The 55,805-nt window shown below is 45.2% G+C and carries 47 protein-coding genes and 1 pseudogene; 34 read left to right on the forward strand and 14 right to left on the reverse strand.

The genetic code is table 11. The annotated features are described in order from the left end of the window. Window positions 1–160 precede the first annotated feature (160 nt). The 5 genes and pseudogenes from bamE to nadK form a co-directional block, all read right to left on the reverse strand. Window positions 161–520: an outer membrane protein assembly factor BamE gene (gene bamE, locus OQJ86_RS19230; protein ID WP_038868775.1), complete on the reverse strand. Its 360-nt coding sequence runs from the start codon at window positions 518–520 to the stop codon at window positions 161–163. A 251-nt stretch (window positions 521–771) separates the two neighbouring features. Further along, on the reverse strand, window positions 772–1,254 hold the full coding sequence (locus tag OQJ86_RS19235) for a GNAT family N-acetyltransferase (protein WP_265989289.1): 483 nt from the start codon (window positions 1,252–1,254) through the stop codon (window positions 772–774). A gap of 21 nt (window positions 1,255–1,275) precedes the next feature. Then, complete coding sequence (gene recN, locus OQJ86_RS19240; RefSeq protein WP_039975384.1) at window positions 1,276–2,940, reverse strand: DNA repair protein RecN; 1,665 nt, start codon at window positions 2,938–2,940, stop codon at window positions 1,276–1,278. 168 nt (window positions 2,941–3,108) lie between these two features. Then, window positions 3,109–4,286 (reverse strand): annotated as a pseudogene (locus OQJ86_RS19245) (DUF3103 domain-containing protein). Window positions 4,287–4,527: 241 nt separating this feature from the next. After that, window positions 4,528–5,412 (reverse strand): NAD(+) kinase, encoded by an 885-nt coding sequence (gene nadK / locus OQJ86_RS19250; protein WP_038868771.1) that lies wholly within the window; start codon window positions 5,410–5,412, stop codon window positions 4,528–4,530. 145 nt (window positions 5,413–5,557) lie between these two features. On the opposite strand from nadK, the gene grpE reads away from it, so the two are divergent. From grpE to dnaJ, 4 genes are all read left to right on the forward strand, one after another. Continuing rightward, a complete protein-coding gene (gene grpE, locus OQJ86_RS19255; protein ID WP_038868770.1) occupies window positions 5,558–6,154 on the forward strand; it encodes a nucleotide exchange factor GrpE in 597 nt (198 codons plus the stop codon). 421 nt (window positions 6,155–6,575) lie between these two features. Continuing rightward, window positions 6,576–7,850, forward strand: coding sequence for a dicarboxylate/amino acid:cation symporter (locus OQJ86_RS19260; RefSeq protein ID WP_265989293.1), 1,275 nt, complete (start codon window positions 6,576–6,578; stop codon window positions 7,848–7,850). Window positions 7,851–8,175: 325 nt separating this feature from the next. After that, window positions 8,176–10,092 (forward strand): molecular chaperone DnaK, encoded by a 1,917-nt coding sequence (gene dnaK / locus OQJ86_RS19265; RefSeq protein WP_038868767.1) that lies wholly within the window; start codon window positions 8,176–8,178, stop codon window positions 10,090–10,092. 201 nt (window positions 10,093–10,293) lie between these two features. Beyond that, window positions 10,294–11,442 carry a molecular chaperone DnaJ gene (gene dnaJ, locus OQJ86_RS19270; RefSeq protein WP_038868766.1) on the forward strand — a complete coding sequence of 383 codons (1,149 nt, stop codon included), beginning with the start codon at window positions 10,294–10,296 and terminating at the stop codon, window positions 11,440–11,442. 89 nt (window positions 11,443–11,531) lie between these two features. Here the strand turns inward: dnaJ and OQJ86_RS19275 are convergent, their stop codons facing one another. After that, window positions 11,532–11,969: a type IV pilin protein gene (locus tag OQJ86_RS19275; RefSeq protein ID WP_038868765.1), complete on the reverse strand. Its 438-nt coding sequence runs from the start codon at window positions 11,967–11,969 to the stop codon at window positions 11,532–11,534. A gap of 103 nt (window positions 11,970–12,072) precedes the next feature. Here OQJ86_RS19275 and OQJ86_RS19280 point away from each other — a divergent pair, with 103 nt between their 5' ends. The 6 genes from OQJ86_RS19280 (at window position 12,073) to tadA (ending at window position 17,765) form a co-directional block, all read left to right on the forward strand. Then, window positions 12,073–12,588 (forward strand): GspH/FimT family pseudopilin, encoded by a 516-nt coding sequence (locus tag OQJ86_RS19280; protein WP_038868764.1) that lies wholly within the window; start codon window positions 12,073–12,075, stop codon window positions 12,586–12,588. Window positions 12,589–12,599: 11 nt separating this feature from the next. Then, window positions 12,600–13,226, forward strand: a complete 627-nt coding sequence (locus tag OQJ86_RS19285) for a PilW family protein (protein ID WP_039975391.1) — start codon at window positions 12,600–12,602, stop codon at window positions 13,224–13,226. Beyond that, complete coding sequence (locus tag OQJ86_RS19290; protein WP_265989297.1) at window positions 13,226–14,521, forward strand: hypothetical protein; 1,296 nt, start codon at window positions 13,226–13,228, stop codon at window positions 14,519–14,521. The genes OQJ86_RS19285 and OQJ86_RS19290 overlap by 1 nt, the downstream gene beginning before the upstream one ends. After that, a complete protein-coding gene (locus OQJ86_RS19295) occupies window positions 14,511–14,930 on the forward strand; it encodes a type IV pilus modification PilV family protein (protein ID WP_265989299.1) in 420 nt (139 codons plus the stop codon). Before OQJ86_RS19290 ends, OQJ86_RS19295 begins: the two co-directional genes overlap by 11 nt. A gap of 288 nt (window positions 14,931–15,218) precedes the next feature. After that, the gene (locus OQJ86_RS19300; protein ID WP_005440222.1) at window positions 15,219–16,778 is read left to right on the forward strand and encodes an AbgT family transporter; all 1,560 of its coding nucleotides are present in this window, start codon (window positions 15,219–15,221) and stop codon (window positions 16,776–16,778) included. A gap of 453 nt (window positions 16,779–17,231) precedes the next feature. After that, window positions 17,232–17,765, forward strand: coding sequence for a tRNA adenosine(34) deaminase TadA (gene tadA / locus OQJ86_RS19305; RefSeq protein WP_265989302.1), 534 nt, complete (start codon window positions 17,232–17,234; stop codon window positions 17,763–17,765). Between the two features lie 483 nt (window positions 17,766–18,248). Here the strand turns inward: tadA and mltF are convergent, their stop codons facing one another. Continuing rightward, a complete protein-coding gene (mltF, locus tag OQJ86_RS19310; protein ID WP_039975395.1) occupies window positions 18,249–19,850 on the reverse strand; it encodes a membrane-bound lytic murein transglycosylase MltF in 1,602 nt (533 codons plus the stop codon). Between the two features lie 585 nt (window positions 19,851–20,435). Here mltF and purL point away from each other — a divergent pair. Beyond that, window positions 20,436–24,347, forward strand: coding sequence for a phosphoribosylformylglycinamidine synthase (gene purL / locus OQJ86_RS19315; protein WP_265989305.1), 3,912 nt, complete (start codon window positions 20,436–20,438; stop codon window positions 24,345–24,347). 368 nt (window positions 24,348–24,715) lie between these two features. After that, complete coding sequence (locus tag OQJ86_RS19320) at window positions 24,716–25,024, forward strand: DUF3622 domain-containing protein (protein WP_038865460.1); 309 nt, start codon at window positions 24,716–24,718, stop codon at window positions 25,022–25,024. A gap of 88 nt (window positions 25,025–25,112) precedes the next feature. Here OQJ86_RS19320 and OQJ86_RS19325 read toward each other — a convergent pair whose 3' ends face one another. The 3 genes from OQJ86_RS19325 to OQJ86_RS19335 all read right to left on the reverse strand — a co-directional run bounded on the left by OQJ86_RS19325 (window position 25,113) and on the right by OQJ86_RS19335 (window position 29,143). Then, on the reverse strand, window positions 25,113–25,535 hold the full coding sequence (locus OQJ86_RS19325) for a hypothetical protein (protein WP_265989309.1): 423 nt from the start codon (window positions 25,533–25,535) through the stop codon (window positions 25,113–25,115). A gap of 98 nt (window positions 25,536–25,633) precedes the next feature. Next, the gene (locus OQJ86_RS19330) at window positions 25,634–27,820 is read right to left on the reverse strand and encodes a TonB-dependent receptor domain-containing protein (RefSeq protein ID WP_323054546.1); all 2,187 of its coding nucleotides are present in this window, start codon (window positions 27,818–27,820) and stop codon (window positions 25,634–25,636) included. Between the two features lie 252 nt (window positions 27,821–28,072). Beyond that, on the reverse strand, window positions 28,073–29,143 hold the full coding sequence (locus OQJ86_RS19335) for a succinylglutamate desuccinylase/aspartoacylase family protein (protein WP_038865448.1): 1,071 nt from the start codon (window positions 29,141–29,143) through the stop codon (window positions 28,073–28,075). Window positions 29,144–29,473: 330 nt separating this feature from the next. On the opposite strand from OQJ86_RS19335, the gene OQJ86_RS19340 reads away from it, so the two are divergent. After that, a complete protein-coding gene (locus OQJ86_RS19340) occupies window positions 29,474–30,013 on the forward strand; it encodes a DUF3332 domain-containing protein (protein ID WP_038865446.1) in 540 nt (179 codons plus the stop codon). Between the two features lie 85 nt (window positions 30,014–30,098). On the opposite strand, the gene OQJ86_RS19345 is transcribed toward OQJ86_RS19340, so the two are convergent. Then, the gene (locus tag OQJ86_RS19345) at window positions 30,099–31,571 is read right to left on the reverse strand and encodes an aminoacyl-histidine dipeptidase (protein ID WP_265989315.1); all 1,473 of its coding nucleotides are present in this window, start codon (window positions 31,569–31,571) and stop codon (window positions 30,099–30,101) included. A 1,035-nt stretch (window positions 31,572–32,606) separates the two neighbouring features. On the opposite strand from OQJ86_RS19345, the gene OQJ86_RS19350 reads away from it, so the two are divergent. The 14 genes from OQJ86_RS19350 (at window position 32,607) to pgpA (ending at window position 45,396) form a co-directional block, all read left to right on the forward strand. Next, window positions 32,607–33,896: an NCS2 family permease gene (locus OQJ86_RS19350; RefSeq protein ID WP_038865443.1), complete on the forward strand. Its 1,290-nt coding sequence runs from the start codon at window positions 32,607–32,609 to the stop codon at window positions 33,894–33,896. Window positions 33,897–34,200: 304 nt separating this feature from the next. Next, on the forward strand, window positions 34,201–34,665 hold the full coding sequence (gene tet(34), locus OQJ86_RS19355) for an oxytetracycline resistance phosphoribosyltransferase domain-containing protein Tet(34) (protein WP_005440202.1): 465 nt from the start codon (window positions 34,201–34,203) through the stop codon (window positions 34,663–34,665). Between the two features lie 91 nt (window positions 34,666–34,756). Further along, on the forward strand, window positions 34,757–36,004 hold the full coding sequence (gene frsA, locus OQJ86_RS19360) for an esterase FrsA (protein WP_042602617.1): 1,248 nt from the start codon (window positions 34,757–34,759) through the stop codon (window positions 36,002–36,004). Window positions 36,005–36,122: 118 nt separating this feature from the next. Further along, complete coding sequence (gene crl / locus OQJ86_RS19365; RefSeq protein ID WP_038865441.1) at window positions 36,123–36,512, forward strand: sigma factor-binding protein Crl; 390 nt, start codon at window positions 36,123–36,125, stop codon at window positions 36,510–36,512. A 122-nt stretch (window positions 36,513–36,634) separates the two neighbouring features. Then, entirely contained in the window at window positions 36,635–37,774 is a 1,140-nt protein-coding gene (gene proB, locus OQJ86_RS19370; protein ID WP_039975400.1) for a glutamate 5-kinase, read from the forward strand. 17 nt (window positions 37,775–37,791) lie between these two features. Then, window positions 37,792–39,042 carry a glutamate-5-semialdehyde dehydrogenase gene (locus tag OQJ86_RS19375; RefSeq protein ID WP_265989322.1) on the forward strand — a complete coding sequence of 417 codons (1,251 nt, stop codon included), beginning with the start codon at window positions 37,792–37,794 and terminating at the stop codon, window positions 39,040–39,042. 127 nt (window positions 39,043–39,169) lie between these two features. Beyond that, complete coding sequence (gene nrdR / locus OQJ86_RS19380; protein ID WP_038865435.1) at window positions 39,170–39,619, forward strand: transcriptional regulator NrdR; 450 nt, start codon at window positions 39,170–39,172, stop codon at window positions 39,617–39,619. A gap of 7 nt (window positions 39,620–39,626) precedes the next feature. Then, complete coding sequence (gene ribD / locus OQJ86_RS19385) at window positions 39,627–40,751, forward strand: bifunctional diaminohydroxyphosphoribosylaminopyrimidine deaminase/5-amino-6-(5-phosphoribosylamino)uracil reductase RibD (RefSeq protein ID WP_054756711.1); 1,125 nt, start codon at window positions 39,627–39,629, stop codon at window positions 40,749–40,751. 11 nt (window positions 40,752–40,762) lie between these two features. Then, complete coding sequence (locus OQJ86_RS19390; RefSeq protein WP_265989326.1) at window positions 40,763–41,416, forward strand: riboflavin synthase; 654 nt, start codon at window positions 40,763–40,765, stop codon at window positions 41,414–41,416. A 159-nt stretch (window positions 41,417–41,575) separates the two neighbouring features. After that, window positions 41,576–42,685, forward strand: a complete 1,110-nt coding sequence (gene ribBA / locus OQJ86_RS19395) for a bifunctional 3,4-dihydroxy-2-butanone-4-phosphate synthase/GTP cyclohydrolase II (RefSeq protein ID WP_038865430.1) — start codon at window positions 41,576–41,578, stop codon at window positions 42,683–42,685. Window positions 42,686–42,854: 169 nt separating this feature from the next. Continuing rightward, on the forward strand, window positions 42,855–43,325 hold the full coding sequence (gene ribE, locus OQJ86_RS19400) for a 6,7-dimethyl-8-ribityllumazine synthase (RefSeq protein ID WP_005440184.1): 471 nt from the start codon (window positions 42,855–42,857) through the stop codon (window positions 43,323–43,325). Beyond that, window positions 43,325–43,792, forward strand: a complete 468-nt coding sequence (nusB, locus tag OQJ86_RS19405; RefSeq protein WP_038865428.1) for a transcription antitermination factor NusB — start codon at window positions 43,325–43,327, stop codon at window positions 43,790–43,792. Before ribE ends, nusB begins: the two co-directional genes overlap by 1 nt. A 78-nt stretch (window positions 43,793–43,870) precedes the next feature. Continuing rightward, the gene (gene thiL / locus OQJ86_RS19410) at window positions 43,871–44,836 is read left to right on the forward strand and encodes a thiamine-phosphate kinase (RefSeq protein ID WP_265989512.1); all 966 of its coding nucleotides are present in this window, start codon (window positions 43,871–43,873) and stop codon (window positions 44,834–44,836) included. Window positions 44,837–44,892: 56 nt separating this feature from the next. Continuing rightward, window positions 44,893–45,396, forward strand: a complete 504-nt coding sequence (pgpA, locus tag OQJ86_RS19415; RefSeq protein ID WP_038865424.1) for a phosphatidylglycerophosphatase A — start codon at window positions 44,893–44,895, stop codon at window positions 45,394–45,396. Between the two features lie 92 nt (window positions 45,397–45,488). Here the strand turns inward: pgpA and dxs are convergent, their stop codons facing one another. From dxs to xseB, 3 genes are read right to left on the reverse strand one after another with little or no spacing between them, the layout of a single operon-like run. Beyond that, window positions 45,489–47,354 (reverse strand): 1-deoxy-D-xylulose-5-phosphate synthase, encoded by a 1,866-nt coding sequence (gene dxs / locus OQJ86_RS19420; protein ID WP_038865423.1) that lies wholly within the window; start codon window positions 47,352–47,354, stop codon window positions 45,489–45,491. A gap of 20 nt (window positions 47,355–47,374) precedes the next feature. Continuing rightward, the gene (ispA, locus tag OQJ86_RS19425) at window positions 47,375–48,259 is read right to left on the reverse strand and encodes a (2E,6E)-farnesyl diphosphate synthase (RefSeq protein ID WP_045400175.1); all 885 of its coding nucleotides are present in this window, start codon (window positions 48,257–48,259) and stop codon (window positions 47,375–47,377) included. Between the two features lie 22 nt (window positions 48,260–48,281). After that, window positions 48,282–48,524 (reverse strand): exodeoxyribonuclease VII small subunit, encoded by a 243-nt coding sequence (gene xseB / locus OQJ86_RS19430; RefSeq protein WP_038865420.1) that lies wholly within the window; start codon window positions 48,522–48,524, stop codon window positions 48,282–48,284. A 265-nt stretch (window positions 48,525–48,789) separates the two neighbouring features. Between xseB and pomA the strand changes: the two genes are divergently transcribed. From pomA to rlmM, 7 genes are all read left to right on the forward strand, one after another. Continuing rightward, on the forward strand, window positions 48,790–49,551 hold the full coding sequence (gene pomA / locus OQJ86_RS19435; RefSeq protein ID WP_265989520.1) for a flagellar motor protein PomA: 762 nt from the start codon (window positions 48,790–48,792) through the stop codon (window positions 49,549–49,551). Between the two features lie 15 nt (window positions 49,552–49,566). After that, window positions 49,567–50,511 carry a flagellar motor protein MotB gene (locus tag OQJ86_RS19440; protein ID WP_005440148.1) on the forward strand — a complete coding sequence of 315 codons (945 nt, stop codon included), beginning with the start codon at window positions 49,567–49,569 and terminating at the stop codon, window positions 50,509–50,511. Between the two features lie 197 nt (window positions 50,512–50,708). Next, on the forward strand, window positions 50,709–52,157 hold the full coding sequence (gene thiI, locus OQJ86_RS19445) for a tRNA uracil 4-sulfurtransferase ThiI (protein ID WP_038865418.1): 1,449 nt from the start codon (window positions 50,709–50,711) through the stop codon (window positions 52,155–52,157). 521 nt (window positions 52,158–52,678) lie between these two features. After that, complete coding sequence (locus OQJ86_RS19450) at window positions 52,679–53,599, forward strand: transcriptional regulator GcvA (protein WP_005447583.1); 921 nt, start codon at window positions 52,679–52,681, stop codon at window positions 53,597–53,599. Next, the gene (locus tag OQJ86_RS19455) at window positions 53,580–54,203 is read left to right on the forward strand and encodes an alpha/beta family hydrolase (protein ID WP_038865416.1); all 624 of its coding nucleotides are present in this window, start codon (window positions 53,580–53,582) and stop codon (window positions 54,201–54,203) included. The genes OQJ86_RS19450 and OQJ86_RS19455 overlap by 20 nt, the downstream gene beginning before the upstream one ends. Next, window positions 54,193–54,591 (forward strand): DUF423 domain-containing protein, encoded by a 399-nt coding sequence (locus tag OQJ86_RS19460; protein WP_038865415.1) that lies wholly within the window; start codon window positions 54,193–54,195, stop codon window positions 54,589–54,591. Before OQJ86_RS19455 ends, OQJ86_RS19460 begins: the two co-directional genes overlap by 11 nt. Continuing rightward, the gene (gene rlmM / locus OQJ86_RS19465; RefSeq protein WP_038865414.1) at window positions 54,588–55,679 is read left to right on the forward strand and encodes a 23S rRNA (cytidine(2498)-2'-O)-methyltransferase RlmM; all 1,092 of its coding nucleotides are present in this window, start codon (window positions 54,588–54,590) and stop codon (window positions 55,677–55,679) included. Before OQJ86_RS19460 ends, rlmM begins: the two co-directional genes overlap by 4 nt. Window positions 55,680–55,805: the final 126 nt, after the last annotated feature.

A 55,805-nucleotide genomic window follows, 5' to 3' on the forward strand; every position in this document is an offset into this window, starting at 1 on the left:
CTGAATGTGTCATCTTAGTGTTTCAATGAGGAATACTAAGTGCTCAGATCGCACACACGTGAAAGAGTTCAAAAAAATCCCCAAACTACAAGCTTGGGGATTTGTGTATAAGAGACAGCCGACGAGGAGGCTTTGAGAATTCTGTGAAAATAAAGACGGGCTACTGAATCTTCTCGTAAAAGGCATCACTTTTCGGGTAGTCGCCAGTCAGATCGGCTAACGTACCTTGGTCATTGAATTGAACAACCAGATCTTTTTGCACAGGTTCACCGTGCCCAGGAGTGTGATGGTAAATGTAGTACCAAGTATTTGGGTAGCCATTTTCAACCAACATAGGCGAACCAAGAACGTAGCGAACTTGTGCTTTAGTCATCCCAAACTTTAATTTATCAACCGCACTTTGTTCTACATAGTTGCCTTGGTTGATATCAATACGATAAACCAGTTTTTCCAATACCGAACATCCTGTCAGCAAAGTCATTGCTAATGGTACGGCAACTAACCACTTCTTTAATTGCATAATAATTTCTTAGTAACCTTTAAAATACTGCGCTGATAATAAACAAGCTCGACGCAGATGTAAAAAGCTATGCGTCGTATGGTAGAAAATCTGACAACGAATTTTGAGTTGAGTTGCATTTATTCGCTGATATTAGACGATAACTGGCGGAACATGACTCATCAAGCATGTTGTGTGCTTTTTATGATATGGGATTTAAGAGATCGCCTGCAATATTTCGTGAGGGCGACTACTGTTGGTCGTGCGTTGCATTATTGCGGGAGGGAAAATGCTTTGAGCGTTTCACCTTCAAACCGATAATATTCTTTTTCAACAAGGTGTGCTGCACCTATGGAGCGGTAAAATTGACCAGCGATAGGATTGGTGTTTTCTGCTGTCCAATCAAGTCTTTGGCAACCCGAGGTAACTGCTAGGGTCGCTAAATGTTTCATTAGTTGAATACCAACGCCTTTTCCTCTCGCGATTGAAGAAACGAAGAGATCCTTCATGTACATTTGGCCGGAAAGTTTAGGGGCAGGGTACATCACTGTGTAAGACGCAAAACCAATAATAGAGTCGTGCTCATAAGCTGCGATGATTTTGATACTAGAATGCTCAGAGAAGACTTGGTGCTTTAGATAGTGCGTCAATTCATTCTCTGATGCGGCGTCCTCTTTGAAGTAATAGCATTCTAACTCAATAAAAAGAGGGACGAGCTCTAAACAGTTTTCTTTGTTGACGGCTTTGATATCCATTTCTCATCCCTTGTTGAATGGTTAAGCCGCGATGAGTAATTCTTTTGCGTTGGCTAATGTTGAGTCGGTAATTTGGCTTCCGCCCAATAAACGAGCGAGTTCTGCCACACGTTGTTGTTCATCTAGGGCATGCATTTTTGTTTCGGTTTGCCCACTCTTGGTGTGTTTAGCAACAAACATTTGTTGATGACCACAGCCAGCAACTTGCGGTAAGTGGGTTACACACATCACTTGAGTCGACTCGCCTAACTTGCGCAGCATCTTACCGACAACCGCAGCCGTTGGGCCGCTGATACCGACATCCACTTCATCGAAGATCAAGCTTGGCGTATCCACTTTTTGTGCGGTGATAACTTGTATTGCTAGCGAGATACGTGATAGCTCACCACCTGATGCGACTTTAGCGATAGGTTGTAATGGCTGACCTGGGTTGGTTGAGACCAAGAAACACACACTGTCCATACCCAATGGAGATGGGTGGAGGTTTTCGTTGTTTACCTCGATGCTGAATACCGCTTTCTCCATGCTCAATTCGTGCATGCTTTGCGTGATAAGTTTGTTCAGCTCTTTTGCGTAACGGCTACGTGACTTGTGCAGCTTCTCTGCTTGAGTTAAGAAGCTTTGGTATTTCTGTTCTACTTCTTGAGCGAGTTCATCCAGACGCTCGTCAGAGCAATCTAATGCTTCGATTTGTGCAAGAAGATCTTGGTGATGTTGGTATAGCTCATCGGGCATAACATGGTGTTTGCGAGCCATCGACATCACTTTTGAAAAACGTTCTTCGACATAAGCCATGCGACCGGGATCGACATCAATGCCATCTAGGTAGCTGCGAAGTTCGTTTTTGGTTTCTTCTAGCTGGATCATTGCCTCTGCCAGCATGTTTGGCAATTCAGCTAACTTCTCATCCAATTCGGCTAACTGGATTAGGGAGTGATTGGCCGATTGCAAAATACCAAGCGCATTGACTTCTTCACCTTCGTAAATAAGTTCGAGGGCTTGCTGACAGGTAGTGGCGAGTTCACCACTATTGGACAGTCGTTTGTGCTCTTGCTCGAGCTCTGCGAATTCTTCTTCACCTAGCGATAACTCATTCAGTTCTTTAATTTGGTATTCAAGCAACTGTTTTTGGGCCTGATTTTGCTGGCTGTTCTCTTTTAGTTGCTTAAGGTTGTTGTCTGCTTGACGCCAATGCTGGTAAGCACTGCGTGTGCTTTTTAGTAGGTTTAAATGTCCAGCATATTGGTCCAGCATGGCCATTTGATGCTCGCTCTTCATCAACTGATGATGCGCGTGCTGTCCATGGATGTTGATCAATAACTGCCCAAGAGATTTGAGTTGTGAAAGAGGGACTGGGCTGCCATTGATAAAGGCTCTAGAACGGCCTTCTTTCGTGATGATGCGACGCAAGATACATTCGCTGCCATCCAGCAGGTCGTTATCTTCTAGCCAACGCGTTGCGTGTAGATTGTTGTCCAGTAAAAAGGCGGCGCTGACTTCTGTTTTCTCTTCGCCTTGTCGTACCATGCCTGCATCGGCACGCCCGCCTAAACAAAGACCTAATGCGTCAATTGCAATAGATTTACCTGCACCTGTTTCACCAGTGATGGTGGTCATGCCCTTTGAAAGCTCGAGCTGTAAAGACTTAACAATCGCAAAATTATTAACACTTAGATGAGCCAGCATTTTTATTTACCTGTATAACTGAACAATACTGTATAAGAAAACAGTATATACTGTTTCTTTATACAGTAAAGGTGGCTGCTGGATTTTTTGTAGGAAGAAGGTATTTTTTGTGATGGTGAAGAGAAAAATAGGCCGAGCAAATGCAACGACCTATTAAAATTGAACAAGTTACGGTCGAGTTGGGTTAATTGTGAGCGGCTCAAACGTTGCCACAGCATTAACCCCTGATCCAGGATGGTCGACATAGGAAGTGTCTTGCATCAGGGTGTAATACACATCGACAAAATCGTCATCGTTAGTGAGTGCGCCATCCGGAATCGCATCGATAATTTTGTTGGTGATCTGAGGAATAATGGCATAGGCCTGAACTTCGGGATCTGGAATTGTCTTCAGGACTTCTTCTGCAACCTGAACAAGCAGTTTGGCTAACTGTTTGTAATCGGTGCCGTCATCTTGCTCCATTAAGACGATATCCGCCGCCCCCCAACGGTAACGAGACCAGTGAATGATGATTTGGTTGGGTAAGTAGGTGGTGTTGTCGTAATCCAAATAAGGTAGCTCGACGAGATCCAAAGTGGGTTCATCACGCGTAGGGTTTACACCTGTGACAATGGCGTACATTTCAGCTTTTCCTGAAATCCAAGGCTCTTGGTCATTGGCAAGACGAATCTTCTTCAAAACCGTAGCTTGAATTGGTTGAGGTGTACTTTCTGTGTGGGAGAAAAGAGATTTTTGAGCCTTTGCGATGTCAGTCATATAGGGTTGGACCATGGTTGCTTGCCCATTTCTGCCTGCATAGCCTGTAGCCCAGCTTTTAGCTCTGCAGAGCTGTTGCTGTCGACAACCAATACAGGCACGTCTGGAAGTTGATAGACATCGAGTTGGTGGACTTGGCCATAAACATCGTAAGCTTCGATGTAACGCCACTGCTCATCATCCCCTGTTGGTTCGAAAGCAAAGAGTGGGTCGACGGTCCCTTCTTGCCACACGCCGAGCATTTCTTCATTTGCAAGTCGAACTTCAAGCAATTGATCGGAGTATTCAGAGATGCCTTTCCACGCTCGAATTTGTGTATCGGCTTGTATGAGTTGTTGGCTAAATGCTGATAAAGGTTTCTGTTCGACGAATGAGGAAAGGGGGACATTAATGTGTTCGGCAGTGATGTCTTTGCGCAGCATGGGTTCTATGTTGGCATAACTTTCGCTGAGTTGCAGAGCTAGTGTCCGCTTGGTATTCGAGATGTCCTCGGCTTTTGCGTTTGATATATCGGTAACCTTTGCCTCCTCAGATTGACAGCCAGCAAGCGCTAACGTACTGAGAACGGACAATATCATTGTTTTTTTCATAATGTGCCCTTTGAGATAATAAGTATGAATTAGAGTTTATGTTCTATTCATACTGAGAATATCATCAGTCGGACACCTTTCAATTTGAGCTCAGAATTTTGTATAAATTTTACCCACAAGATCAAGTTTTATAAAATTAAATTTAACAAGGAATTAATCTGTGTCGCCTTGGGTGGGCGATGAAATTGGAGTTAATGAGAGCATAGAAAAAAGGTTGATGCCTTCACATCAACCTTTCTTGTTAAAACAATTTGCTTGACCAACCGAGCTTGTTTCTTAGCACGTGGTAGTAGCTGTAGTCTTTTGGGTGGATCAGTTTAAGTACATTCGGGCTTTGATAAATATGAACTTCATCGCCTGGAGAAACCGGTAGTGAAACTTGTCCATCACAACTGACTTCTTGCGTACCGCGGTTTTCTGGTGACACGATCAATTTAATGCGTCGTTTTCCATCAACCACCAAAGGACGGCTTGAAAGAGTGTGAGGAAACATAGGTACCAAAGAGATTGCATTCAAGCTTGGCGACAAGATAGGACCACCACCGGAAAGGGAATAAGCGGTTGAACCTGTTGGAGTTGAAACGATTAAACCATCGGCGCGCAGCGAAAACGCAAAACTGTCATCAATGTAAACTTCAAACTCGATCATATGTGCGACTTGACCAGGGTGAAGTACTGCTTCATTTAGGGCGGCATTGTGGCTTTTAATTTGGCCATGACGATGCACTTCGGCCTCAAGTAAAAATCGCTCTTCTTCAATATATTCGCCATTCAGAACGGCTTTCAATGCCGTTTTGAAATCATCGGGGTTAAGGTCCGTTAGGAAACCAAGGTTACCTCGGTTCACACCGATCACTGCGACATCAAAGCGAGATAAAATGCGAGCTGCGCCTAACATGTTGCCATCGCCTCCAACGACAATAGCAAGATCGGCGTTTTTACCAAGTTCCACTAGGCTGGCAAATTGATTTTGTGGAATATCGTCTAAAATTGCAGCAAGGCGGTCATCGATAAACACTTGGTAACCTTCAGAGGTTAACCATTGGTAAAGCTCTCTATGAGTTTGAATAGCCTGCTGATCTCGAGGTTTTCCGATAATCGCGATCACGTTACATGGGTTTTTCATAGCATTTCCGCATTAAAGAGGCTTGAATCAGGAATCTTCATCCCCATAATAATGGCAAGTTACCTAAATATGCGAATTTTAATGTGGTTAGAGCCCGCAAAACGTGCGTAAGCTTTGAGGACATTATGTTGATTCTGGAGATATCATGAGCAACGAAGAAAACAAAGTTACTGAAGCCGAGCTTGATCAGATCATCGAAGAGGCTGAGAAAGTAGAGGCAGCAGCTCAAGAAGCAGAAGCTGAACTTGAAGACATTGGTGATGAAAAAGACGCTAAGATTGCTCAACTAGAAGCAGCACTTCTATCAAGTGAAACGAAAGTGAAAGATCAGCAAGATGCCGTTCTACGTTCTAAAGCAGAAGTAGAAAACATGCGTCGCCGTACAGAGCAAGAAATTGATAAAGCGCGTAAATACGCTTTGAACAAGTTTGCTGAAGAGCTTCTTCCTGTTATCGACAACCTAGAGCGTGCTATCCAAGCTGCTGATGCTGAGCATGAAGTGGTTAAGCCAATTCTTGAAGGTGTTGAGCTAACGCATAAGACGTTTGTAGACGCAGTATCGAAATTTGGTTTGAAAGAGATCAATCCAGAAGGTGAAGCTTTCAACCCTGAATTCCATCAAGCGATGTCTATCCAAGAAAGCCCTGACCATGAGTCAAATACCGTTATGTTCGTAATGCAAAAAGGTTACGAGCTAAACGGTCGCGTGGTACGTCCTGCAATGGTTATGGTTGCAAAATAATTCAGTAACCTACTGATATATATTTATTTAAATGCCTACTGGTTCTCAGTGGGCATTTTTGTTTCAAACATTGTCATTCTCATATTCACTCCTCTGAATATGAGCTAAATTTCGAAATTTGATCCTCTTCAAACTTTTTCCTATTGGCAAATAATTTTCCTATAGGAGATATTCTCTCTTTATCTTGCTTACTTATGGGATGCTGTGTCTATAAGTACCTGTTATGACTTGTCTTCAAAATAAAATTCTGAATATCAATCTAGAACTGGTGATTTACTTTTAATGTTAGTTATTAACATTCTTGTAAAGAAAGCCTTTATTTTGTAACTCCGATGTGTATTATTCGCGAGGTCTGCCGTAAAAATTAGCAGATGTAACTATAAAAATATAAATAGCAAACACAACATTTCGGAGATTTATGATGGATAAATCGCTTTCTAGTAAGATTTTTATCGGCTTGTTCGCCGGCCTCGTGCTGGGTACAGCTATTCAGTACTTATTTAGCGGTATTGCGATTTTTGATACCTATATTCTAGGTGCAGCAGAAGGTGCGGGCGGCATGTTCGTTTCGCTGATTAAACTTCTGGTTGTTCCTCTGGTTTATGTATCAATTGTATGTGGCATTGTGGAACTTAAAGACATTCGTTCTTTTGGTCGCTTGGGTGGTAAAACTTTTACTCTTTACATTTTAAATACCGTCGTCGCGATCATTGCTGCTCTTACTGTTGCTATGATTGTTCAGCCTGGTGCAGGTGCAAACCTTGCGGGTACGATTTCTGATTCTGTGGCGCTTAAGTCAACAGAAACACCAGACATCTTCTCTATGGTTGTGAACATTGTTCCAAGCAACCCTGTACAAGCGTTTGCAAATGGCGACATGCTACAAATCATCTTTATGGCAATTCTGACAGGTCTTGCAATTCAAGCGCTTGATTCAAAAGGCGGCCCTGCGGTTCGTACTTTTAAGATGGCGAACGAAATCATGATGAAACTAATTGGTCTCGTAATGAGCTTAGCGCCATACGGTGTATTTGCTCTGATGATTCAACTTGGTGCAACCTTGGATGCGGGTACGCTTGCATCAGTAGCCGGTTACGTTGCTCTTGTGGTTTCAATGCTAGTGCTTTGGATCTTCGTGGTTTACCCTCTAGCGGTTCAAATGTTCACGGGTATTTCTGCGCGCGAGTTCTCTCGTAAGACGCGTGAACAAGTGTTGTTCTCTCTATCTACAGCAAGTTCAAATGCGACGATCCCAGTAACGATGCGTACTCTTACTGACAAGATTGGTGTGTCTAAGTCGGTAGCTGGTTTTGGTGTACCACTAGGTGCAACTATGAACATGGCAGGTGCTTCAATCTACATCGCAATCGCAGCGGTATTCTGTGCAAACGCGTTTGGTCAGCCTATTGCGGTATCTGACCTAGTGACTCTAGGCTTCACGGTTCTGCTACTGTCTATCGGTGCTGGCGGTGTTCCTGGCGGCGGTGTAGTGATGGTTGGTGTTATCCTTCACCAATTGGGTCTACCACCAGAAGGTCTAGCAATCGTTGCAGCGGTTGATCGTATTAACGATATGTTCTGTACATCATCTAACGTAGTCGGCGATACAGCAGTAAACACGATTGTTGCTAAGTCTGAAGGCGAGATTGGTAAAGAAGAAACCGTGGATGCTGAACCAGCACAAGCGAGTGCGTAATTCTTAATCGCTCACTTAATCGAATTCACAGCGAGGTCTTAGGGCCTCGCTTTTTCTTTTTAATAGACGCTTCGCTTCGGGAACGGACTTCGTCCTATGGAACGCTGCGCTCCGAGATTCGAGAATCCCGCCTCCACCTTTTGCACAACTTTTTTCAATTTTTTTTACTCTTTCCCTTGAAAAGCCATTTGCAGCCCTTATCTATTGGGCATAAGAGAAGCAAACATAATTATTTTTGTTTGTGAGCAAGGGTTGAAACCCGATTCTACGTCCCCACATAGGGGATATAGCAAAACGAAAATAGAATTTATTCGGAGATAGCCTGATGGGTAAAATCATTGGTATTGACTTAGGTACTACTAACTCATGTGTTGCTGTACTAGACGGCGACAAACCTCGTGTAATTGAAAACGCTGAAGGCGAACGCACAACGGCATCGGTTGTTGCATATACCGATGGTGAAACGCTAGTAGGTCAACCTGCAAAACGTCAAGCGGTTACAAACCCAACTAACACGCTATTTGCAATTAAGCGTCTAATTGGTCGTCGCTTTGAAGATGAAGAAGTTCAGCGTGATATCGAAATCATGCCTTACAAAATCGTTAAGGCTGACAACGGTGACGCTTGGGTAGAAGCGCAAGGCCAAAAAATGGCTGCTCCTCAAGTTTCTGCTGAAATCTTGAAAAAAATGAAGAAAACTGCTGAAGACTTCCTAGGTGAGGAAGTAACTGGCGCAGTTATCACAGTTCCTGCTTACTTTAACGATGCTCAACGTCAAGCAACAAAAGACGCTGGCCGTATCGCAGGTCTAGAAGTTAAACGTATCATCAACGAACCAACAGCGGCTGCTCTAGCATACGGCCTAGATAAGTCAGGCGGCGACCGCACTATTGCGGTATACGACCTTGGTGGTGGTACATTCGATATCTCTATCATCGAAATCGATGAAGTTGAAGGCGAGAAAACTTTCGAAGTTCTAGCAACTAACGGTGACACTCACCTTGGTGGTGAAGACTTTGATACACGTCTAATCAACTACCTAGTTGACGAGTTCAACAAAGAGCAAGGTATCAACCTTAAGAACGATCCACTAGCGATGCAACGTGTTAAAGAAGCAGCAGAAAAAGCGAAAATTGAGCTTTCTTCTACTTCTCAAACTGACGTAAACCTACCTTACGTGACTGCAGACGCGACTGGTCCTAAGCACATGAACGTGAAAGTGACTCGTGCGAAACTAGAATCTCTAGTTGAAGACCTAGTACAACGTTCTCTTGAGCCACTAAAAGTTGCTCTAGCTGACGCTGACCTATCTGTAAACGACATCACTGACGTAATCCTAGTTGGTGGACAGACTCGTATGCCTATGGTTCAAGCGAAGGTTGCTGAGTTCTTCGGTAAAGAAGCTCGCCGCGACGTAAACCCTGATGAAGCAGTAGCAATGGGTGCTGCAGTTCAAGGCGGTGTACTTGCAGGTGAAGTAAAAGACGTACTTCTACTAGACGTAACACCACTGTCTCTAGGTATTGAGACAATGGGCGGTGTAATGACTAAGCTAGTTGAGAAAAACACAACTATCCCAACTAAAGCTAACCAAGTTTTCTCTACAGCAGAAGACAACCAGAACGCGGTAACAATCCATGTTCTTCAAGGTGAGCGTAAGCAAGCGTCATACAACAAGTCTCTAGGTCAATTCAACCTAGAAGGCATTCAAGCTGCGCCTCGTGGTATGCCACAAATCGAAGTAACTTTCGACCTAGATGCTGACGGTATCCTTCACGTATCTGCGAAAGATAAGTCAACAGGTAAAGAACAGAAGATCACTATCCAAGCTTCTGGCGGCCTAAGCGACGAAGACATCGAGAAAATGGTTCAAGAAGCAGAAGCTAACAAAGAAGCGGACAAAAAGTTCGAAGAGCTAGCGGCTGCACGTAACCAAGCTGACCAAATGATTCACGGTACTCGTAAGCAAGTAGAAGAAGCTGGTGAAGCACTACCTGCAGATGAGAAAGAGAAGATTGAAGCAGCTATCGCTGAGCTTGAAACTGCTCGTAAGGGTGATGACAAAGAAGCAATCGATGCGAAAGTTCAAGCGCTTATGACTGCAGCTCAAAAGCTAATGGAAATCGCTCAACAACAAGCTCAAGCTCAACAAGCACAAGGTGCTGACGCTGATGCTCAACAGTCTAAAGAAGACGACGTAGTTGATGCTGAGTTCGAAGAAGTTAAAGACGACAAGAAATAAGCTTTCTTAACTAGTCGACTACGGTCGCCTAGAGTCGATAAGACTTTGTGTACGGGCGTTTGGGGTAACTCTTACGCCCGTCTGTTTGTCAACGTTGTCCTTCTAGCTAAGTATTTTGCAATAAGTGCACTTAGCTAGAATGATACAAACACCAAGCGGTGAATCGATGCCGTTTGCAGTAAATAATTGGTGACGAAGAACATGTCAAAACGTGATTTTTACGAAGTATTAGGCGTAAGCCGTGATGCCTCTGAGCGCGATATCAAAAAGGCGTACAAGCGTCTAGCGATGAAATACCACCCAGACCGTAACCAGGGTGATGAGTCTGCTGCGGACAAGTTTAAAGAAGTAAAAGAAGCGTACGAAATTCTAACTGAGCCTCAAAAGAAAGCGGCTTACGACCAGTATGGTCATGCGGCTTTTGAACAAGGCGGTGGCGGCTTCGGCGGCGGCGGTTTTGGTGGCGGTGGCGCTGATTTCGGCGACATCTTCGGTGATGTATTTGGTGATATCTTTGGCGGCGGCCGTCGTGGCGGTGGTCAGCAGCGAGCACAACGTGGTGCGGACCTGCGTTACAACATGGAACTGTCGTTAGAAGAAGCCGTTCGCGGTGTTTCTAAAGAGATCGAAGTGCCTACGCTAGTCCACTGTGATACCTGTGATGGCAGTGGCGCGAAGAAAGGCTCAACGGCTGAAACTTGTGGCACCTGTCATGGCCATGGTCAAGTACAGATGCGTCAAGGCTTCTTTGCAGTTCAACAAACCTGTCCTACCTGTCATGGTAAAGGCAAGATCATCAAAGACCCATGTAATGAATGTCATGGTCAAGGTCGCAAACAGAAAACGAAAACGCTTAACGTTAAGATCCCAGCAGGTGTTGATACTGGCGACCGTATTCGTCTATCTGGCGAAGGCGAAGCTGGAGAAATGGGCGCACCAGCGGGTGACCTATATGTTCAAGTTCATGTAAGAGAGCACCATATTTTCGAACGTGAAGGTAACAACCTGTACTGTGAAGTACCAGTAAGCTTTGCAATGGCAGCACTTGGTGGTGAAGTTGAAGTTCCTACGCTAGATGGTCGTGTGAACCTTAAAGTACCGACAGAAACGCAAACTGGCCGTATGTTCCGTATGCGTGGTAAAGGTGTGAAAGGCGTTCGTGGCGGCGGTGTTGGTGATCTAATCGTTAAGCTAGTGGTTGAGACACCTGTTAACCTAAGCTCTCGCCAAAAAGAACTGCTTAAAGAGTTTGATGAGTCTTGTGGTGGTGATGCTGCGACTAAGCACAAACCAAAATCTGAAGGCTTCTTCAACGGCGTGAAGAAGTTCTTTGATGACTTAACTAGCTAATTGCTGACTAAGTTAAAATTTAATAAGAAGCCCGCATCAATGCGGGCTTTTTCGTATCTGTTTTCTTGTCGCCAGAGAAGGCGGCTTGATCAGTTCCAGCACTCGCTTGGCGATTCAATATTGGTTGAAGTGAGTGTTATTTTTTTATCTTGGTCGCTAGGAAAGCAACTGTCCCCATCTTGCCCACGATCAGATTTCGCGGTTGCCGTAATTGTGTATGCCACTGTTGCTGAACTTGCGACAGCAAAGGAGAAACGGTCTGTGTCCGAATCGCAGATCGTACAACTACCTCCAGATATAATCCCGCTCCAGTCATAGCCACCGTTGTAAGATGTTTCGAGCTCCAACTGAATGCGGCTAATATCACTCAACGCGACCGTTCTATGCGATGTGATCGTATGACCTGAGTAAGATGGATAAGCAATAGCTGCAATGATCCCAACAATCACGACTGCAATCAGTAATTCGATCAATGTCATCCCTCTTAATCGTCTGTTGTATCCGTTACAACTAGAAATTCGAATCATGACGAGTAGTTCCCTTTTCACTTTTCCGACTATTTTTCTCAGGTGATAGCATCTGTGCAAGATGAATTACGGCCCTCTCGCCGTTTGCATAGGAATTTGGGAAATGCCTCGCGGGTTTACGTTACTGGAGCTCTTAATCACCATTGCTGTAATGAGCATATTGTTAGCTGCTGCGGCACCATCTTTTCAAAATGTGTTTGAAACCAACAAAATGCAGCGATTAGCAGATGAGCTGCATGGTTTTGTTATTCAGGGGAAATCTGAAGCAGTATTGCGTCGTGAGCGACTTTGGGCGCATATCATCATGTCTGGAAACTCATCGAGCGATGGTGATTGGCGCATTGAATTAACTGACAATGGAACCGAAGGTGCTGGGACCGTATTATTTTCTTTTTCTGGCGTTCCCTATGACGGGATAGTCGTCACACCTAGTTATTCGTCTGGTCAAATAAGCTTTGATGATGTTCATGGTCGCCCTTCTTCGGGCAATATCCAATTCTATCCGGTTGGAGAATCTGCAAAAGCGCTTAAGCTTATTTCCCACACACTTTCCGCCCGTGTTCGAGTATGCAGTGATAACAACTCAACTGAATACTTTGGCTATTCCACTTGCTCTTAGTAAGGGTTGATATGTTAAAGCAAAAAGGGGCGAGCCTCGTTGAGTTTATGATTGCGTCCTCTTTGGGGCTCATTTCTCTCGCTATTGTTGGTTCGCTGTATATCAGCGGTCAAAAGGCTGCAATGGAGCGCTCCAAGGAACTGATGCTATTGCAAAATACAGCCAGCGTTTTACAGATGTTGAGGAACGACATTCAACGCGCTGGGTTCGATGGTATTGATGGTAACTCCGTGAAGATTTCAGGAGCCAGTAATACTATCTACACCCTTGATGCTCCGGGTATGGGGTTGATTGCTTACGCCTACAATATCGGGGTTTCCGGAGCGACGGCTTTGTATAAAAACGTTGTATATGAACAACGCGTCGATACACCAGAATCTCTGTTTGTATGTGAAAAAAAACAAACAACGATCTGGAGTGTAGCTGATGTCATCGCTCTATCTGGAACGGGATCATGTAACACGCTTTTTGATAAGAAAGCGATTCATGTGAATCAATTTACGTTGGCCGCGGCTACGGTAAAAAATACCGACGCCGAGACTGCAATGGTAACGGTTACGTTAGGGACAGAGTTAAAAGATGCGACTGATATTCGAACAGAGCAGTCGTTTACAGTGAAGCAAAGGAATTGGCAGTAATGAGAAAACAGCAAGGTGCCGCCGCGTTATTGGTCGTCAGTGTGTTGCTTGTTGCAGCGCTGGTGATGTCACTAGGAAGCTATAAATCCCTTTTTTATCAAATTAAGCGAGCAAACAACCAAATTGAAGCTCGACAAGAACATTGGTTAGCTGAGGGGGGATTAGAGTGTTTCTATTCTTTAGTTCAAAGTACAGGTGATGTTTCTTCTGCAACGTCACTAATTTCAAACCGATGTGAAACACCGTTAGACCTGCATCAACTAACTTTAGAACCCGACAATAAGGTGCTAAGTCAGCCCGTTGCGAGTTCTAGTCGAACCATTGAAAAGCAACTAGTTCTATCTCGTGGAAGAGCTTCTGGAGCACTAAAAAGTAGCACTGATTTATATGTGAATGGCAGCTCTGCTTTTTCGACACCAGATCCTGGAGAGTTAGTCGGTAGTGGGTGGGAATGTGTGGCTATTCGCTATAAAAATGCTTTCCATTCTCGAGCTGGGGCGACTAATCAAGGGGTTATCCATGGCTCAGCGCCTTATGCAGATTTTGTTCACAACAACATAGATTGTAAATCTGAGCATAAAAGTGTCACTGCTTCTGACTCTGGCTATGGTGAGGACTTTATTCAAGATGCAGATCTAGAGCCATTTTTCGACATTTTTAGAGAGCAGCGTAGTAATTGGGATTCTGTGAAATCTGACTGGGGTTTTACTGCGATTGATTACGATGATTCAACCAATCAAATTGTTACCGATTGTGGAAAGAAAGTTGGGGAGCAAATTTCAGCAGGTAAAACTCATATTTGGGTGACTGGGTCCTGTGAGTTTACTTCCTCGAAAAAGAATAGCTCTGGAGGTTATGAGAATGATTCTGATGGGGTACCAATCAAAGGTGGCATTGATTATCTCAACGAAGCCTTTGATGCAACAGGAGAAGCTCCAATATTACTCTTGGTTCAAGATGGTATCTTCGCTGTACATGGCTCTATGACTTTCCCCGGTATGCTTTATCAACTCACAACCAACTCACTTACAGGGTTAGATACACATTGGGATTTATTCGAGGCCAAAGATCACTTTGGAGATGCGGCTAACTTTCCCACGCTTGCTTTAGATAAAGTCGTTTACCTCCAACGCGGTTCCTTTAGTTTTTCGGGTGGACAAGTGTTAGATAGCCCTGGTTATAGTGCTTATTTTGTTAACTCTCTAAATTTTGCATACAACCGAGATAACATCGATGAGGTAGTTGATCCGATTATTAACTTCCGTTGGAAAAAAGGCTCTTGGAATGATCTCTAAACAACAAGGTTTTAGCTTAATCGAAGTGCTGATTTCTTTTCTGCTATTGGGAATCGGAGCGCTTGGTCTAACAAAGTTGCAAATCTACATGGAGCGTAAATCAGAATATGCTATCCACAGTATTGAAGCGCTGCGTTTAGCTGAAAATCAGCTCGAATGGTTTAGGACTCGCGGGGCTTCTGATGCGCTTTCTACCATCTCTACCATCTCTACCGCTTCCTTTGCTTCGATTGCAACAGGATCTTCTGCTACGGGAGTCTATACCGTGGAATGGGAAGTTCCGGCGGCGACAGTCTCTGGATCATTGAAGACCATCATTGTGACCTCCAGCTGGCAAGACCGCATGGGGGAGACGCAATCCCTTGAGTTGAAAACAATGATTTCGCAGTACAGTGAATTCGAAAACTAACGATTTTGTATTTTTCTCGTCATTACCTTTGTCGTTAACATTTGTGCTTTTTATTGCTGTTTTTGGTAGTTAATAGGTGGTTTTATAACTGTTAATGCGAATGGTGTGCTACTGTTTTTTTTATGTTTAATTGATATGTCGTTTTTGCAAAATATGTCTCCAAATATGGAAAAAAACATAGAACCTTGTGCTTTCTTAATCACTATTTAATAGAATGCTCGGTTGAAAATAGGCCGTTATAATTACTCAAATAGGCCATGGCACCAACATCATTCATATGGAGTTACCATGAGTAACCAAGCTGTAAATAAAGCACCGTCACCGAAGCCGAGCGGGATGGATCGCTTTCTGAACTTTATCGAAAGAGCGGGTAATAAAATTCCTGATCCAGCGATTCTGTTCTTCTGGGCACTAATCATTACTTGGGCTGCGTCTGCACTTTTGTCGAATGTTTCTTTCGACCTTCTAAACCCTCGAACTGGCGAAGCTCTTACTATTACTAACCTTCTTACGGGTGAAGCACTAGCAAGTTTCCTTGCTAACATGGTGACAACGTTCACTGGCTTTGCTCCACTGGGTATCGTACTTGTTGCGATGCTAGGTGTGGGTGTTGCCGATTCGTCTGGCTTCATCACCACTGGTCTTAAGAAGATGCTGAACTTCACGCCAGCAAAACTTCTTACTCCAATGCTAATTCTTGTGGCAATCGTATCGCACACTGCGGCGGATGCGGGCTACGTTCTAGTTATTCCTCTTGGTGGTATCATCTTCCACGCAGCAGGTCGTCACCCTCTAGCGGGTATCGCAGCTGCGTTTGCTGGTGTATCAGGTGGTTTCTCTGCAAACTTCATCCCTTCAGGTATCGATCCTCTACTAGCTGGCTTTACTCAAACAGCGGCACAGGTTCTTGACCCTGAGTACGTGGTTAACCCGCTAGCGAACATCTTCTTTACTGGTCTATCTTCAGTAATCATCGTTGCTATTGGTTGGTACGTAACTGAGAAAATCATCGAACCTCGCCTAGCGAACACGCCTGTTGATGAAGATGCAGAAAAAGCACCAGATCTTGGTTCTTTCACTGAAACTGAATCAAAAGCGTTCCGTTACGCTGGTTGGGCTATGATGGCAGGTATCGCACTTCTTGTTGTGGCACTTATCCCAGAAAACTCTGCACTGCGTTCACCTGAAGGTGAAATCACAGCGTTCTCTGCGCCAATCATGAAGTCTATCGTTCCACTGATCTTCATCCTGTTTATCATTCCGGGTTACGTTTACGGTCGCGTTTCTGGCACGTTCAAGACAAGTAACGACATCATCAAAGCGATGGCGGATACTATGTCTACGATGGGCGCATACATTGTAATGTCGTTCTTCTGTGCGCAGTTCCTATCTGCATTCGCGCAATCAAACATCGGTACGATGCTAGCGCTATACGGTGCGGAAGGCCTGAAAGCGATGAACCTACCAGGTGAAGCAACTATCATCGGTATGATTCTTTTAACGGCTTCTGTAAACCTTCTAATCGGTTCTGCATCAGCGAAATGGGCTCTTATCGGTCCTATCCTAGTGCCTATGCTAATGGCTGTGGGTATCTCGCCTGAGCTATCTCAAGCGGCTTACCGTGTAGGTGACTCTGTATCGAACATCATTTCACCTCTGATGGTATTCTTCCCTCTAGTAGTGGTTTACTGTCAACGTTACGTGAAGTCGACAGGTATCGGTACGCTAGCTTCTCTAATGATGCCATTCTCGATTGCGATGCTAATCGGCTGGTCTATCTTCCTAGTTGCTTACTGGATGCTAGGTATTCCTCTAGGTATCCAAGCGCCATACACATACACAATGTAAATACCGTCATATTTGGCGCTGTAGCGTTGTTAACTGCGCAAGTTCACCCTAATCACATAGAGCCTCTATGCTCATAGGGCTGAACTTGCTTGTTGCCTAGCTACAACACCAACTATTTAGGTATTGGTAATTCGAAAGCGCTGGTCGAGAGACTGGCGCTTTTTTTGGTTTCGGGAATCGAAGAATGAACTTTGTCCTATAGAAAGCTTCGCTTTTGAAATCGAGAGGTGTGCCGGAAGGTTGATGAGAGAAACTCAGTTTAAACAGCGTTGACAAAATTTGCTCCTAGAAAAACAAAATAAGCCGCATCCCGCATCCCGCATCCCGCATCCCGCATCCCGCATCCCGCATCCCGCATCCCGCATCCCGCATCCCGCATCCCGCTTCCACTTCCTCTCTTTGAAGGTTAAAATCCACTTTCCATAATGACCGATCCCAAAACTGGAGCCTCTTTTGTCAGACTCACAATTCTCCCCTCAAGACGAACTATTTATGCGCCGTGCGATAGAGCTTGCAGAGCAAGCTGAAGCGGATGGGGAAGTGCCTGTTGGGGCAGTGCTTGTGAAAGATGGTGAAGTGGTTGCTGAAGGTTGGAACCGCTCTATTTGTTCGCACGATGCGACCGCTCATGCTGAGATCCAAACCTTGCGTAAAGCGGGTGAGGTGTTCGAGAACTACCGTTTACTTGATACTACGCTCTATGTGACCTTAGAGCCGTGCCCTATGTGCGCAGGTGCGTTACTACACAGTCGAGTAAAGCGCGTGGTATATGGAGCACCAGACCTTAAAGCTGGCGCTGCAGGGACCGTTCTGAATTTGTTTGAGAGCCAAGCCGCGTATCATTATGCGACAGTAGAAAGCGGTTTGCTGGAAGAGGAGTGCAGAGGTCAGTTACAGGCGTTCTTTAAACGTCGTCGTAAAGAAATTAAAGCGAAGAAGCAGGCGCAAAAAGCGTTGGACAATGAACAGGGAACAAAAGACGAATAACAGGGAGTTTGATGGTTGTTTTTAGCAAACACCTACCGTGCAGTAGATGTTTGCTTCAAGTTTTCAGTGATTCACTAAGTGAACGAAAACACGATTACGTGCACTGACTTTTCTTTTCATGGTTGTAAGCGTGCGCTTACGGCGGTTAGCAGCCACTGTTTTATTCAAACGTTTTGACTGCACTCTGCGTTTTCTCATTATCAGAACCTCTTGCAGACAACGAACACACTCTCCGACACTCGCATAGCAAAGTATCCGATTCATGATCAATAGATGTCATTCTTATGATGCATACTCATGGATGATGGTGACATCATATCAAGGAGAGGGTGACCAATTGAGCTCACTGTTTCTCTTCCGTTACTCGGTATTCCACGAAAAAACTGGCTAGATAAATGAGCTCGAAAGACGGGATTCTAGTGAGTTTCTGTTGTCGACTCAATAAAAAAATAGCGAGCTGTTAGCTCGCTATTTTCGAAAGGTTTATTCTTCTTTTGGATTCGGCGTTTGCTCTGCATTTTGAGTTGGGCTGGCCTCAGTACTTGGTGTTGTCTCGACCGCTCCCGAAACTTGCTCAGCTAAGGTTTCCACCGCTCCAGACGTTAACAGATCTGGAGAGAGTGGTGGAATGACTTGCAGATCTTCTGTGTCTTCGTCAATCGCAGGCTTTTGGCTGACATGCCCAATGATGGATTGATAGTAGCGACGAATGTTCTCAACATAGTTGCGTGCTTCATCACCACGAGCATAACCATAACGTGTTTGGCTGTAGAAGCGCTTCTGGCGCAGCAAGGGTAGACGCTCTTTAACATCTGCCCACGCGTTTGGATCGCCGCCTTGTGCTTTAGTTAGGCGTCGTGCGTCCATCATATGACCATAACCCACGTTGTATGATGCTAAGGCAAACCAAATCTTTTCATGTTCATTAATTGAATCTGGAACACGTGCGACTATACGACGTAGGTATTCCACGCCACCGCGTACGGATTGTTCCGGATCAAGACGATCTGTTACACCAACACTTTTTGCGGTAGGGAGCGTGAGCATCATCATGCCACGAACGCCAGTCGGCGACTTCGCTTTTGGTTTCCAATGAGACTCTTGATAAGCCAATGCAGCAATCAAGCGCCAATCAAACTCTTCACTGTATTTTTGGAACAGCGGTGCCCATTTAGGCAAGGTATTGTCCAGTGCGCGTATAAAAGCACGAGTATCGACATAATCGAAGGCTTCGATATGTCCAATGTACTTCTCTTCTAAAGTCGCCAGTTCGCCAGATTGTTTAATGTTGCCGAAGAACTCGATCAACATTGCGTAGAAGCTTTCATCTTCAGAGCGACGAGTAAACCAAGAGACGGGTTGGTCTTCTGTCAATTCAAAGGCTAAAGCAAGATCCGGGTACAGGCGCTGTGCCAAAGACAGTTCTACTGAATCGGTTACCGTAAAACGTAACTCACCTGTAGAGACATGCTTGAGTAGATCTCGCGTATCCGCATCACCAACAATCTCAAATTGGAAGTCTGGGTATTGTTTCTGTAGCGCCGTTAAGGTTGGAACAAACTGAGATTGTTCAACTATCTGAAGAGTTTCTGCCCCAGCATTTGAACCTTCTTCCGCATTACTGTCTTTTTTAGCTTGATAATTGATCAGCTGATTAATGTCGCGAGGACGAAGCTGACCTTTTTTATAAACCACTTGTTGGCTGACGTAATAGTAAGCGGGTCCAGGACGAAAACGTTGTACAGCTTCAGAAGTTTGGTTTAAACCTGTCGCAATAATATCGATGTCGCCTTTCTTTAATGCAGGGAAGAGATCTGCTTGGCGAAACGCTGGTCGAATCTCCAGCTTCACACCTAATTGCTCAGCAAATTTTCGTGCCAGTTCGTAATCCAAACCTGCCGGGCCATCAGGTCCGATGTAGTAGGAGAGTTGGTTGTTTAGCGTGCCAACACGTAGGACACCACGCTCTTGGATTTGCTCGAATTCACTTTTTGGCTCCGATTCAATCTGGCAAGCAGAAAGTAAAAGCACAGACGCGAAAAGTAGGGCGCTGCGCTTGAGTCGGTTGAACTGACTTATTTGCATTAATTCGGTACGTCTCGATAAATTTCTAGTTGCCTTTATATCAAAGCGAGCTGGTTGGGCAAAGTGAATCAGGCAGATAGAGTGCGACATTGTGTGATTTATCGACATTTAAGGATACCCAAGTAACCTCGAGATACTTGGTTCAGCGAGAATGACTTGGTTTGAAAGCGAAGCAACAATTTGAAAATCTAGTGATTCTAAATTGATAATTGGTAACGATGCATTCGAGCCAAGGCAACTCGCCCTTTGGGAGCGTGTCACTGAAACAATTTCATCGTCAAACAACTTGGAAAGAGCTTGCTATTACACGGCGTTGCTTTCCTTGAACTTGAATCAGTGACACTGCTCTGAACCCTGAATCTTGAAGTCACTTGGGTATAAATCAAATTTGACGAAAAAAATGACGCAAACGGTTGCTTTTGGTGTTACATCACAAAAACAATTGCTATATAATGCGCTCGCAACGAAGAGGTGGCATCGGCATAGGTTTGAAAAACCTTCGGGAATAGCTTCGAAGAAAACAGTATAACCCACTGAATTTATTCCAATATCACCTTAATCACTTGCAATAAGAGACCTAAGCACATGAGAATTTTGCGTGGCTCCCCAGCTCTTTCTGAGTTTCGTGTTAATAAACTACTGGAACTTTGTCGTGAACAAGATCTGCCTGTCACTGGCATTTACGCAGAGTTCATGCACTTTGCGGATCTAAAGTCTGACCTTGATGCTCAAGAGTTGGAAAAACTGGAAAAATTGCTGACTTACGGTCCTACGATCGAAGAGCATGAGCCAGAAGGTCTTCTACTTCTTGTTACGCCTCGTCCGGGCACTATTTCGCCTTGGTCTTCTAAATCTACTGATATCGCTATCAACTGTGGTCTAGACAAAGTAAAACGTCTTGAGCGCGGCACTGCATACTACGTAGAGACATCGACTCCTCTTAACGATGCTCAAATTGCTGATGTAAAAGCACTCATCCATGATCGCATGATGGAAGTGACATTTACTGATTTCGATGCAGCAAATGCGTTATTCCAAGCGGCAGAACCTGCTCCTGTAGCAGACGTTGACCTATTAAAAGGCGGTCGTGCTGCGCTTGAAAACGCAAACGTTACCCTAGGTCTTGCACTTGCAGATGATGAAATCGAATACCTTTACGATGCGTTCGTAAATAAGCTAGAACGCAACCCGACTGACATTGAGCTAATGATGTTTGCACAAGCGAACTCAGAGCACTGTCGTCACAAGATCTTCAACGCAGACTGGACTATCGATGGCGTTAAGCAAGAGAAGTCTCTGTTCAAGATGATCAAAAACACGTTTGAAACCACACCAGAAAACGTTCTGTCTGCATACAAAGATAACGCAGCAGTTATGGTGGGTTCAGATGTAGGTCGCTTCTTCCCGAACCCGGAAACTCGCCAGTACGGTTACAGCCAAGAGAAAGCGCACATCCTAATGAAGGTGGAAACGCACAACCACCCAACTGCTATCTCTCCTTGGCCGGGTGCTTCTACTGGTTCTGGTGGTGAAATCCGTGATGAAGGCGCGACTGGTATCGGTGGTAAGCCAAAAGCAGGTCTAGTTGGTTTCACAACATCTAACCTACGTATTCCTGGTTTTGAACAGCCATGGGAAACAGATTTCGGTAAACCAGGTCGTATCGTTAACGCTCTAGACATCATGCTAGAAGGTCCATTGGGTGGCGCGGCGTTTAACAACGAATTTGGTCGTCCAAACCTACTGGGTTACTTCCGTACTTACGAAGAAAAAGTGAACTCGCACGCAGGTGAAGAGGTTCGTGGTTACCACAAGCCAATCATGATTGCTGGTGGTATGGGTAACATCCGTGACGAGCACGTTCAGAAGAAAGAGATCCCAGTCGGTGCAAGCCTAATCGTACTTGGTGGTCCAGCAATGAACATCGGTCTTGGCGGTGGAGCTGCTTCTTCTATGGCATCTGGTCAATCAGCAGAAGACCTAGATTTTGCATCGGTACAGCGTGAAAACCCAGAAATGGAGCGTCGCTGTCAGGAAGTGATCGACCGTTGTTGGCAGCTTGGTGATGCTAACCCAATCGCATTTATCCACGATGTGGGCGCGGGCGGTATCTCTAACGCACTTCCAGAGCTTGTAGACGATGGCGAACGCGGTGGTATATTCCAACTGCGTGACGTACCAAACGACGAGCCGGGCATGAGCCCACTTGAGATCTGGTGTAACGAATCTCAAGAGCGTTACGTAATGGCAGTTGCGCCAGAGAATATGGAAGTATTCGACGCAATCTGTAAGCGTGAGCGCGCACCATACGCCGTAGTAGGTGTAGCAACGGAAGAGCGTGAACTGAAACTTGAAGATTCGCATTTCGACAACACGCCAATCGACATGCCAATGGATGTACTTCTTGGTAAGACGCCTAAGATGCACCGTGATGCGAAAACGCTTAAAGCGAATAACCCAGCGGTTAACCGTGACGGTATCGAGCTAAATGAAGCCGTGGATCGCGTTCTACGTCTACCTACGGTTGCAGAAAAAACATTCCTAATCACGATCGGTGATCGCACGGTGACTGGTCTTGTAGCGCGTGACCAAATGGTTGGCCCGTGGCAGGTTCCTGTTGCTAACTGCGCAGTAACAGCAGCAAGTTACGACACTTACCACGGTGAAGCGATGTCGATGGGTGAGCGTACACCAGTTGCTCTACTAGACTTTGGTGCGTCGGCTCGTCTAGCGGTTGGTGAAGCAATCACAAACATCGCAGCGACAAACATCGGTGATATCAAACACATTAAACTGTCTGCAAACTGGATGTCTCCAGCAGGTCACCCGGGTGAAGACGCAGGTCTTTACGAAGCAGTGAAAGCAGTTGGTGAAGAGCTATGTCCAGCGCTTGGTCTAACTATCCCAGTTGGTAAAGACTCAATGTCGATGAAGACCAAGTGGGAAGAGAACGGCGAGCAGAAAGAAGTAACGTCTCCGTTATCTCTTGTTATTACTGCGTTTGCACGTGTTGAAGATGTTCGTAAGACGATTACTCCTCAGCTTCGTACTGACAAAGGTGTTTCTAGCCTTGTACTTATCGACCTAGGTAATGGTCAAAACCGTCTAGGCGCAACAGCGCTTGCACAGGTTTATAAGCAGCTTGGTGATAAGCCAGCAGACGTAGACAACGCAGTACAACTGAAAGGCTTCTACGAAGGCGTTCAAGCCCTAGTCGCGAATGACCAAGTAGTGGCTTACCACGATAAAGGTGATGGCGGTCTATTCGTGACTCTTGCTGAAATGGCATTCGCAGGTCACTGTGGTGTGAAAGCAGATATTGCTGACCTAGGTGAAGACGTACTAGCAGCACTATTTAACGAAGAGCTAGGTGCAGTACTTCAGGTTAAGAACGAAGATTTAGACGCGGTACTTTCAACGCTATCAGCAAACGGTCTTGAGGCATGTTCTCATGTAATCGGCTCAGTAGAAGCATCTGATGAGCTAGTGATTACTTCTGGTGACACGGTAGTTCTAGAGCGTAATCGTACTGAACTACGTACTATCTGGGCGGAGACTACGCATAAGATGCAAGGTCTACGTGATAACCCAGCATGTGCTGACCAAGAGCATGAAGCGAAGAAAGACAACTCAGATCCTGGCCTAAACGTTAAGCTAAGCTTCGATGTAAATGAAGACATTGCAGCACCTTACATTGCCGGTTCTATGATAAATAAGGGCGCTAAGCCTAAGATGGCAATCCTACGTGAGCAGGGCGTTAACTCTCACGTTGAGATGGCAGCAGCCTTTGACCGTGCAGGCTTTGAAGCAACCGATATTCACATGAGCGACATCCTAACCGGTCAAGCGGTTCTAGAAGAGTACCAGGGCCTAGTCGCTTGTGGTGGCTTCTCTTACGGTGACGTACTTGGTGCGGGTGAAGGTTGGGCTAAGTCTATCCTGTTCAACGAGCAAGCTCGCAACCAGTTTGAAGGCTTCTTCCAGCGTGAAGATACCTTCTCTCTAGGTGTATGTAACGGCTGTCAGATGCTATCGAACCTGAAAGAGCTAATCCCAGGTGCAGACCTATGGCCACGCTTCGTTCGTAACGAATCTGAGCGTTTTGAGGCTCGCTTTAGCCTAGTGGAAGTACAGAAATCTGATTCTGTATTCTTCGATGGCATGGCAGGCTCTCGCATGCCAATCGCAGTTTCTCATGGTGAAGGCCGCGTAGAAGTGCGTGATGCTGACCACCTAGCCGCGATTGAAGCGTCAGGCACGGTTGCAGTTCGTTACGTGGATAACCACGGTAATTCGACTCAGCAATACCCGAACAACCCGAATGGTTCGCCAAATGCAATCACGGGTCTAACGACTCAAGATGGCCGCGTAACTATCATGATGCCGCACCCAGAGCGTGTATTCCGTACAGTTGCGAACTCATGGTCTCCAGAAGGTTGGGGTGAGAACGGTGCTTGGATGCGTATGTTCCAAAACGCACGCAAGAACATCGGTTAATCACGACGTCGTTCGTCAACGTTAACGAAAATCGATAAGCGCTGGTTGAGAGACCGGCGCTTTCTTTATTTAAGAATCGAGAACACAGGACGCTGCGCTTCGAGAGTCGGGAAGGCTTCGCTGTAGGAATTGAGATGTGTGTACTGGAATACTAGAGGTCAATGCATGGACTCAATAGGTGTTGACAGTATTTGTTCCTAAGTATTCCAAATGAAATCGTCTCCCGTCTCCCTTAAAAAACTTGCAGCGTTTCGGTAACTTTTATGCTCTAATACCGCGCTTACCAAGGGATGGTGTTAAACAGCTCAGCTTAGATGGAGTTATCAAGTTGACCGAATCCCTGATTAATCCCTTAGGAAATGAAATAAATGGCTAAAAATCCAAAATTTGCTATCCGCGTAACTGAAAAACGTAACGGTTGGAGCGCAGAGATCACTCGTCAGGTGACTTCTCGTAAAGTAGTGGTATCAAAACGTGAAACTGGTTTTGACAGCGAAGAGAAAGCACAAGCTTGGGCTGAGCAGGAACTTGCAGGTTTTGTACAAAACCAAGTAGTTCGTAACGAGCGCAAAGCAGTACAACGTCAAGAGCGTGAAGCAGAGCAACTAGCGGCAAAAGTTCGCAAAGAAGAAGCTCGTCAAGCTCGTGAAGCAGACGTAGACACTGACGAAGAGTAATCGCAGTGTGTTTGATGGTGATTGACTACCATCGACAATGAATTTGAAAATGCCCCGAGTTAATCTCGGGGCATTTTTATTTGTGTCGTTATAAGCAGTCAGAGGAAACAGAGAATGTCATTGAACTTCCTGATGAAGCGGTATTGTACGTATGGTCTTTGCGCAGTTTTTTAGGTGTGTGAACTGGCTGCAAATCAATGTGGCGTAATCCATCTGACAAATCGGTAGCTTCACCGTAGTCATAGTCTCTTGCCTCGGTAATCTCACCTTTTGCGTTGTTACAGTGACCTGACTTCCCATTTTCTCCCCAAGTCAAAGCTTCAGGCTGAGCGTCTAGATTTAAGTTATCTGAAATGTTGGCAGCGTAATGATCCTCTACTGGTAGTGTCTTACTCTGATCCATTAAATACTGAGAGATATTCTCTTGTGAGTAGCTTGGAGCAGTGAGGAAGGCGAGGCCAATTGTGATTAACGTTCTTGTTAGTAAAAAAGTAATTTGAATCTTCTTCATTAGATATACTGTGAAAAGTGACGGTGAATAAAAAGAAAAATTCGGAGCAAGTACGTATGCTCCGAATTTGGTTCGGTTCGTAATCAGACAAAGCCTGATTAGTATTGATAAGTTAGTTGGACCTTCACTTCTCGGTCGGGAGAAGGCACGCCATTAGATAGGTAAGCTTCGTAATAACGGTCTGTTAAGTTATTCACGACCGCTCCAACACTTAACCCTTTCACTTGCTGAACTTCCCAAGTGACATAAGCATTTTGCAACGTGTATTGCTCACTTGGTGATTTCACTTTTAAGTTATCACCAGCCGCGTCTGTTTTGGTTTGAGCATCGTACCAACGAACTTCCCAACCAGAGCGCAGTCCCGGAAGCCATTCGTAGCCCAAACCGAGATTAATATTCAAGGGTGGGACGCCCGGGTAGTCATCATCCGAGCCGGTTGAATCCGATAAGCTACCTTTATTTTTCCCGCGAATGTAACTCGCTGAGAAATCACTATAGAAATCGTTAATACGGTATTGTGAAATCAACTCGAAGCCGTAGTTTTTGAAGCCGTCTAGGTTTGTGCTCCAACTTTGAATATCACCGCTGTCTTTATCTAAGTTTTCACCGGTTCGGATATCAACAGTGTCACTCACATCGTTATAGAACAATGTCAGTTCTGTTGCGAGGTTGTCGCGCTCGCTAACCAATCCTTTGGCCAAATTAATCACACTGGCTTGATAAGCATGAATACGAGAAACATCGAGATCGCGTGCCGTAGCTGTGGCTGTTGCTCGAGCATATTGCACAGAGTAAATGTTATCGACGGTTGGAGCTTTTAAGGCGTAGGCATAAGAGAAGTTCAAACGAGTATTGTTGGTCGCGTCAAAATCGATATCCAAACGTGGACTAAAGCCTTTGTGGCTTGTTTCACTGTAGTCATGGCCGGCTGCTGGGTCATTGTAATCTGGCGCCGCATTACCTTTTCCTTCGCTGGTGATGTACTCATAACGCAGAGAAGGAGTAATCGTCAGGCGGTCGGTTGCCTGATAGTGGTCAGCAATGTAGGCCGCGTAAATAGACTGAGTGCCCGATGGTTCATAGTACGGGGTATACCAACCGTAGTTTTTCGACTCTTTATTATCGTAAGAAGCATTGAAAACTAACGAATCACGATCCGTTTTTTGATACTGAAGACCCGTAACCAGTGCATGGTCACCAATTTGCGCTTGGTTGAATACATCAATGTAATCACGTTCGTAGCTTAGCCAAGATTCATGACCATAACTGCCAACGGAAACGAACATTTTTTCAAAGGCAATATCTGGACGAACCCAATGACGGTCGTTTTCAGAACGCGCCATTTTTATGTTGAAATCAATGTACGGGCTAGTCGGCATGTAATGGTAGGAGATTGTCGTCGTATTGTCTTTGTATTCGTTGTAGACCGTGTAAGCGTATTGTGCTTTTTCTAACGAGCCATATTTTTTGATGTTGTAATCCGAAATGGTTGGCATTTGACCACGACGGTTAGCCCATGGTTTACGGCCTTCATCTTTGTATCGTGTGTGACTGATTTCAAATTCATGGTCATCATTTTCGTACCCAACTTTGACGAGCATGTTTTCTTGTTCGTAACCTGAGTAATCTAGTGTTTTACCGCCACCCACTTTAATGTCGTCGGAGTCTTTTACTGAACCATTTGCGAGGAAGTAAAAGCCAGCGTCATTTTTGCCATAAAGGGAGAGGGTGTATGAGTTCTCTTCGCCATTGTTGTTATAACCCGTTGACGCACGAACGCCGAAGTTGCGATCCCCTCCAAGCAGGTCGTCAACGCTTTTGGTTTTGATTCGGATAGACCCACCAAACTTACCGTTTAGAGCGCGGTAGTCATGTGCGCCTTTGATGATCTCCGCTTCACCAATTAAGAATGGGTCAAAGAAGAAGGTGCCGTAGCGGTATTGCTGGAAACCAATTGGAGCCCCATCAACAAACACGGCGATGTCGCTAGGGTTATCGAAACCGCGAATATTAATGCGTTCCCCACCAGAACGCGCTCCGCCGTCGAGCGTTGCCCCCGGCACAGCATCAATCATTTCAGCGAAGTTAGAGTATTGTTGTTCTTCGATTTGGGTCCAATCAATGATGGTTTCAGCGGGTTCTGCGACGGTAATCGGTTTGGTATAGCGGACACCAATGACTTCGAGTTCTTCGTCGACGCTTTCTGTTGCATGGAGAGAAATTGAGTTGAGCATTGCGAGCGAGACAAGGCTTACTTTTAAGCGATGGGTCGATAATCGTTTCATATTCATTTGTTATCGTAATTTGAGAGGCGGGGATTATATGAATGCTGAAAAGATTAATAAATGATAATGAGATTAGTTATCAATAATGGTTTTTGGTTTTCCTGTAAACTTTTATACCCACGATTAGACGGTAAATTGGATTATTGTTTGGTTTTTGGTCTGTTAGTTAGTGAGTGTGTCTATTTGAACGACAAAAGAAAGCCCAGACAAGGAGTCTGGGCTTGGAAGTTAGCTTTCTATACTAGTTCGCAATTATTGTTGCGTTTCTAGCGGGATTTGCCCCGTTGTTACTTGGTCGACATCAAACTCAGTCAGCTCTTCAATGTAGCTTTCTACTGTTTGCTCAACCACATCATCGTCTTGCTTAAAGTAGGCAATATGGAAAATAGCATCACCTTCATTAACCAGTGGCAGTGTTTGCTGGCCAATTACGATACCGCCTTTTGGTGCTAACAGCTCTAGCTCGTCATGACCTAAAGGCGAGCTGATGTAAGCGAGAGTCTCGCCTTCTTCTACTTTATCACCTAAGTTCACAACCGTACGTAGGATACCGTTGCCCGATGCGCGAACCCAGCTGGTGGATTTGGCAATGATTGGCTCTGGTAGCTTTTTGCGGCTCGCACGTAGCATGCCGATAGCCTGCATCACACGTTGCACACCTAGTACACCAGCACTGATCGACAATGGATCAAAGCGTAGCGCTTCACCTGCTTCATAAGTCAGTACAGGAATGTCGCACTTCTCTGCTTCACTACGTAGAGAGCCATCACGTAGAGCAGAGTCTACGATCACTGGGGTTGCAAATGCTTTTGCGATGCGCAGTGTTTCTGGGTTGCTCAAGTTAGCGCGGATCTGAGGTAGGTTCGTTCGGTGAATCGCACCCGTGTGAAGATCCAGAATATAGTCACAACGCTTAGCAATGTTGTTGAAGAACCCATGTGCCATACGAGAAGCCAACGCGCCTTTTTCACTGCCTGGGAAGCAACGGTTTAGATCGCGACGGTCTGGCAGGTAGCGAGATTTATGGATGAAGCCAAACACGTTAACGATAGGCACGGCAATCACAGTACCTTTTAGTTTTGCAGGGTCCAGTTGGTTGATCATCTGACGAACGATTTCTACGCCATTCAGCTCGTCACCATGGATTGCTGCGTTTACCATTAACACCGGACCTTCTTGTTTACCGTGGATAATTTCCACAGGGATAGAAAGAGGAGAGTGTGTGTAAAGCTGCGCCGCTTCAAATTCGGTTTCTAATCGTTGTCCTGGTTGAACTTGGTGTCCTAGTAGCTCAAACACCTTGCTTTTTTTACTTCTGGCCATAAACCATCTCTATCGAATACGTTAGCAACAATGTAACAACTGGTTCAAAATCACACTAATCATTCTTCTTAATGTCACGAACAATAATTTTTATTGAAAAGATTAAAAATTCACCAAGTGTATGGCTTGTGTAAGTACATTTGGGAAATTCTTGTGTTAATTGAGTAGCTGTACGCTGTGTTTTAAATTGTTATATTCATCACAAAAATAAGACTGTGTTAAATTTAATACTAATATTTTTTTCGAGAAAAACTGTCTTTTACCTAAGGTTTTTATCCGCTACTATCCCCGCCGAATTTTTGACCTAATACTATCTAACTAGAGGTTTTGATGAAAAAGGCGATCGCTAAAATTGGCGCACTAACTGCTGTAGCAGTTTCTCTTTCTGGCTGTGTAGGCAGCAACGCTGTAACGGGTTACGTTATGGGCTTCAACTTGAAAGCTGTTGATAACCGTTACGCTCGTGGTGGTCTAAACATGCTAATGGCGCCAGTTTACGGTGTTGCTATTGCGGCTGACTACATCGTGTTCAACTCACTAGAGTTTTGGACTGGTAAAAACCCGCTAAACGGTAAGCCACACATCTTTGACAAGAAGATGGATACTTACATCGACGTAAACCACCAGTTAGATAAATCTCTAACCACTGCACCTGTTGGTCCTCTAACGAACAACCGTGTTATCGAACAAGGTCAAATGCAACAGCTTGACGAGAACACAGTTCAAATGGATATCACTTACAACAACGGTGAGAAAGCGACGCTAATGGGTGTTCGTGAAGGTGACTTTGTGACTTACTACATCGATGGTGAAGTGGTTGCTAAGACTTCTATGGATGAGCTAGCGGCATACGCGCAAACTCGTGCATAATTTGCGAAGTGCTTTTAATAGCAAACTCGCAATAAAAAAAGGGTGCCTCGGCACCCTTTTTCGTATTTGTCGTATCTGGTTAAGATTACGCTTTTTCTGGAATAGCTTCTAGAAGTGCAACCATTTGATCCCAGAACAATTGAACGGTATCAATCTTCACTTTCTCATCTGGAGAGTGAGGGAATTTGATGGTTGGGCCGAAAGAAACCATGTCCATGTTCGGGTAAGGTTCCTTGAATAGACCACACTCAAGACCTGCGTGAATAACCATGATGTTTGGTTTGTGACCGTAGATGCCTTCGTACATATCACGGAAAATTGCCATGATTTCTGAGTCTGCATCTGGTTTCCAACCTGGGTAAGCGCCAGAGAACGCGATTTGCGCGCCAGCTAGCTCTGCTACTGATTGAAGCATGCCTTCAACTTGGCTACGACCTGAATCGATCAGCGAACGAATTAGACAAAGTACGGTGACTTTATTCTCTTCTGTTGTGATAACGCCAACGTTAAGAGACGTTTCAACCACGCCTTCAACTTCATCACTCATGCGCATTACGCCGTTTGGACAAGCATTCAATGCAGCGATGAAACGTTGTTGGTCTGCAACGGCAAACACTTGTGCATCCGTTACAACTTCTTCGTTAAAAGTGACGATATCTGTTTCAATCTTGCCAAGCTCAGTTTTTAGTAACTCAGTGTAGAAGTTGAACAGGTCTGCTAGTTTATCTTGATTTTCTGCTGGTAGAGCAACGGTAATGAAGGCTTCACGAGGGATAGCGTTACGTAGGCTACCACCACGGAACTCTACAAGACGAAGATCTAATTCTTGTGCGTGACCCGCTAGGAAACGACCTACAAGTTTGTTTGCGTTACCGCGACCAGTGTGGATGTCACAACCAGAGTGACCACCTTTCAGACCTTTCAGTGTAAGCTGACGAGTTACAAAGCCTGCAGGGATTGCATCACGCGTGATATCGAAAGTCATTGCACCGTCGATACCGCCCGCACAACCCATGTATACTTCGCCTTCTTGTTCTGAGTCTGTGTTTAGAAGAATGTCACCTTCTAACCAACCCGCTTCAAGACCGAATGCGCCAGTCATGCCAGCTTCTTCATCAATCGTTAGCAGAACTTCAATTGGGCCGTGTTTGATTTCAGTAGAAGCGAGAACTGCAAGACAAGAAGCCATACCAATGCCGTTGTCAGCACCTAGTGTTGTTCCTTTCGCTGTTACCCATTCACCATCGATGTATGGTTGGATAGGATCTTTAGTGAAGTCGTGATCAGTATCTTCGTTCTTTTGCGGCACCATGTCGATGTGCGCTTGAAGAACCACGCCTTTCTTGTTTTCCATACCCGGTGTTGCTGGCTTTTTGATAAATACGTTGCCAGTTGGATCGCGGCGTACGTCAAATCCCTGCTCTGTTGCCCAAGTCACAATGTACTGAGCTAGTGCCTCTTCATGTTTAGAAGGGTGAGGGATTGAACAAATCTTATCGAAAAACTGCCAAAGTGGAGCAGGTGATAAGGTACTGATTTCAGAATGGAATTCAGACACGGAGGACTCCTTTTGATGTGCTTTGCCAAATATAAACCGTAAATTTAATAAGTGTTTAGCAGTAAATGCTAATCCGGTTTCGGCTTTGAATTGTTTTCAGCATACCACCAGAAGGGCGCTACTAGTAGATGTGGATAAAAGGATTTGCCCTTGAACTGTCACAGTTTATGGACACACAGAAATACACGAATGCAACTCAATTAGTATCAATTATAAGATTGGTTATTTTTTAATTTACTAAAGTGTAATTTAATTACAGTTAATTCTTAATGAAGATCAATTTATTAATGTTTTGTGATTTCTGTCACTAAAATGCTTGTAATTAAATTTCTTGGTGGTATATTTGTAACCAGCTTCTGAGAGAAGAATGAAATGCTCAAAGGATGAGTCCGTTTGTCGCCTCCAAGGAACCGAGAAATCAACCAAATTAACAGTATTAATTGATTTAGAAGGTGATATTTATGAAAGGTTTACCAAGTGCAATGTTCTGGAACAGCAAATCTGTTTACACCGGTAACTTTGTATACCCAACAAGCTTTGGTTACTAATTGAAGCCAACGCGTGTGACTCGAACAAATTTGTTCACCCCTATAAATTGGAATTTTTTTTCAGTGCATAGTGCTGACATGATTCACCGCCACTCAAATTGAGTGGCGTTTTTTTATCTCTCGATCCTGAACGTTGACTGATTTCTCACCGCTAAGCACCTATTCTAGGTTTGCTTCCCCAACTTATTTCATTTGCTAACCAAATTCGTGAGTGTTTTACGCTCAAAACTCCATGTTTCTGTTTGAAAGTTTAATACATTGTTCAGTTTGCACTCGTTGTCTTACTTGAATGCCTTAATTGTTAGTTATTGTTTATTAAGCTTTAAATTTTAATCGCGTTTGAAACGCTAGCGAATCGGTTTCATATCCAAAGAAAAAAATCGCATTAGAGTGAAAATTCTATCTGGAATTTGTTATTTGATAACTTTATAATTCGAGCCAATCGATTACGCAACCGTTTACTTTTTACCCTTTACAGGATTCGATCATGCTCGAAAGGCTATTCAAACTTAGTGAAAATGGCACCAATGTGCGCACTGAGATCATCGCAGGTGTTACTACCTTCTTAACCATGGCTTACATTATCTTCGTAAACCCAGCAATCCTTGCAGATACTGGTATGGATCGTGGTGCTGTGTTCGTTGCGACGTGTCTTGCTGCGGCTATTGGCTGTTTCATCATGGGCTTAGTAGCAAACTACCCAATCGCTCAGGCTCCAGGTATGGGCCTAAACGCGTTCTTTACCTACTCTGTTGTGTTGGGTATGGGTTATACGTGGCAAGTCGCGCTAGCAGCAGTATTTGTGTCGGGTCTACTATTTATTGTGTTGAGTGTGTTCAAGATCCGTGAGTGGATCATTAACTCAATTCCACTTTCTCTTCGTACAGGTATCTCTGCAGGTATCGGTCTGTTCCTTGCGTTCATCGCACTGAAAAATGCCGGCATCGTAGTAGATAATCCAGCAACGCTAGTTTCAATGGGTAACATCACTTCGCTACCATCTGTACTTGCGGCTATCGGCTTCTTTATGACTATCGCGCTGGTTCACCGTGGTGTGAAAGGTGCGGTTATGATCGCCATTTTGGGTGTGACAATTCTTGGTCTTATCTTTGGTGACGTTCAATGGGGCGGCATCATGTCGACACCACCAAGCATCGCACCAACCTTCATGCAGCTAGACTTCTCTGGTCTGTTCGAAGTTGGCATGATCTCGGTCGTATTTGCTTTCCTATTCGTTGACTTGTTCGACACTGCGGGCACGCTAGTTGGCGTTTCACAGAAAGCAGGTCTAACTGACGAAAACGGCAACATTCCACGTCTAAACAAAGCGCTACTTGCTGACTCAACAGCAACATCTGTAGGTGCTCTATTAGGTACATCTAACACGACGTCATACATTGAGAGTGTTTCTGGTGTAGCAGCTGGTGGCCGTACTGGTCTAACGGCTGTGGTTGTTGGCGTACTGTTCCTTCTGGCTCTGTTGTTCTCGCCACTAGCAGGTATGATTCCAGCTTACGCAACATCTGGTGCGCTATTCTATGTAGCGATCCTAATGCTTTCTGGTCTTGTTGGCATCGACTGGCGTGACCTCACAGAAGCTGCGCCAGTTGTGGTTACTTGTTTGGTAATGCCTCTTACTTTCTCGATTGCAGAAGGTATCACGCTAGGTTTCATCGCTTACGCTGCTATTAAACTGTTCAGTGGTAAAGGCCGTGAAGTATCGATGAGTGTGTGGGTGATGTCTGCTATCTTCATTGTGAAATACATGGTCGGTTAATTCCAACGATTGAAAAAAGCCAGTGCGAACTCGATTCACACTGGCTTTTTGTTTGTGGATAATTTTTAAAGTAATTCATCCACTTCTCCATTTTGTATTGTTCACCGAATACGATTTTTCTGCGTAATAGGCAGAGAATTTTGATATCAGCGTTGGTATTAACGATGTGTTTCGGTAGAATAATCGTTTGCGTAGCTTGAAACCCCCATTTCCTCTGGTGTGGAAAGTTTAGCGAGATGAGTCCATTTCAGCGCCATCAGCTAGACAGAGGGGATGCATATTTTGAAATTATTAGGTTATTACAATGAGTAAAAAATTCATTATCACTTGGGATGCGATGCAGTCTTACTGCCGTGAACTGGCTGAGAAACAAATGCCAGCTGAGCAATGGAAAGGTATTTGGGCGGTAAGCCGTGGTGGCCTAGTTCCTGGTGCAATCCTAGCGCGTGAACTGGGTATTCGTCACGTTGATACTATTTGTATCTCTAGCTACGACCACGATCACCAGCGTGATATGACAGTAGTTAAAGCACCAGAAGGTGACGGCGAAGGTTTCCTAATCGTTGAAGACCTAGTAGATAGCGGTGACACAGCACGCAAGTTACGTGAAATGTACCCGAAAGCGAAGCTTATCGCAGTATGTGCTAAGCCTGCAGGTGTTGAGCTACTAGACGATTACGTAGTAGACATCGCTCAAGACACTTGGATCGAGCAACCTTGGGATATGTCTATCCAGTTTGCTGAGCCAGTAAATCGTAAGCAAAAATAAGTTTGCACCAAGAATATTGAGAAATGCCCCTTTATAGAGGCATTTTTTTTATTATTATTACAGCAATTGCCAATAGCTTAGAGTTCTTCCTATGTCAGAAGACGTCAGTAAAAACCTCTCAGAAACCTTGTTTGTTAAGCACAAGCAGGCGAAAGAAACCTCTGCACTTACTCAATACATGCCTACCAGCCAAACAATTCTTGATGAGCGAGAAGGGCAAGATGATCGTGCGTGGTATCGACACTTAAGACGTTTGCAGTGGACTTGGCAGGGTTTATCTCCAATCGAGATGGAAAGTACACTGTCTAAAATTGCGTCGTCGAAACATTCGCGTACGGAAGATAAGTGGTTAGATACAGTGATGGGTTATCACGGCGGTAACTGGACGTTTGAGTGGATAAAGCTTGGGATGGAACACCAACGCCGTTCAACCGAATTGAAAGGTGAAGATGCGGCGGATGAGTTGTTTTCCGCTTCGCTGTGTTTCAGTATTGCGGGCTACCCACATTTGAAGAACGATAACCTTGCGACTCAAGCTCAAGTGTTGGCCAATAAAGCTTACAACGAAGGCTCTGAGAAAACGCAATACACGATCAAACAGATCGAAGTACCTTATCAAAAGCGCAAGATCATCGCGAATTTACACTTGCCACGTACGGACAAGCAATTGCCCGTTGTGATGGTGAGTGCGGGTTTGGACAGCTTGCAAACAGACATGTGGCGTTTGTTCCGCAATCATTTAGCGCCTAAAGACATCGCAATGTTGACCATCGACATGCCGTCAGTGGGTCATAGCTCCCATTGGCCATTAACGGAAGATTCTAGTTGTTTGCATCAAGCGGTATTGAATGAGCTGTACAAACTGCCTTGGGTCGATCATTACAAAGTGGGATTGATTGGTTTCCGCTTTGGTGGCAATGCTATGATCCGTCTTTCATTCGTTGAACAAGAGAAGATCAAAGCGTGTGTGGCGCTCGGTGCACCTGTACATGATTTGTTTACCTCCCCGAAGAAGCTGCAGCAGATGCCGAAGATGTACCTAGATCTACTGGCGTCTCGTTTAGGTAAGAACGCCGTGGACATCAATAGCATGGCTGGGCAGATGATGGCATGGTCGTTGAAAGTACAAGGGTTCTTAAGCAGTCGTAAAACCAAGGTACCTATTTTGGCTTTGAGTTTGGAAGGGGATCCTGTTTCCCCACACAGTGACAACCAGTTGGTAGCGCTGTTTAGTCACTATGGTCAAGCAAAGAAAATCAGTTCCAAAACAATTACAAAAGGTTATGAGCAATCCCTCGATTTGGCCATAAAGTGGTTGGAGGAGGAATTATTAAGATGACAAATCTCCTAATTTAGTTAAGAGTGATATATGTGAGCAAAAAATAAGCTCATGATAATAAAAAATAATAATCATTCTTGGATAGCTAAATATCCTTACTATGGAAACGGAGATTCTTATGTCAGAGACGACTCAAGGGCCGACTCACTTTCGCTTGATGTCTAAGTTAAAGGCGATAGGTCCTTACCTGCGCGAACCACAATCACAAGAAGGCCACTACTATTTTGACTGTCTATCTGTTTGTGTAGACGACAAAAAGTCGCCAGAAAAACGTGAATTTTGGGGATGGTGGATGGACTTGGAGTCCATCGAAGGTGGCTTTACTGCAAAATACCATATTGGTAAATACAACAAAGAAGGGGATTGGACCTCAGAGCCATTACCGAATAAGGTGACTGAAGAGGTTTACCTCACTCAGAGTACCTTTCATCAGAAGCTAGTAGATACGCTGGCTGAGCATTTCAAACTGGAAGTGGAATATCACACAGAATCGTTTGATTTCGCCTAATTTGGCTGTTTTCTTCCTCTATAAGACAAAAAGGTGCGTTTTCGCACCTTTTCTGCTTGTTAAATCCCCATTTGATTGCTAAAACATCCACTCTTTATTTGTTTTTCATTTCAGAAGACATCATGACAACGAATCAACAGAATGCAGTTATTTCACAACCACAAACCGTCGTTGTGAAACTGGGTACAAGTGTGCTGACAGGCGGCACTTTGGCGTTAAACCGTGCTCACATGGTAGAGCTGGCTCGTCAATGTGCTGAACTAAAAAAACAAGGCCATTCAGTCGTAATGGTTTCGTCTGGTGCAATTGCAGCAGGCCGTGAGCATCTTGGATACCCCGCATTGCCCAACGAGATGGCGAGCAAACAATTGCTTGCTGCAGTGGGCCAAAGCCGTCTGATTCAAACATGGGAGTCTCTGTTTGGCATTTATGGCATCAAAATTGGTCAGATGTTGCTAACTCGTGCTGATTTGGATGATCGCGAGCGTTTTCTTAACGCGCGTGACACCATCAATGCTCTGGTTGCAAACGACATTATACCTATCGTGAACGAAAATGACGCGGTAGCAACGAACGAGATCAAAGTGGGCGATAACGACAATTTGTCTGCTTTGGTGGGGATTTTGTGTGGTGCAGACAAATTGCTGCTGCTAACAGACCAAAAAGGTTTGTTTACCGCAGACCCTCGTAAAGATCCAAATGCCGAATTGATCAAAGAAGTGAAAACCATTGATGATACTTTGCGCAAAATTGCGGGTGGTAGCGGCACAACGCTAGGTACTGGCGGCATGGCAACCAAGCTTCAGGCGGCAGACATCGCTCGCCGTGCAGGCATTGAGGTGATCATCGCTGCGGGCAGCGCACCAAATGTTATTTTTGACTCATTGAGCTCAGAGCCACAAGGGACGCGTTTCCTTCCTTGTGAAGAAGCGCTAGAAAACCGCAAGCGCTGGATCCTAGCGGGCCCTGCTGCATCCGGTGATATCATTATTGATGATGGTGCAGTTAACGCTGTTGTCGGTAAGGGCAGTAGTCTACTTGCAAAAGGCGTGATTAAGGTAAGTGGTGATTTTGCTCGTGGTGAAGTGGCTCGCGTGACCAACGCACAAGGCAAGCTGGTGGCACGTGGTATCAGCGCCTACTCAAGCGAAGACCTAGCAAACATTGCCGGTAAACACAGTAAAGATATCATCTCTATTTTGGGTCATGATTACGGCTCAGAAGTGATTCACCGCGATGATCTTGTCGTCATCCAAGAATAGATATTGAGGGAAGCAAAGTGGATTTAACGAATATGGGTAAAGCTGCCAAAGATGCAGCTTTCGAATTGGCGACAGCGTCAACCGCACAAAAAAACCAAGCACTAGCGATCATCGCTGATGAGCTAGAAGCGAATGCGGCAACTATTTTGGCTGCAAACGCAAAAGACATCGAATTAGGTCGCGAAGCGGGTCTAACAGATGCACTACTAGACCGTCTGCTATTAAATGAAGAGCGCCTTACTGGTATCGCTAATGACGTTCGTAACGTGATCAGCCTAAATGATCCTGTAGGCAGCGAAATCGACAGCAAAGTGCTAGAAAATGGCATGTCTCTGTCCCGTCGTCGTGTACCACTGGGTGTGGTTGGTGTGATTTACGAAGCGCGTCCAAACGTAACTATCGATATTGCTGCTCTATGTCTAAAAACAGGTAATGCAAGCATCCTACGTGGTGGTAAAGAGACGTTCTTTTCCAATATGGAATTGGTAAAGGTTATCCAATCGGCTCTAGCGAAAGCGAACTTGCCAGCGGCTTCCGTTCAATATATTGAAAAGCCAGATCGTGAGTTGGTTTCTCTACTCCTTAAGCTAGACGATTACGTTGATATGATCATTCCACGTGGCGGCGCTGGCTTACACAAGATGTGTAAAGAGAACAGCACCATTCCAGTGATCATCGGTGGTTTTGGTATCAGCCATATTTTTGTTGATGAGTCAGCGGATCTAGAAAAATCGTTGAACGTTGTTGAGAATTCAAAAGTTCAACGCCCTTCAGCATGTAACTCGCTAGATACTTTGCTCGTACATGAAGATGTTGCGGCGCAATTCCTATCAATGATCGTAGAGCGCATGAGCGATAAAGTGACCTTCGTGACAGAGCCAAAGGCAAAAGTACTGATGGCTCAAGCAACACAAATTCGTGATGCAGTGGAAGGTGACTTTGATACTGAATGGCTAAGTTACACGCTGGGTGTAAAAGTGGTTGCTGACGTAAAAGAGGCGATTGACCACATGCGTGTTCATAACGCGAGCCACTCAGATGCGATCATGACCAACAGTTTGGTTAACTCGGAATTATTCATTAATTCTGTTGGTTCTGCTGCGGTTTACGTGAATGCCTCAACTCGTTTTACTGACGGTGCTCAGTTTGGTCTTGGGGCAGAAGTGGCGGTATCTACTCAGAAACTGCATGCACGTGGCCCAATGGGTTTGGAAGAGCTCACCAGCTACAAATGGGTTGGTAAAGCAAACTACCTAGCACGCAGTTAACAGAAACCGTTTGATATTGATTGAAAAAGGGGCAGTAGTGCCCCTTTTTGTTTTCTCTAACATAGCAATTCCGCTACACTAGTCTTGCTTTTGGGACGAACCCAATCGCACGCTATTTGGAGGTGATATGCATTGTCCTTTTTGTTCTGAGAACGATACAAAAGTAATTGATTCCCGCTTAGTTGCTGACGGCCATCAAGTGCGTCGTCGTCGCCAGTGCTTAGCTTGTAGCGAACGTTTTACCACGTTTGAAACGGCTGAGTTGGTGATGCCTAAAGTGATTAAGTCTAACGGCAACCGTGAACCGTTTGATGAAGACAAAATGGTCGGTGGCATTCAACGCGCACTAGAAAAACGCCCAGTGAGTGCAGATTCTATCGAATTGGCAATCAGCATGATTAAATCGCAGCTGCGTGCAACAGGTGAACGTGAAGTGCCAAGTGAGATGATTGGTAACCTAGTTATGGGCCAATTAAAAGAGCTGGATAAAGTTGCTTATATCCGTTTTGCATCGGTTTACCGCAGCTTTGAAGATATCCGTGAATTTGGCGAAGAAATTGCTCGTCTAGAAGACTGATTGAGTCATGGAACAACAGAACACTTCTTCAGTATTTACCTCTCAAGATTTCGAAATGATGTCGCGTGCGCTGAAATTGGCGAAGCGCGGCATGTATACCACAGCGCCTAACCCCAACGTTGGTTGCGTTATTGTCCGTGACGGTGAGATTGTTGGCGAAGGCCATCATCATCGCGCGGGTGAAGCTCATGCCGAAGTTCATGCAATGCGCATGGCTGGGGATAAAACCGAAGGGGCGACCGCTTATGTGACGTTGGAGCCTTGCTCTCACTACGGGCGAACACCGCCGTGTGCTGAAGGACTTATCAAAGCCAAGGTTGCACGTGTGGTCTGCGCAATGGAAGACCCAAACCCGAAAGTTGCAGGGCGTGGTTTTCAAATGCTGCGTGATGCAGGGGTAGAAGTTCACGTTGGCTTGTTGGAAAGCGATGCGATCGAGCTGAACAAAGGTTTTATCAAATTCATGCAAACTGGCATGCCTTATGTTCAGTTGAAAATGGCAGCTAGCCTCGATGGGCAAAGTGCGTTGAGTAACGGACAGAGCCAATGGATTACCTCCCCAAAAGCTCGCCAAGATGTCCAACACTATCGTGCGATGAGCGGTGGTATTCTCTCTACCAGCAAAACAGTGATTGACGACAATGCCTCATTGAACGTTCGCTGGGATGATTTGCCAAAAAGCCTACAATCGCAATACCTTCAGGTTGATGTTCGTCAGCCTCCACGAGTCATACTCGATCGCCAATCTCAGCTTCGTAATGATTTAAAGCTATTCAAGACAGAAGGTGAGCGTATTATTGTCAGTCAAGATGGTGATATCGCCCCTAAACTGACCGAAAATGATCAAGTTGACTTAGCTGCGACATTGAAAGCCGTGGCAAGCGAGTGTCACATCAATCACTTGTGGGTCGAAGCGGGAGCGACACTCGCGAGTTCATTAATCGAAGCTAACCTTGTAGATGAACTGATCGTTTATCTCGCGCCTAAGTTGATGGGGAGCGATGGACGAGGCTTGATCGGCGCGCTTGGTTTAACCGAGATGGCACAAGTTATCGATTTAACTATTACCGACGTTCGAATGGTAGGGGTGGATATTCGCATCACCGCAACCGTCAAACGCATTCAACGCTAGAAAGAAGCATTATGTTTACAGGAATTGTAGAAGCAGTTGGCAAACTAACTGCAATCACGCCAAAAGGCGAAGACATCACCGTGACGGTGGAAGTAGGCAAATTGGATATGGCTGACGTTAAGTTAGGCGACAGCATTGCGACTAACGGCGTATGTTTAACGGTCGTCGATTTCGGTAGTAACTATTACAGTGCTGATTTGTCACTGGAAACGCTGAACAAAACTGGTTTTGCTGCTTATCAAGTGGGCGACAAAGTGAACCTAGAAAAAGCCATGTTGCCGACCACTCGTTTTGGCGGTCATATCGTTTCAGGTCATGTTGATGGCGTCGGTGTGATTGTTGAGCGTAATCAAGTTGGCCGTGCGATTGAGTTCTGGGTTGAGATGCCAGCGGAAATCTGTAAGTACGTGGCAGAAAAAGGCTCTATCACAGTGGATGGCATTAGTCTGACCGTCAACGATCTATGTAAGAATGGATTTAAATTAACGATTGTTCCTCACACCAGTGAAGAGACAACCATCGATCAGTTCCAAGTTGGCCGTAAAGTGAACCTAGAAGTGGACGTGTTAGCTCGCTATATGGAGCGCTTGCTACAAGGCCAAAAAGAAGAGCCGCAAGAATCACGTATTACAATGGACTTCTTGCAGCAAAATGGTTTTGCGTAAGCGAAACCGACCACAATCACAGAACGTTATCAGGTTAATTGACTTAATAAAGGTTAGCTTCAAACTGCTTTGCTGACTAAAGCCAGTAGACGTAACTCAACGAAACGTTAAACGCATTGCTGCTGCAATAATAAATTTTTGAATAACGGGAAACAGAATATGCCTATCAGCACGCCTCAAGAGATTATTGATGATATTCGCGCAGGCAAAATGGTCATCCTAATGGATGATGAAGACCGCGAGAATGAAGGTGATTTGATCATGGCTGCCGAGCACATTACGCCGGAAGCTATCAACTTTATGGCTACGCATGGCCGTGGCTTAATCTGTCTAACCATGACAAAAACTCGTTGTGAGAGCCTTGGCTTGCCGCCAATGGTGCAAGACAACAACGCGCAATACACCACCAACTTTACGGTTTCTATTGAAGCTGCTGAAGGTGTTACCACTGGTATTTCTGCAGCTGACCGTGCTCGCACTGTACAAGCGGCAGTTGCGCCAAGTGCAAAAGCGGCGGACTTAGTGCAACCGGGCCATATCTTCCCTCTAGCAGCACAAGACGGTGGTGTTCTAACTCGCGCTGGTCATACAGAAGCCGGCTGTGATTTGGCTCGTCTTGCAGGTCTAGAGCCTGCATCGGTTATTGTTGAGATCCTAAACGACGATGGCACGATGGCGCGTCGCCCGGACCTTGAAGTGTTTGCTGAAAAACACGATTTAAAGCTAGGTACCATTGCAGACCTTATCGAATACCGCAACAACACGGAAACAACGATTGAACGCGTTGCTGAGTGTGCACTGCCAACGGAATTTGGTGAGTTCACTTTGGTGACTTACAAAGACACGATTGATAACCAAGTACATTACGCGATGTGTAAAGGTGACTTAACTGCGAATGCACCGTTAGTTCGCGTTCACTTACAAGACGTATTTACCGATGTGCTTCGCAGTGATCGTAACGCAGAACGAAGTTGGACGCTGGATAAAGCGATGAAGCGAATCGGTGAAGAAGGGGGTGTTCTGGTTGTACTTGGTCATGAAGACTCGACCGATTTGCTTATTCATCGTGTAAAAATGTTTGAATCGCAAGACAAAGGCGAGGCGCCTACTCTTGCTAAGAAGCAGGGCACATCACGTCGTGTAGGTGTTGGTTCTCAGATTTTGGCGGATCTTGGCGTGCACGATATGCGTCTGCTTTCTTCAACCAACAAAAAGTACCACGCATTGGGTGGCTTTGGATTGAATGTTGTTGAATACATCTGCGAATAACAACTGAACGATTCCCCCCTAGCCAAGTTTCGGCTTATTCTGCTGGCGGCTAGGGCTTGGTGACTCGTCTCTAATTTCCATTAGATATTGCTCACAAATTTGTGATAGAATCCGGCGATTCTCACTTGATGAACAATTTTCACTTAAAAATAGAGTTAAAGGAAGGCTTATGAAAGTGATCGAGGGTGGCTTCCCAGCGCCAAATGCAAAAATTGCTATCGTTATTTCTCGTTTTAACAGTTTTATTAACGAAAGCCTACTTTCTGGTGCGATCGATACACTAAAGCGTCACGGACAAGTAAGCGAAGACAACATCACTGTTGTTCGTTGTCCTGGTGCTGTAGAACTGCCTTTAGTTGCTCAACGAGTTGCTAAAACTGGTAAGTACGATGCTATCGTATCTCTAGGTACAGTAATTCGTGGTGGTACACCACACTTTGACTATGTTTGTAGTGAATGTAACAAGGGTCTTGCACAAGTTTCTCTGGAATACAGCCTTCCAGTAGCGTTTGGCGTACTGACTGTTGATACTATCGATCAAGCGATTGAACGCGCAGGAACCAAGGCTGGTAATAAAGGTGCAGAGGCTGCACTAAGCGCACTTGAAATGATTAACGTATTATCTGAAATTGATTCCTAATGGGGGCCAGTGTGAAACCAGCCGCACGTCGTAACGCACGTCAATTCGCTCTACAGGCGATCTACTCATGGCAAATTACTAAAGACAATGTTGCCACGATTGAAGAACAGTTTTTGTCTGGTGACAAATACGATGAAGAAGAACTTCATGCATCTGAGCCAGCACTTGCTGCTCCAGAAACTGACGTAGCTTACTTCCGTGAACTACTAAGCGGTGTTGTACTTAGCCACTCAGAGCTAGATTGCAAAATCCGTCCATACGTGTCTCGTCCAATGCAGGATCTAGACATGATGGAACTTGCTCTTCTTCGCCTTGCTATGTACGAGATGACTCGTCGCGAAGATGTTCCTTACAAAGTGGTAATCAATGAAGCGATTGAACTTGCAAAAGTATTCGCGGCAGAAGACAGCCACAAATTTGTGAATGGTGTGCTAGATAAAGCGGCGCCACACGTACGTAAGAAATAACGATTTCTTTATTAAAAAGGTCAGCACATGCTGACCTTTTTTGTATCAAAATCTTTTACATCAAAAAGAAAGTGAATTATGTCTGGTGAATTTAATCTTATCGACAAATACTTTGTTGGACGCCAAAGCCAGCGCAAAGACGTCCATCTAGCAGCGGGGGACGACTGTGCGTTAGTGAAAGCACCTGCGAATGTACAAATTGCTATTAGTACCGATACGCTGGTGGCAGGCACGCACTTTCTTTCTGATGCTAACCCTGCGTGGGTGGCGCACAAAGCATTAGCGTCAAACATCAGTGATTTAGCTGCAATGGGTGCAACACCTGCTTGGGTAAGCTTTGCGTTAACTATGCCAGAGCCAGATGAAGCATGGCTTGCCCCTTTTTGTGATGCGTTTTTTGAGTTAGCTGATTACTTTGGTATTCAACTTATTGGGGGCGATACGACCAAAGGTCCACTAAGCCTGACGCTTACGGTGCAAGGCTTTGTACCTGAGGGCAAAGCTTTGACTCGCTCTGGAGCAAAAGTCGGTGACTGGGTGTATGTGACAGGTAACCTTGGTGATGCCAAAGCTGGTCTGGATGTCGTTCTTGATAACACATTACGTACTCGAATAGCTGCCCCAGAGTTAGAGAAAGCACATTATCTCAGTACGCCACGCGTGTTGGCTGGGCAAGCATTAGTCGGGTTAGCGTCATCAGCAATTGATATTTCTGATGGCTTGATTTCTGATATCAAACATATTCTTAAGCGTTCTGATGTTGGAGTCAGTTTAGATGTGTCCCAACTGCCGATATCTCCAGAATTGGTTCAATTTTTAGATGATAAGGTAAGCGCACAGCAGTATGCTTTATCCAGTGGTGAAGAGTACGAATTGTGCTTTACTGTGCCTGAGCAGAACAACGGTTCATTGCAAAGTGCGTTGTCGCACGCTGGGTGTAAGTTTACGTGCATTGGCCAAATTCGACCAAAAGGTACCTTCGAGCTGCACGACAACAATCAACCTCTTGATTGGGAACTCAGTGGCTTTGACCACTTTAGATAATCTGAGCTAGGCTCTAGCCTAAGATTGAAACCAACTAGCAGTATAGGTTTAAGGAAATGACCAATCCCCTCTCTCTGATTTCATTAAAGAACCCGTGGCATCTTTTGGCAACGGGTTTTGGTAGCGGCTTATCACCAGTGGTTCCAGGAACTATGGGGACGTTGGCAGCTGTGCCGTTATTCTTGTTACTGGCGCAGTTACCCTTCCCACTGTATGTCGTATTAGTACTCATCTCTTGTGTTATTGGTATTAAGATCTGCCAAGTGACATCAGACGACATGGGGGTTCATGACCATGGCTCAATCGTGTGGGATGAGTTTGCAGGCTTTTGGATCACCATGAGCTTAGTACCAGCACTAAATATCCCAGTCACGGAATGGAAGTGGTTGCTGACTGGTTTTATTTTGTTCCGCTTCTTTGACATGGTAAAACCATGGCCAATTGGTTGGTTGGATAAACGTGTTCACGGTGGTTTGGGTATCATGATTGATGATATCGTGGCCGGTATCATGGCGGGTATCGCACTGTTCTTAGTGGCGAAATACGCAGGTTGGATGTAGTCATACCGCTTTAACAATCGACAGATAAACAAAAGGGATGCCATCATGGCATCCCTTTTTGGTGTTTACTTTTAGCGCTTGTTTGCGTTAACTTACTTCGCGAGATATTCGTTGATCGACTTCTCAATGCCCTTCGCGTCTAAGCCAAGTTCTTCATGAAGTTCGTCTTGTGTGCCTTGAGGAATAAAGCGATCAGGCAAGCCAAGATTTAGCACAGGCTTGATGATCTTATCTTGCATCATAAACTCAATCACACCCGCACCCGCACCGCCAGCAATTGCGTTTTCTTCTAGCGTGACTAATACATCGTGCTCAGACGCTAGCTGGCGAATCAATTCTTCATCAAGTGGTTTCACGAAGCGCATGTCTGCGACGGTTGCATCCAGATTTTCAGCCGCTTCTAGCGCGTTACCTAAGAAGGTGCCGAAGTTTAGAATCGCGACTTTTTCGCCTTTACGAAGCACACGGCCTTTACCAATCTCAAGTGCAGTAAATTCTGGCTCGATTTCTGTGCCCATGCCGCTGCCGCGAGGGTAGCGCACTGCACTTGGTCCAGTGTGTTTATGACCGGTGTACAGCATTTGACGACATTCGTTTTCATCACTTGGTGCCATGATCACCATGTTTGGGATACAACGCATGAAGCTAAGGTCGAACGCGCCTTGGTGAGTTTGACCATCTGCGCCAACCAGACCTGCACGGTCGATAGCGAACATGACAGGTAAATCCATGATCGCCACGTCGTGGATTAACTGATCGTAGCCACGCTGCAAGAAGGTTGAGTAGATAGCGACGATCGGGTGATCGCCGGCAATCGCCATGCCTGTTGCTAGCGTCACAGCATGCTGCTCTGCAATTGCAACATCAAAGTACTGTTCTGGGTACTCTTTCGAGAAACGAACCATGCCAGAGCCTTCACGCATCGCTGGCGTAATCGCCATTAGCTTAGGGTCTTGCGCGGCCATATCACATAGGAAGTCACCAAAGATCTTAGAGAAGGTCGGTTTACCGCCACTGCTCTTCGGCAAACTGTTATGTGATGGGTCGAATTTTGGAACTCCATGGTAGCCGATAGGATCTTTTTCTGCTGGTTCATAACCTTTGCCTTTCTTGGTCATGATGTGCAGGAATTGAGGACCTTTCAGCTCACGCATGTTTTTCAGCGTTTTGACTAACTCGTTAACATCGTGACCGTCGATAGGACCGATGTAGTTAAAACCAAGCTCTTCGAATAATGTACCAGGAACAACCATGCCTTTAAGGTGCTCTTCTGTACGACGAACCAACTCTTTAATTGGAGGAACGCCAGACAGCACTTTCTTCCCGCCTTCACGGATAGAGGTGTATAAGCTACCAGAAAGGACTTTAGCAAGGTGGTTGTTCAATGCGCCAACGTTTTCTGAAATCGACATCTCGTTGTCGTTTAGAATCACTAGCATATCAGGATGAACGTCACCAGCATGGTTCATGGCCTCGAATGCCATACCTGCTGTGATTGCACCATCACCAATAACACTTACCACCTTTCGACCTTCATCTTCTTTTTGTGCACTGATTGCCATACCGAGCGCTGCACTGATAGAAGTCGATGAGTGGCCAACAGATAGCGTGTCGTATTCGCTCTCTTCACGCCATGGGAATGGGTGAAGGCCGCCTTTTTGGCGGATGGTTGGCATTTGGTCACGACGGCCAGTAAGAATTTTGTGTGGATAAGCCTGATGACCCACGTCCCAGATCAATTGATCCACTGGGGTGTTGTAAACATAATGCAGAGCAACGGTTAGCTCTACTGTGCCTAAGCCAGACGCTAAATGTCCGCTAGACTGACTCACTGAATTTAGCAGATACGTGCGTAATTCATCGCACAAAGTTGGCAATGTTTCTTTCGGAAGAAGACGCAACTCTTCCGGTGTATTTGCTAACGCCAGTGTTGGGTACTTTGAAATATCAAGAGTCATATAAATGCGCGCTTATAGTGTTAGTTCTTGCGCTCGATGACATATCGGGCGAACTCTTCGAGTAACTGAGTATTGTATGGGATTGCCTCCAATGCTTGAAGTGCTTCTTGCAGCAGAGTGTGAGCTTTCTCCATTGCTCCCTCTAACCCCAGTAAAGATGGGTAAGTGCTCTTGTTTAGCTCTTGGTCTGAACCTTGAGGCTTACCCAATGTTTCTGTATCACTAATTATATCAAGAATATCGTCTTGAACCTGAAACGCCAGACCGATCGCTTTAGAGTAGCGCTCAAGGTGAGGCATAACCTCTAGGCCCTTATCGCCAGCGGCAAGTGCGCCTAGTTTTACGGCACAGTTAATCAGTGCACCAGTCTTATTGCGATGAATTTCTTCCAATTCTGCGAGAGACACTCGACGATTTTCTGCACCTAAGTCCAATGCTTGACCAACGCACATGCCATTCGCACCAGAACTTTGTGCAAGGGCTTGCACCATCTTTATACGGTGGCTTTCTGCGTTCGGATTCAGTTCGCCTTCTGCAAGGATCGTAAATGCGAGGGTTTGCAGTGCGTCACCGGTCAGAATGGCTGTCGCTTCATCAAATTTGATGTGGCAAGTCGGTTGTCCACGGCGCAGGTCGTCGTCATCCATAGCAGGTAGATCATCATGGATAAGAGAGTAGGCATGGATACACTCAATCGCAGAAGCCGGTGTATCTAGGTCTTCAGGTTCACAACCCAGCATTTGACCAGTGATGTAAACAAGGAAGGGACGAACACGTTTACCGCCGAGAAGTAGGCCGTATTTCATGGCTTGAATCAACGGCTGTTCTTGATGAGGTAATTGCTCAAGCCATTGATTTAACTGTTGGTTATTTCTTTGTTGATAAGACGTCAATGTCTCTTGCATCACATTGCTCACTACTGATTTATTATTCTGACTCAGGGTTGAAGTCACTCAGTGGTGCTTCATCATCTTCGCTTAGAAGAATGCTAACGCGATGTTCGGCGTCGCTCAGTTTCGTTTGACCAGCACGAGCGAGTGCAATGCCACGTTCAAATTTACGTAGAGCATCATCTAGAGCAAGGTCACCGTTCTCTAGTTGATCAACCAAGCTGTCTAGCTCATCGATGGTTGCTTCAAAGGTCATGTTTTCTGGTTTCTTAACCGCCATCTTTTATCTGCCTTAATCAAGCCTCTAATAGAATGCACGCAAGTTACCTTAGCCTAGTAACTTGGTCAAATTTAACCTTATATAATTGTCACAAATTTAGCGTTCAACGGGTCTGATGAGACGAAGACTATTAATAAGTTAAGGTATTAACGATCTTTTTGTGATGTATTAACCAAGATTTTTCTAAAAATTCTGCTCTAGTTGTCGATACAAGTAATAATTCGCCTGACTGGGCAATGTTTGAGTATAGCGTGAGGAGTGCTTTGTGGATTTAGCAACCCTAATAGGTTTGATTGGTGGTTTTGCATTCGTCATTATGGCGATGGTGCTTGGTGGCAGCATTGGCATGTTCGTAGACGTCACCTCAATCCTAATCGTCGTTGGTGGTTCAACGTTTGTAGTATTGATGAAGTTCACCATGGGGCAATTCTTCGGCGCGACCAAAATTGCGGGCAAAGCGTTCATGTTCAAATCGGACGAGCCAGAAGATCTGATTGCTAAGATCGTAGAAATGGCAGACGCAGCGCGTAAAGGTGGCTTCCTAGCATTGGAAGAGATGGAGATTAATAATAGCTTCATGCAAAAGGGCATCGACTTACTGGTGGATGGGCATGATGCGGATGTGGTGCGTGCTGCTTTGCAAAAAGATATTGCACTGACCGATGAGCGCCACTCGCAAGGTACGGGCGTTTTTCGAGCATTCGGTGATGTCGCTCCGGCAATGGGTATGATCGGTACTTTGGTTGGTTTGGTTGCCATGCTTTCAAATATGGATGATCCAAAAGCGATCGGTCCTGCGATGGCCGTTGCACTTTTAACCACTCTTTACGGTGCAATTCTTTCTAACATGGTGTTTTTCCCAATTGCAGACAAGCTTTCACTACGCCGCGATCAAGAAACACTCAATCGTCGTTTGATTATGGACGGTGTACTCGCAATTCAAGATGGTCAGAACCCACGTGTTATCGATAGCTATCTGAAGAACTACCTCAACGAGGGCAAACGCGCCCTTGAGATTGACGAGTAATCTGGAGGTCATCTAATGGATGAAGATAACAAATGTGATTGTCCGCCCCCCGGCCTCCCTCAATGGATGGGGACGTTCGCTGACTTGATGTCCTTGTTGATGTGTTTCTTCGTATTGTTGCTTTCGTTCTCGGAAATGGACGTACTGAAGTTCAAACAGATCGCTGGCTCTATGAAATTTGCTTTTGGTGTTCAGAACCAACTTGAGGTTAAGGACATACCTAAAGGCACCAGCATTATTGCGCAAGAGTTCAGACCAGGTCGCCCAGAGCCAACACCGATTGATGTCATCATGCAGCAGACCATGGACATCACTCAGCAGACGTTGGAGTTTCATGAAGGGGAATCTGACCGAGCTGGTGGCACTAAGCGTGACCAAGGGAAGTTAACCGGTGGTCAATCACCAGAAACGTCAACGCAAAACAACCAATCAGCGGAATCAGACATGCAACAACAGCAGTCTGAGCAAACCTCGCAAGAGATGGATACCTTGATGGAAAGTATCAAGAAAGCGTTGGAGCGTGAGATTGAGCAAGGGGCAATAGAGGTCGAAAACCTTGGCCAACAGATCGTGATTCGAATGCGAGAGAAAGGGGCATTCCCTGAAGGCTCTGCGTTCCTCCAGCCGAAGTTTAGACCGCTGGTGCGTCAGATTGCGGAATTGGTGAAAGATGTACCGGGCATCGTACGAGTTTCTGGTCATACGGATAACCAACCGTTGGATTCTGAGCTGTATCGCTCCAATTGGGACCTGTCGTCGCAACGAGCGGTATCGGTTGCTCAAGAAATGGAGAAAGTACGAGGCTTCTCGCATCAACGCTTACGCGTGCGTGGTATGGCGGACACTGAGCCATTGGCACCAAATGATTCGGATGCGAACCGAGCGCTTAACCGCCGCGTCGAAATCAGCATCATGCAAGGTGAACCACTCTACAGCGAAGAAGTGCCGGTAATTCAATAACCGAGTATTTATTCTTATACTAAAGCGAGCGTCAAGCTCGCTTTTTTTGTCATTCCATTTCGCTTGGGTGTATAATCTTGCGCCTTTAAAAGTGAGCTCAAAAGTTTGAGTGTGACATGCGCGATATTTTTACGTATGAACACCTAGTGCGGAGTATCACTCATTGTTGATTGCGAAACTAACCTGCGAACTAGACTATGAAATTTATTGTAAAGCCCCATCCAGAAATTTTTGTAAAAAGTGAATCTGTGCGTAAGCGCTTCACAAAGATTTTAGAGTGCAACATTCGTAACATCGTTAAGAGCCGTACGGAATCTGTCGCGGTATTCAACCGTCGTGATCACATTGAAGTGACCTCTGAGAGTGACGAGTTTCACGCTGAAGTTTTAGAAGTCCTGACTCATACCCCTGGTATCCACCATGTTCTTGAGGTGAAGCAAACTGAGTTCAAAGACTTGCACGATATTTACGAGCAAGTGTTGGAGTTAAGCGGTTCACTGATCGAAGGTAAGACTTTCGTCGTGCGTGCTAAACGCCGTGGTAAACATGATTTTACTTCTATTGAACTAGAGCGTTACGTAGGTGGCGGTCTTAACCAAGCGGTAGAAAGTGCTCGTGTTAAGCTAAGCAAGCCAGACGTAACGATTAACGTTGAAGTTACCAATGACAAGCTAAACCAAGTGTTGGCTCGTCACAAAGGCCTAGGCGGCTTCCCTCTAGGTACACAAGAAGACGTACTAAGCCTGATCTCTGGTGGTTTCGACTCTGGTGTTTCAAGTTACCTGCACATCAAGCGTGGTTCAAAAGTTCACTACTGTTTCTTTAACCTAGGTGGTCCAGCACACGAGATCGGCGTTAAGCAGGTTTCTCATTACCTGTGGAACAAGTACGGTTCTTCTGCAAAAGTTCGCTTCATCTCTGTTGATTTCGAACCAGTAGTTGCTGAAATCCTAGAAAAAGTCGACGACGGCCAAATGGGCGTGATCTTGAAGCGCATGTTCATGCGTGCCGCTGGTATGGTGGCAGAGAAGTTTAAGATCGAAGCATTGGTTACGGGTGAAGCTCTAGGCCAAGTATCAAGCCAAACACTGACTAACTTGCGTCATATCGATAATGTGACTGACACCCTGATTCTTCGTCCGCTTATCAACTGGGATAAAGAAGACATCATCAACCTAGCGCGTGACATCGGTACTGAAGACTTCGCTAAGACGATGCCTGAGTACTGTGGTGTTATCTCTAAGAAGCCAACAGTGAAAGCGGTAAAAGGCAGACTGAACGCGGAAGAAGAGAAGTTTGACTTTGCGATTCTTGAGCAAGTTGTGCAAGAAGCTCGCGTGATGGACATTCGCGATATCGCAAAAGAGTCTGAGCAAGCAGCACCAGAAGTAGAGCAGGTTCAAGCTGTAGAAGAGCACGCTATCGTTTTGGATATTCGTAGCCCTGAAGAGGAAGACGATAACCCATTAGAAATCGATGGTGTGGACGTTAAGCACATCCCATTCTACAAGCTGGGTACTCAGTTCGGAGACTTAGACCAATCTAAGACTTACCTTCTATATTGTGACCGTGGTGTGATGAGCCGTCTACAGGCATTGTACTTGCAGGAGCAAGGTTTCAACAACGTGAAGGTTTACCGCCCATAGAATCGTTGTAAAACAGAAGATCACAAAAGCGCAAATTGAGAAATCAGTTTGCGCTTTTTTCGTTTTAGCGCGCGCAAAATGGAGTGTATTAAAGTGGTAGTATTGCGTTAAATCACACGTTTCGAAATTTGTATTGATATAACGATAGATAATCCGAAATGAGGATGAAAAGTGACGTTGATGCCAATTTTTTATAAAAGAAGAAATGTGGATGGCTTAGATAAAAAAACACCGCCTAATTAGGCGGTGCAAGAAATTTGACAGACAGGTCAAAATAAATACAGGAAGTATATGTTTTGTCACAGGGAGTGTGGACAAAACATCATGGTAGAATTCTACCGAACTCGAAATACGAGTTTGCAAACACAACATCGCAACAACGAAGCCAATTGATTCACAAATGGAATCAAGCCGTTCAGGCTCGTGTTGCGGGATGAAATATAGAATTTATCTGGCTGTTCGGCAACGGACATTTTATAATGTTTCAGATTAAAAAAACTAATCCTACTTGAGGTCCCATAATGTCTCGCAGATTGCCTCCGTTAAATTCGCTTCGCGTTTTTGAAGCGGCTGCTCGCCATCTTAGTTTTACCCGTGCTGCTGAAGAGTTGTTTGTTACTCAAGCCGCAGTGAGTCATCAAATTAAAGCGTTAGAAGAGTTCTTATCGCTGAAGCTTTTCCGTCGTCGTAATCGTTCGTTATTACTGACGGAAGAAGGGCAAAGTTACTTTTTAGACATTAAAGATATCTTCACTTCCATTGCTGAAGCGACCGATAAGGTATTGGAACGTAGTGAAAAAGGTGCGTTAACCATCAGTTTGCCACCAAGTTTTGCCATCCAATGGCTAGTGCCTCGTTTAGCCGATTTTAACGCGCAAGAACCAGACATTGATGTGCGCATTAAAGCGGTGGATATGGATGAAGGTTCACTGACTGATGATGTTGATGTAGCTATCTATTATGGTCGTGGAAATTGGCCTGGTTTGCGTGCCGATAAACTCTACCAAGAGTTTTTGATCCCACTTTGTTCACCATCGTTACTTTTAGGTAACAAACCATTAGAATCTCTAAGTGACCTTAAATTACACACCTTGTTACACGATACTTCTCGTAAAGATTGGAAGCAGTTTGCTCGCCAACAAAATATCGAAGGTATCAACGTAAACCATGGTCCAATCTTCAGCCACTCAACCATGGTGTTGCAGGCGGCGGCGCATGGGCAAGGTGTTGCACTAGGAAACAACGTACTCGCTAAACCTGAAATGGAAGCAGGACGCTTGATTGCACCATTTGATGAGGTGCTGGTTTCTAAGAATGCCTTCTACGTGGTGTGTCACGAACAACAAGCGGATATGGGACGTATCGCGACGTTCAGGGATTGGATGTTGGCGACCGCACGAAAAGAACAAGAGGAAGTACTAGATGAGCCATTGGATAGCTGAAGGACCTGAGTACGGACCACTGTTTATTTTTGCTCACGGCGCAGGTGCCGGTATGGAGCATGACTTCATGATTGCCGTAGCCAAAGGATTAGTTGAGCAAGGTATTCGTGTGGTGCGTTTTAATTTCCCTTATATGGTTAAGCGAGCAGAAGATGGTAAAAAACGTCCGCCAGATCGTGCGCCAAAGTTACTGGAAGCATATGAAGAAGTGATCACTCACTTTACTTCACAGCCTATTGTCATTGGTGGTAAATCGATGGGTGGCCGTATGTCGAGCCTGCTTGCAGACAATACCCTAGTAGCAGGCGTTGCGTGTCTGGGCTTTCCGTTCCATCCGCCAGGCAAACCTGAAAAGTACAAAGGTGAGCATCTCGCGACGATCAATAAGCCGACGCTTATTTTACAAGGGGAGCGAGATACCTTTGGCAAGCGAGAAGAATTCGATGGCTTTGCTCTTTCTGACCAAGTAACGGTGAGTTTCTTGCCCGATGGCGACCATGGATTCAAGCCTCGTAAACGTTCCGGCTTTACGGAAGAAGGCAATATTGCCTTGACGGTAGAGCAATTAGCGACATTTATTAAAGAGGTATCCAATGAAAAGTAAGTGGTTACTTTCTTTTACAGGACTTTCTGGTTTAACTTCTGTTGCGCTAGGAGCGTTTGCTGCTCATGGTTTAAAAGCAACGCTCTCGCCTTATTTACTCGGTGTGTTTGAGACCGGTGTTTTGTACCAATTCATCCATACTTTGGCTATCGCGCTTTGTGCCATTTTGCTCGTACTAAATTTGGGACAAAAAGCACAAAAGTATTTTTTCATCGCGGCGATTTGCTTTATCATCGGCATCTTTTGTTTTAGCGGCAGTCTTTACGCGCTGGCGCTGACAGGTATCAAGTGGTTTGGACCAATCACCCCTATGGGAGGATTCTTGTTCATGATCGGTTGGTGTTTGTTCTTTTTTGCTGCGTTTAATATCAAAGAGGTCTCCAAGTGAAACAACTAATGCTCTATTGCCGTTCTGGCTTTGAGAAAGAGTGTGCTGGTGAAATTCAGGACAAAGCAACAAAACTTGAAGTGTATGGCTTCCCTCGTGTGAAGAAAAATTCAGGTTATGTTGTCTTCGAGTGTTACCAAGATGGAGACGCAGATAAGCTAGCGAAAGGTCTAGATTTCAGCGCATTGATTTTTGCTCGCCAAATGTTTGCCGTTGCTGCTGAATTTGAAGCTCTGCCAAGCGAAGACCGTATCAGTCCAATTCTTGCTGAACTGTCTGAAATGGAAGAATTCCCACGTTGTGGTGATCTACGTATTGAAACCCCAGACACCAACGAAGCGAAAGAGCTATTGAAGTTCTGCCGTAAGTTCACGGTACCAATGCGTCAAGCGATGCGTGGTAAAGGTCTGATGTGGAACAAAGACAATGCGAAGAAGCCTGTGTTGCATATTTGCTTTGTGGCTCCTGGTCATTGTTACGTAGGTTACTCATACCCAGGTAACAACTCTCAGTTCTTCATGGGCATTCCTCGTTTGAAGTTCCCTGCAGATGCGCCAAGCCGTTCTACTTTGAAGCTAGAAGAAGCGTTCCACGTGTTTATTCCTCGCGAAGAGTGGGATGAGCGTTTAGCACCAGGCATGTGGGGCGTAGATCTCGGTGCGTGTCCTGGCGGTTGGACTTACCAATTGGTGAAGCGTTCGATGTTCGTTCACTGTGTCGATAACGGCATGATGGCAGACAGTCTAATGGAAACGGGACAAATTAAGCACCACATGGTGGATGGCTTTAAGTTTGAACCAGACCGCAAGAACGTGACTTGGATTGTATGTGACATGATTGAGAAGCCAGCACGCGTTGCTCACTTGATGGGACAGTGGTTACTGAAAGGTTGGGCAAAAGAAGCTATCTTCAACCTGAAACTGCCAATGAAAGGTCGCTACGACGAAGTACTGCAAGATTTGGAAAACCTAAAAATGTTCCTGATTGAGAACAAGGTGAAGTTCAAGCTGCAAGCTAAGCACCTGTACCACGACCGTGAAGAAATCACGATTCACATTCAGTGCCTATCGAACATTTCTCCGCATTAATCTACGCGTTGATATACGATAGAGTAGAAGCAAAAAAGCGCCGGCAATAGGTAATGCCAGTCAGTTAAGCTGACTGGCATTTTTCTTTTTCCAGATTGGATACTTTGCTGATTTGTAACGGAGAAC

This window comes from Vibrio sp. Sgm 5 (assembly GCF_026241575.1).
In the GTDB taxonomy this organism is placed as follows: Bacteria; Pseudomonadota; Gammaproteobacteria; order Enterobacterales; family Vibrionaceae; genus Vibrio; species Vibrio jasicida.

Coding starts and splice junctions, on each gene's coding strand:
- bamE (WP_038868775.1), bottom strand. CDS start 520: ATGCAATTAAAGAAGTGGTTAGTTGCCGTACCATTAGCAATGACTTTG.
- OQJ86_RS19235 (WP_265989289.1), bottom strand. CDS start 1,254: ATGGATATCAAAGCCGTCAACAAAGAAAACTGTTTAGAGCTCGTCCCT.
- recN (WP_039975384.1), bottom strand. CDS start 2,940: ATGCTGGCTCATCTAAGTGTTAATAATTTTGCGATTGTTAAGTCTTTA.
- nadK (WP_038868771.1), bottom strand. CDS start 5,412: ATGAAAAACCCATGTAACGTGATCGCGATTATCGGAAAACCTCGAGAT.
- grpE (WP_038868770.1), top strand. CDS start 5,558: ATGAGCAACGAAGAAAACAAAGTTACTGAAGCCGAGCTTGATCAGATC.
- OQJ86_RS19260 (WP_265989293.1), top strand. CDS start 6,576: ATGGATAAATCGCTTTCTAGTAAGATTTTTATCGGCTTGTTCGCCGGC.
- dnaK (WP_038868767.1), top strand. CDS start 8,176: ATGGGTAAAATCATTGGTATTGACTTAGGTACTACTAACTCATGTGTT.
- dnaJ (WP_038868766.1), top strand. CDS start 10,294: ATGTCAAAACGTGATTTTTACGAAGTATTAGGCGTAAGCCGTGATGCC.
- OQJ86_RS19275 (WP_038868765.1), bottom strand. CDS start 11,969: ATGATTCGAATTTCTAGTTGTAACGGATACAACAGACGATTAAGAGGG.
- OQJ86_RS19280 (WP_038868764.1), top strand. CDS start 12,073: ATGCCTCGCGGGTTTACGTTACTGGAGCTCTTAATCACCATTGCTGTA.
- OQJ86_RS19285 (WP_039975391.1), top strand. CDS start 12,600: ATGTTAAAGCAAAAAGGGGCGAGCCTCGTTGAGTTTATGATTGCGTCC.
- OQJ86_RS19290 (WP_265989297.1), top strand. CDS start 13,226: ATGAGAAAACAGCAAGGTGCCGCCGCGTTATTGGTCGTCAGTGTGTTG.
- OQJ86_RS19295 (WP_265989299.1), top strand. CDS start 14,511: ATGATCTCTAAACAACAAGGTTTTAGCTTAATCGAAGTGCTGATTTCT.
- OQJ86_RS19300 (WP_005440222.1), top strand. CDS start 15,219: ATGAGTAACCAAGCTGTAAATAAAGCACCGTCACCGAAGCCGAGCGGG.
- mltF (WP_039975395.1), bottom strand. CDS start 19,850: ATGCAAATAAGTCAGTTCAACCGACTCAAGCGCAGCGCCCTACTTTTC.
- purL (WP_265989305.1), top strand. CDS start 20,436: ATGAGAATTTTGCGTGGCTCCCCAGCTCTTTCTGAGTTTCGTGTTAAT.
- OQJ86_RS19320 (WP_038865460.1), top strand. CDS start 24,716: ATGGCTAAAAATCCAAAATTTGCTATCCGCGTAACTGAAAAACGTAAC.
- OQJ86_RS19325 (WP_265989309.1), bottom strand. CDS start 25,535: ATGAAGAAGATTCAAATTACTTTTTTACTAACAAGAACGTTAATCACA.
- OQJ86_RS19330 (WP_323054546.1), bottom strand. CDS start 27,820: ATGAAACGATTATCGACCCATCGCTTAAAAGTAAGCCTTGTCTCGCTC.
- OQJ86_RS19335 (WP_038865448.1), bottom strand. CDS start 29,143: ATGGCCAGAAGTAAAAAAAGCAAGGTGTTTGAGCTACTAGGACACCAA.
- OQJ86_RS19340 (WP_038865446.1), top strand. CDS start 29,474: ATGAAAAAGGCGATCGCTAAAATTGGCGCACTAACTGCTGTAGCAGTT.
- OQJ86_RS19350 (WP_038865443.1), top strand. CDS start 32,607: ATGCTCGAAAGGCTATTCAAACTTAGTGAAAATGGCACCAATGTGCGC.
- frsA (WP_042602617.1), top strand. CDS start 34,757: ATGTCAGAAGACGTCAGTAAAAACCTCTCAGAAACCTTGTTTGTTAAG.
- crl (WP_038865441.1), top strand. CDS start 36,123: ATGTCAGAGACGACTCAAGGGCCGACTCACTTTCGCTTGATGTCTAAG.
- proB (WP_039975400.1), top strand. CDS start 36,635: ATGACAACGAATCAACAGAATGCAGTTATTTCACAACCACAAACCGTC.
- nrdR (WP_038865435.1), top strand. CDS start 39,170: ATGCATTGTCCTTTTTGTTCTGAGAACGATACAAAAGTAATTGATTCC.
- ribD (WP_054756711.1), top strand. CDS start 39,627: ATGGAACAACAGAACACTTCTTCAGTATTTACCTCTCAAGATTTCGAA.
- OQJ86_RS19390 (WP_265989326.1), top strand. CDS start 40,763: ATGTTTACAGGAATTGTAGAAGCAGTTGGCAAACTAACTGCAATCACG.
- ribBA (WP_038865430.1), top strand. CDS start 41,576: ATGCCTATCAGCACGCCTCAAGAGATTATTGATGATATTCGCGCAGGC.
- ribE (WP_005440184.1), top strand. CDS start 42,855: ATGAAAGTGATCGAGGGTGGCTTCCCAGCGCCAAATGCAAAAATTGCT.
- nusB (WP_038865428.1), top strand. CDS start 43,325: ATGGGGGCCAGTGTGAAACCAGCCGCACGTCGTAACGCACGTCAATTC.
- thiL (WP_265989512.1), top strand. CDS start 43,871: ATGTCTGGTGAATTTAATCTTATCGACAAATACTTTGTTGGACGCCAA.
- pgpA (WP_038865424.1), top strand. CDS start 44,893: ATGACCAATCCCCTCTCTCTGATTTCATTAAAGAACCCGTGGCATCTT.
- dxs (WP_038865423.1), bottom strand. CDS start 47,354: ATGACTCTTGATATTTCAAAGTACCCAACACTGGCGTTAGCAAATACA.
- ispA (WP_045400175.1), bottom strand. CDS start 48,259: ATGCAAGAGACATTGACGTCTTATCAACAAAGAAATAACCAACAGTTA.
- xseB (WP_038865420.1), bottom strand. CDS start 48,524: ATGGCGGTTAAGAAACCAGAAAACATGACCTTTGAAGCAACCATCGAT.
- OQJ86_RS19440 (WP_005440148.1), top strand. CDS start 49,567: ATGGATGAAGATAACAAATGTGATTGTCCGCCCCCCGGCCTCCCTCAA.
- thiI (WP_038865418.1), top strand. CDS start 50,709: ATGAAATTTATTGTAAAGCCCCATCCAGAAATTTTTGTAAAAAGTGAA.
- OQJ86_RS19450 (WP_005447583.1), top strand. CDS start 52,679: ATGTCTCGCAGATTGCCTCCGTTAAATTCGCTTCGCGTTTTTGAAGCG.
- OQJ86_RS19455 (WP_038865416.1), top strand. CDS start 53,580: ATGAGCCATTGGATAGCTGAAGGACCTGAGTACGGACCACTGTTTATT.
- OQJ86_RS19460 (WP_038865415.1), top strand. CDS start 54,193: ATGAAAAGTAAGTGGTTACTTTCTTTTACAGGACTTTCTGGTTTAACT.